The 55,125-nt window shown below is 70.8% G+C and carries 60 protein-coding genes and 1 pseudogene (2 of these 61 cut by a window edge); 28 read left to right on the top strand and 33 right to left on the bottom strand.

Going from position 1 to position 55,125, the window contains the following annotated elements:
- From FR742_RS39705 to FR742_RS39695, 3 genes are all read left to right on the top strand, one after another.
- Nucleotides 1–523, top strand: the 3' portion of a protein-coding gene (locus FR742_RS39705; RefSeq protein ID WP_148036347.1) for a sigma-70 family RNA polymerase sigma factor. 131 nt of this gene lie to the left of the window's left edge; the window shows 523 of its 654 coding nt (coding positions 132–654); its start codon lies off the left edge, out of view; its stop codon occupies nt 521–523.
- A gap of 66 nt (nt 524–589) precedes the next feature.
- Nucleotides 590–1,279 carry a DUF5667 domain-containing protein gene (locus FR742_RS39700; protein WP_148036346.1) on the top strand — a complete coding sequence of 230 codons (690 nt, stop codon included), beginning with the start codon at nt 590–592 and terminating at the stop codon, nt 1,277–1,279.
- A 10-nt stretch (nt 1,280–1,289) separates the two neighbouring features.
- On the top strand, nt 1,290–2,162 hold the full coding sequence (locus FR742_RS39695; protein WP_148036345.1) for an HAD family phosphatase: 873 nt from the start codon (nt 1,290–1,292) through the stop codon (nt 2,160–2,162).
- Here FR742_RS39695 and FR742_RS39690 read toward each other — a convergent pair.
- From FR742_RS39690 to FR742_RS39655, 8 genes are all read right to left on the bottom strand, one after another.
- Complete coding sequence (locus FR742_RS39690) at nt 2,159–3,166, bottom strand: LCP family protein (protein WP_148036344.1); 1,008 nt, start codon at nt 3,164–3,166, stop codon at nt 2,159–2,161. The two genes, FR742_RS39695 and FR742_RS39690, sit on opposite strands and share 4 nt — an antisense overlap.
- Nucleotides 3,167–3,168: 2 nt before the next feature.
- Nucleotides 3,169–3,753, bottom strand: a complete 585-nt coding sequence (locus FR742_RS39685) for an RNA polymerase sigma factor (RefSeq protein WP_148036343.1) — start codon at nt 3,751–3,753, stop codon at nt 3,169–3,171.
- A 77-nt stretch (nt 3,754–3,830) separates the two neighbouring features.
- Nucleotides 3,831–4,745: a lysophospholipid acyltransferase family protein gene (locus FR742_RS39680; RefSeq protein WP_148036342.1), complete on the bottom strand. Its 915-nt coding sequence runs from the start codon at nt 4,743–4,745 to the stop codon at nt 3,831–3,833.
- Nucleotides 4,742–5,737, bottom strand: a complete 996-nt coding sequence (locus FR742_RS39675; protein WP_148036341.1) for an NAD-dependent epimerase/dehydratase family protein — start codon at nt 5,735–5,737, stop codon at nt 4,742–4,744. Before FR742_RS39675 ends, FR742_RS39680 begins: the two co-directional genes overlap by 4 nt.
- 22 nt (nt 5,738–5,759) lie before the next feature.
- Nucleotides 5,760–5,858, bottom strand: coding sequence for a 30S ribosomal protein bS22 (locus FR742_RS39670; protein WP_018654693.1), 99 nt, complete (start codon nt 5,856–5,858; stop codon nt 5,760–5,762).
- 177 nt (nt 5,859–6,035) lie between these two features.
- Nucleotides 6,036–6,239, bottom strand: coding sequence for a helix-turn-helix domain-containing protein (locus FR742_RS39665; protein ID WP_026214222.1), 204 nt, complete (start codon nt 6,237–6,239; stop codon nt 6,036–6,038).
- A gap of 312 nt (nt 6,240–6,551) precedes the next feature.
- Nucleotides 6,552–7,334 carry a phosphatase gene (locus FR742_RS39660; RefSeq protein ID WP_148036340.1) on the bottom strand — a complete coding sequence of 261 codons (783 nt, stop codon included), beginning with the start codon at nt 7,332–7,334 and terminating at the stop codon, nt 6,552–6,554.
- Between the two features lie 9 nt (nt 7,335–7,343).
- The gene (locus tag FR742_RS39655) at nt 7,344–8,507 is read right to left on the bottom strand and encodes an acetoin utilization protein AcuC (RefSeq protein ID WP_148036339.1); all 1,164 of its coding nucleotides are present in this window, start codon (nt 8,505–8,507) and stop codon (nt 7,344–7,346) included.
- A gap of 107 nt (nt 8,508–8,614) precedes the next feature.
- Between FR742_RS39655 and FR742_RS39650 the strand changes: the two genes are divergently transcribed.
- The 4 genes from FR742_RS39650 to FR742_RS39635 all read left to right on the top strand — a co-directional run bounded on the left by FR742_RS39650 (nt 8,615) and on the right by FR742_RS39635 (nt 12,126).
- Nucleotides 8,615–9,757, top strand: coding sequence for a sensor histidine kinase (locus FR742_RS39650; RefSeq protein ID WP_148036338.1), 1,143 nt, complete (start codon nt 8,615–8,617; stop codon nt 9,755–9,757).
- Nucleotides 9,754–10,419, top strand: coding sequence for a response regulator transcription factor (locus tag FR742_RS39645; protein ID WP_148036337.1), 666 nt, complete (start codon nt 9,754–9,756; stop codon nt 10,417–10,419). The genes FR742_RS39650 and FR742_RS39645 overlap by 4 nt, the downstream gene beginning before the upstream one ends.
- Before the next feature lie 79 nt (nt 10,420–10,498).
- Nucleotides 10,499–11,389 carry an ABC transporter ATP-binding protein gene (locus FR742_RS39640; protein WP_148036336.1) on the top strand — a complete coding sequence of 297 codons (891 nt, stop codon included), beginning with the start codon at nt 10,499–10,501 and terminating at the stop codon, nt 11,387–11,389.
- A complete protein-coding gene (locus FR742_RS39635) occupies nt 11,386–12,126 on the top strand; it encodes an ABC transporter permease (RefSeq protein WP_148036335.1) in 741 nt (246 codons plus the stop codon). The genes FR742_RS39640 and FR742_RS39635 overlap by 4 nt, the downstream gene beginning before the upstream one ends.
- A gap of 7 nt (nt 12,127–12,133) precedes the next feature.
- Here FR742_RS39635 and proC read toward each other — a convergent pair whose 3' ends face one another.
- Entirely contained in the window at nt 12,134–12,928 is a 795-nt protein-coding gene (gene proC, locus FR742_RS39630) for a pyrroline-5-carboxylate reductase (protein ID WP_148036334.1), read from the bottom strand.
- A 51-nt stretch (nt 12,929–12,979) separates the two neighbouring features.
- The gene (locus FR742_RS39625; protein WP_148036333.1) at nt 12,980–13,861 is read right to left on the bottom strand and encodes a proline dehydrogenase family protein; all 882 of its coding nucleotides are present in this window, start codon (nt 13,859–13,861) and stop codon (nt 12,980–12,982) included.
- Between the two features lie 132 nt (nt 13,862–13,993).
- On the opposite strand from FR742_RS39625, the gene FR742_RS39620 reads away from it, so the two are divergent.
- The 7 genes from FR742_RS39620 (at nt 13,994) to FR742_RS39590 (ending at nt 21,994) form a co-directional block, all read left to right on the top strand.
- Nucleotides 13,994–14,452: a hypothetical protein gene (locus FR742_RS39620; RefSeq protein ID WP_148036332.1), complete on the top strand. Its 459-nt coding sequence runs from the start codon at nt 13,994–13,996 to the stop codon at nt 14,450–14,452.
- 151 nt (nt 14,453–14,603) lie between these two features.
- The gene (gene dnaK / locus FR742_RS39615) at nt 14,604–16,475 is read left to right on the top strand and encodes a molecular chaperone DnaK (RefSeq protein WP_148036331.1); all 1,872 of its coding nucleotides are present in this window, start codon (nt 14,604–14,606) and stop codon (nt 16,473–16,475) included.
- Nucleotides 16,472–17,077 carry a nucleotide exchange factor GrpE gene (gene grpE / locus FR742_RS39610; RefSeq protein ID WP_219544827.1) on the top strand — a complete coding sequence of 202 codons (606 nt, stop codon included), beginning with the start codon at nt 16,472–16,474 and terminating at the stop codon, nt 17,075–17,077. Before dnaK ends, grpE begins: the two co-directional genes overlap by 4 nt.
- A 19-nt stretch (nt 17,078–17,096) precedes the next feature.
- The gene (dnaJ, locus tag FR742_RS39605; protein ID WP_148036330.1) at nt 17,097–18,278 is read left to right on the top strand and encodes a molecular chaperone DnaJ; all 1,182 of its coding nucleotides are present in this window, start codon (nt 17,097–17,099) and stop codon (nt 18,276–18,278) included.
- Between the two features lie 4 nt (nt 18,279–18,282).
- A complete protein-coding gene (locus tag FR742_RS39600; protein ID WP_148036329.1) occupies nt 18,283–18,633 on the top strand; it encodes a heat shock protein transcriptional repressor HspR in 351 nt (116 codons plus the stop codon).
- Complete coding sequence (gene clpB, locus FR742_RS39595; protein WP_148036328.1) at nt 18,634–21,204, top strand: ATP-dependent chaperone ClpB; 2,571 nt, start codon at nt 18,634–18,636, stop codon at nt 21,202–21,204. It begins immediately after the preceding gene.
- A 178-nt stretch (nt 21,205–21,382) separates the two neighbouring features.
- Nucleotides 21,383–21,994 carry a hypothetical protein gene (locus FR742_RS39590; RefSeq protein WP_148036327.1) on the top strand — a complete coding sequence of 204 codons (612 nt, stop codon included), beginning with the start codon at nt 21,383–21,385 and terminating at the stop codon, nt 21,992–21,994.
- A gap of 4 nt (nt 21,995–21,998) precedes the next feature.
- Here the strand turns inward: FR742_RS39590 and FR742_RS39585 are convergent, their stop codons facing one another.
- The gene (locus FR742_RS39585; RefSeq protein ID WP_261809033.1) at nt 21,999–22,529 is read right to left on the bottom strand and encodes a tetratricopeptide repeat protein; all 531 of its coding nucleotides are present in this window, start codon (nt 22,527–22,529) and stop codon (nt 21,999–22,001) included.
- A 165-nt stretch (nt 22,530–22,694) separates the two neighbouring features.
- On the opposite strand from FR742_RS39585, the gene FR742_RS39580 reads away from it, so the two are divergent.
- The gene (locus FR742_RS39580; protein ID WP_148036326.1) at nt 22,695–22,946 is read left to right on the top strand and encodes a hypothetical protein; all 252 of its coding nucleotides are present in this window, start codon (nt 22,695–22,697) and stop codon (nt 22,944–22,946) included.
- 4 nt (nt 22,947–22,950) lie between these two features.
- On the opposite strand, the gene FR742_RS39575 is transcribed toward FR742_RS39580, so the two are convergent.
- From FR742_RS39575 to FR742_RS39555, 5 genes are all read right to left on the bottom strand, one after another.
- Nucleotides 22,951–23,607: a TetR/AcrR family transcriptional regulator gene (locus FR742_RS39575; protein WP_148036325.1), complete on the bottom strand. Its 657-nt coding sequence runs from the start codon at nt 23,605–23,607 to the stop codon at nt 22,951–22,953.
- 118 nt (nt 23,608–23,725) lie between these two features.
- A complete protein-coding gene (locus FR742_RS39570; protein WP_148036324.1) occupies nt 23,726–24,802 on the bottom strand; it encodes a CapA family protein in 1,077 nt (358 codons plus the stop codon).
- 237 nt (nt 24,803–25,039) lie between these two features.
- Nucleotides 25,040–25,441, bottom strand: a complete 402-nt coding sequence (locus FR742_RS39565) for a hypothetical protein (protein ID WP_148036323.1) — start codon at nt 25,439–25,441, stop codon at nt 25,040–25,042.
- Nucleotides 25,442–25,796: 355 nt separating this feature from the next.
- Complete coding sequence (locus FR742_RS39560; protein WP_148036322.1) at nt 25,797–26,021, bottom strand: DUF397 domain-containing protein; 225 nt, start codon at nt 26,019–26,021, stop codon at nt 25,797–25,799.
- A gap of 60 nt (nt 26,022–26,081) precedes the next feature.
- Complete coding sequence (locus FR742_RS39555; protein WP_148036321.1) at nt 26,082–26,945, bottom strand: helix-turn-helix transcriptional regulator; 864 nt, start codon at nt 26,943–26,945, stop codon at nt 26,082–26,084.
- Between the two features lie 693 nt (nt 26,946–27,638).
- On the opposite strand from FR742_RS39555, the gene FR742_RS39550 reads away from it, so the two are divergent.
- The 6 genes from FR742_RS39550 to FR742_RS39525 all read left to right on the top strand — a co-directional run bounded on the left by FR742_RS39550 (nt 27,639) and on the right by FR742_RS39525 (nt 33,239).
- Entirely contained in the window at nt 27,639–27,866 is a 228-nt protein-coding gene (locus FR742_RS39550; protein ID WP_148036320.1) for a hypothetical protein, read from the top strand.
- Nucleotide 27,867: 1 nt separating this feature from the next.
- Entirely contained in the window at nt 27,868–28,515 is a 648-nt protein-coding gene (locus tag FR742_RS39545) for a hypothetical protein (protein WP_148036319.1), read from the top strand.
- Nucleotides 28,516–28,632: 117 nt separating this feature from the next.
- Nucleotides 28,633–30,822, top strand: coding sequence for a molybdopterin-dependent oxidoreductase (locus tag FR742_RS39540; protein ID WP_148036318.1), 2,190 nt, complete (start codon nt 28,633–28,635; stop codon nt 30,820–30,822).
- A gap of 1 nt (nt 30,823) precedes the next feature.
- The gene (locus tag FR742_RS39535; protein WP_148036317.1) at nt 30,824–31,435 is read left to right on the top strand and encodes an HD family hydrolase; all 612 of its coding nucleotides are present in this window, start codon (nt 30,824–30,826) and stop codon (nt 31,433–31,435) included.
- 120 nt (nt 31,436–31,555) lie between these two features.
- On the top strand, nt 31,556–32,377 hold the full coding sequence (locus FR742_RS39530) for a Rieske (2Fe-2S) protein (protein WP_187281588.1): 822 nt from the start codon (nt 31,556–31,558) through the stop codon (nt 32,375–32,377).
- A gap of 28 nt (nt 32,378–32,405) precedes the next feature.
- Nucleotides 32,406–33,239 (top strand): SDR family oxidoreductase, encoded by an 834-nt coding sequence (locus FR742_RS39525; protein ID WP_148036315.1) that lies wholly within the window; start codon nt 32,406–32,408, stop codon nt 33,237–33,239.
- Here FR742_RS39525 and FR742_RS39520 read toward each other — a convergent pair.
- The 4 genes from FR742_RS39520 to FR742_RS39505 all read right to left on the bottom strand — a co-directional run bounded on the left by FR742_RS39520 (nt 33,236) and on the right by FR742_RS39505 (nt 36,103).
- Nucleotides 33,236–33,457 carry a hypothetical protein gene (locus FR742_RS39520; RefSeq protein WP_148036314.1) on the bottom strand — a complete coding sequence of 74 codons (222 nt, stop codon included), beginning with the start codon at nt 33,455–33,457 and terminating at the stop codon, nt 33,236–33,238. The two genes, FR742_RS39525 and FR742_RS39520, sit on opposite strands and share 4 nt — an antisense overlap.
- Before the next feature lie 30 nt (nt 33,458–33,487).
- Nucleotides 33,488–34,243, bottom strand: coding sequence for a sulfite exporter TauE/SafE family protein (locus FR742_RS39515; protein ID WP_148036313.1), 756 nt, complete (start codon nt 34,241–34,243; stop codon nt 33,488–33,490).
- A 58-nt stretch (nt 34,244–34,301) separates the two neighbouring features.
- A complete protein-coding gene (locus FR742_RS39510) occupies nt 34,302–35,246 on the bottom strand; it encodes an SPFH domain-containing protein (protein WP_148036312.1) in 945 nt (314 codons plus the stop codon).
- A gap of 68 nt (nt 35,247–35,314) precedes the next feature.
- Nucleotides 35,315–36,103 (bottom strand): ABC transporter ATP-binding protein, encoded by a 789-nt coding sequence (locus FR742_RS39505; protein ID WP_148036311.1) that lies wholly within the window; start codon nt 36,101–36,103, stop codon nt 35,315–35,317.
- A 69-nt stretch (nt 36,104–36,172) separates the two neighbouring features.
- Here FR742_RS39505 and FR742_RS39500 point away from each other — a divergent pair, with 69 nt between their 5' ends.
- Nucleotides 36,173–36,889: a hypothetical protein gene (locus tag FR742_RS39500; protein WP_261809032.1), complete on the top strand. Its 717-nt coding sequence runs from the start codon at nt 36,173–36,175 to the stop codon at nt 36,887–36,889.
- Nucleotides 36,890–36,932: 43 nt separating this feature from the next.
- Here FR742_RS39500 and FR742_RS39495 read toward each other — a convergent pair whose 3' ends face one another.
- The 3 genes and pseudogenes from FR742_RS39495 to FR742_RS46240 form a co-directional block, all read right to left on the bottom strand.
- Nucleotides 36,933–37,559 (bottom strand): response regulator transcription factor, encoded by a 627-nt coding sequence (locus FR742_RS39495; protein WP_148036310.1) that lies wholly within the window; start codon nt 37,557–37,559, stop codon nt 36,933–36,935.
- Entirely contained in the window at nt 37,556–37,894 is a 339-nt protein-coding gene (locus tag FR742_RS46245; RefSeq protein WP_261809114.1) for a sensor histidine kinase, read from the bottom strand. Before FR742_RS46245 ends, FR742_RS39495 begins: the two co-directional genes overlap by 4 nt.
- A gap of 102 nt (nt 37,895–37,996) precedes the next feature.
- A pseudogene (locus FR742_RS46240) lies at nt 37,997–38,585 on the bottom strand (GAF domain-containing protein); the annotation flags it as partial.
- Nucleotides 38,586–38,814: 229 nt separating this feature from the next.
- On the opposite strand from FR742_RS46240, the gene FR742_RS39485 reads away from it, so the two are divergent.
- The 3 genes from FR742_RS39485 (at nt 38,815) to serB (ending at nt 41,852) form a co-directional block, all read left to right on the top strand.
- Nucleotides 38,815–39,471 carry an SDR family oxidoreductase gene (locus FR742_RS39485; RefSeq protein ID WP_148036309.1) on the top strand — a complete coding sequence of 219 codons (657 nt, stop codon included), beginning with the start codon at nt 38,815–38,817 and terminating at the stop codon, nt 39,469–39,471.
- A gap of 68 nt (nt 39,472–39,539) precedes the next feature.
- Complete coding sequence (locus FR742_RS39480; protein ID WP_261809031.1) at nt 39,540–40,562, top strand: S-adenosylmethionine:tRNA ribosyltransferase-isomerase; 1,023 nt, start codon at nt 39,540–39,542, stop codon at nt 40,560–40,562.
- Nucleotides 40,563–40,613: 51 nt separating this feature from the next.
- On the top strand, nt 40,614–41,852 hold the full coding sequence (gene serB, locus FR742_RS39475; protein WP_148036307.1) for a phosphoserine phosphatase SerB: 1,239 nt from the start codon (nt 40,614–40,616) through the stop codon (nt 41,850–41,852).
- Here serB and FR742_RS39470 read toward each other — a convergent pair.
- The gene (locus FR742_RS39470; protein ID WP_261809030.1) at nt 41,824–42,291 is read right to left on the bottom strand and encodes a histidine phosphatase family protein; all 468 of its coding nucleotides are present in this window, start codon (nt 42,289–42,291) and stop codon (nt 41,824–41,826) included. The two genes, serB and FR742_RS39470, sit on opposite strands and share 29 nt — an antisense overlap.
- A gap of 226 nt (nt 42,292–42,517) precedes the next feature.
- Nucleotides 42,518–44,800, bottom strand: a complete 2,283-nt coding sequence (locus FR742_RS39465; RefSeq protein ID WP_148036306.1) for a sodium-translocating pyrophosphatase — start codon at nt 44,798–44,800, stop codon at nt 42,518–42,520.
- Nucleotides 44,801–45,160: 360 nt separating this feature from the next.
- Here FR742_RS39465 and FR742_RS39460 point away from each other — a divergent pair, with 360 nt between their 5' ends.
- Nucleotides 45,161–45,979 (top strand): SDR family oxidoreductase, encoded by an 819-nt coding sequence (locus FR742_RS39460; RefSeq protein WP_222709266.1) that lies wholly within the window; start codon nt 45,161–45,163, stop codon nt 45,977–45,979.
- A 99-nt stretch (nt 45,980–46,078) separates the two neighbouring features.
- Here FR742_RS39460 and FR742_RS39455 read toward each other — a convergent pair whose 3' ends face one another.
- Both FR742_RS39455 and FR742_RS39450 read right to left on the bottom strand, forming a co-directional pair.
- Nucleotides 46,079–46,507: an ATP-binding protein gene (locus FR742_RS39455; RefSeq protein ID WP_148036304.1), complete on the bottom strand. Its 429-nt coding sequence runs from the start codon at nt 46,505–46,507 to the stop codon at nt 46,079–46,081.
- On the bottom strand, nt 46,508–46,858 hold the full coding sequence (locus FR742_RS39450; RefSeq protein ID WP_043629845.1) for an STAS domain-containing protein: 351 nt from the start codon (nt 46,856–46,858) through the stop codon (nt 46,508–46,510).
- A gap of 411 nt (nt 46,859–47,269) precedes the next feature.
- Between FR742_RS39450 and FR742_RS39445 the strand changes: the two genes are divergently transcribed.
- Both FR742_RS39445 and FR742_RS39440 read left to right on the top strand, forming a co-directional pair.
- Nucleotides 47,270–49,768, top strand: a complete 2,499-nt coding sequence (locus FR742_RS39445) for a Zn-binding domain-containing protein (protein ID WP_396991016.1) — start codon at nt 47,270–47,272, stop codon at nt 49,766–49,768.
- Between the two features lie 198 nt (nt 49,769–49,966).
- Entirely contained in the window at nt 49,967–51,226 is a 1,260-nt protein-coding gene (locus FR742_RS39440; protein ID WP_148036302.1) for an arginine deiminase, read from the top strand.
- A gap of 189 nt (nt 51,227–51,415) precedes the next feature.
- On the opposite strand, the gene FR742_RS39435 is transcribed toward FR742_RS39440, so the two are convergent.
- The 6 genes from FR742_RS39435 to FR742_RS39410 all read right to left on the bottom strand — a co-directional run.
- Nucleotides 51,416–51,874 carry an Rv3654c family TadE-like protein gene (locus FR742_RS39435; RefSeq protein WP_148036301.1) on the bottom strand — a complete coding sequence of 153 codons (459 nt, stop codon included), beginning with the start codon at nt 51,872–51,874 and terminating at the stop codon, nt 51,416–51,418.
- A 293-nt stretch (nt 51,875–52,167) separates the two neighbouring features.
- Entirely contained in the window at nt 52,168–52,488 is a 321-nt protein-coding gene (locus FR742_RS39430) for a TadE family type IV pilus minor pilin (RefSeq protein ID WP_261809028.1), read from the bottom strand.
- Between the two features lie 35 nt (nt 52,489–52,523).
- A complete protein-coding gene (locus FR742_RS39425; RefSeq protein WP_148036299.1) occupies nt 52,524–52,757 on the bottom strand; it encodes a DUF4244 domain-containing protein in 234 nt (77 codons plus the stop codon).
- 522 nt (nt 52,758–53,279) lie between these two features.
- Nucleotides 53,280–54,062 (bottom strand): type II secretion system F family protein, encoded by a 783-nt coding sequence (locus tag FR742_RS39420; RefSeq protein ID WP_148036298.1) that lies wholly within the window; start codon nt 54,060–54,062, stop codon nt 53,280–53,282.
- Between the two features lie 77 nt (nt 54,063–54,139).
- Nucleotides 54,140–54,847 carry a type II secretion system F family protein gene (locus FR742_RS39415; RefSeq protein ID WP_148036297.1) on the bottom strand — a complete coding sequence of 236 codons (708 nt, stop codon included), beginning with the start codon at nt 54,845–54,847 and terminating at the stop codon, nt 54,140–54,142.
- Nucleotides 54,844–55,125, bottom strand: partial view of a TadA family conjugal transfer-associated ATPase gene (locus tag FR742_RS39410; RefSeq protein WP_148037238.1) — the 3' end only. The gene runs 972 nt beyond the window's last position; the window shows 282 of its 1,254 coding nt (coding positions 973–1,254); the start codon falls outside the window, past its right edge — the gene reads right to left on this strand; it ends in the stop codon at nt 54,844–54,846. The genes FR742_RS39415 and FR742_RS39410 overlap by 4 nt, the downstream gene beginning before the upstream one ends.

Genomic DNA, 55,125 nt, shown 5'->3' with positions numbered 1-55,125 from the left:
GCATGCCAAGACCGGAGATTCGGACGCCTTTGGCACGCTCTACGACCGATATGTGGACCTCGTCTACCGCTACATCTATTTCCGGGTCGGCTCCCACCCGCTCGCCGAGGACCTGACCAGCGAGACCTTCCTGCGCGCGCTCCGCCGGATCACCGACTTCACCTGGCAGGGCCGCGACTTCGGCGCCTGGCTCGTGACGATCGCCAGGAACCTGGTGACCGACCATTACAAATCCGGCCGCTACCGGCTGGAGATCTCCACCGGCGAGGTGCTCGACGTCCCGCTCGACGGGGCCCACATCCCGGAGAACGCGGTGGTGAACGCCATCATCAACGACCGGGTGCTGCGCGCGGTCCGCGATCTCAATCCGGAACAGCAGGAGTGCGTGGTGCTGCGTTTCCTGCACGGCCTGTCCCTCGCGGAGACCGCGCTGATCATGGGGAAGAAGAGTGGAGCGATCAAAGCGCTGCAGTTCCGGGCCGTGCGCGCGCTGGCCAGAGCGCTCAAGCACGACCTTGCGTAACCCGCTGCCACGCACCGTCGTTAGGCAGGTGTCACGGCAACGCCGCCAGGCGTCGAGGGAGCGGTCATGAACAGGGCGCGCAGATCGCGCGAACGGGTGCTCGGCCATCTCACCGAGCTGAGCGGGCTCCGGCTCGGCGGTGGTCCCGACCCGGCCTTCCGCGAGCGCCTGCGCGCCGATCTCGCCTCCGCCGACCGTGCCTCCTCCCGCGCCGCCTCCCGTGCGGTCTTGCGTGCCGCCACGCCCGCCTCCGGCCCGCCGCCGCGGCGCGGCAGGCACGCGCACCGGCGGCCCCGGCGCAGGCGCCCCTGGCTCGGGCAGCTCGCCTCCGCCGGGGTGGCCGTCACCATGATGGTGTCGATGATCTCCACCTACCGGGCGGTGCCCGGCGACACGCTCTACCCGCTCAAGCGCGCCGCCGAGAGCACGCTCGTCCGTCTCAGCACCGACGACGTGGTACGGGCCGAGCGCGAACTGGTGTCGGCCAACACCCGCGCCAGGGAGGTCGCCCAGCTGCTCGGCGAGGCCGGCGAGGGGCCTCTGGTGGGCCGGACGCTCAAGGAGATGGAGCAGTCGACCCGCGCGGGCGTCACCCGGCTGGAACGGGCCGAACCCCGCTCCCCCAAGATCAGCGAGTTCGCCGAAGAGCAGAAGAACATGGTCGAGCCGATGATCGAGCAACTCGACGGTGACGAGCACGACCAGGCCGTCGGGTACCTCGACTACATCGAAGGTCTCGTGCCCCCATCTGGGTAAGCTGAAGCGCATGTGGCGGGTAATACGACGACGGCACGGTGCCCAGGCCGAGATCGCCGGCGAGGCCGCGGCGGCGGCAGCGGTCGTCGTGCCGCCGGCCGAGCCCGATCTGGAGGCGGCGGCCTTCTTCGACGTCGACAACACCATGATGCGCGGCGCCTCCATCTACCACTTCGCCAGGGGCCTGGCCACCCGCGGCATGTTCGACACCGGCGACCTGTTCAAGTTCGCGATCGGCCAGGCGGCGTTCCGGCTGCGCGGCAGCGAGAACCCCGAGCACATCGCGGTCGCCCGCGAGACCGCGCTGGCGTTCGTCGCGGGCGCGAAGGTCGACGACGTGGTGCGGCTCGGCGAGGAGATCTACGACGAGGTCATGGCCGACCGCATCTGGGCCGGCACCCGCTCGCTCGCGCAGAGCCACCTCGACCGCGGCCAGCGCGTGTGGCTGGTGACCGCCACCCCCGTCGAGCTGGCCCGCGTGATCGCCCAGCGGCTGGGCCTGACCGGCGCGCTCGGCACCGTCGCCGAGACCAGCGAGGGCGTCTACACCGGCCGGCTGGTCGGCGACCTGCTCCACGGCCCGGCCAAGGCCGAGGCGGTGCGCGCGCTGGCCCGCCGCGAGGGCCTCGACCTGACGCGCTGCACCGCCTACAGCGACTCCTCCAACGACCTGCCGATGCTGTCGCTGGTCGGCAACCCGGTGGCCATCAACCCCGACAGCGAGCTGCGCGAGCACGCCAAGAAGCACGACTGGCCGATCAAGGACTTCCGCACCGGCCGGAAGGCGACGCTGACCGCGCTGCCCATCGCGGCCGGGCTGGGCGCGGTGGCCGGCGGGGTCGCCGCCGGCATCGCGCTGCGCAGGCTCTATCGCGACCGCTAACGCAGCGAGGCGAACAACTTCTCCGCCTCGGGCTGCTTCCAGGCGATCCTGTTCCGGTCCTCCGGGTGGGGGATCCACGGCACGGTGACCAGCTTGACGGTGCTGTCGTGCAGGCTCATGGCGATCCCGATCATCCGTTCGACGTCGAGCTCGGTGTCGGTCGTGACCGAGTCGGCCACCACGGACGCCAGCGTCTTGAGCTTGGCGGGCTCGTCCAGGACCTGCCCGGCCTTCTTCGCCATGGCCCGGATGACGGTCTGCTGGCGCTTGATCCGGGCGATGTCGGAGCCGTCGCCGACGGAGCGCAGCCGCATGTAGCCGACGGCCCGCTCGCCGTCCAGCAGGCTCTTGCCCGCCGGGAGCGTCAGCTTGGCCTTCGGATCGTCGACGGCCCGCTTCAGCGTCACCTCGATGCCGCCGAGCGCGTCGACGAGCCGCCCGAACCCGGCGAAGTCCACCTCCGCCATGTGGTCGATCCGCACGTCCGTCAGGCTCTCCACGGCCTTCACGGTGCAGGTCAGCCCTCCCCTGTTGTACGCGGAGTTGATCAGGTCGGTGCGGGCGGGCGCCGATCCGCAGGCGGGGAGCTGGACGAGCGAGTCGCGCGGGATGCTGACCGCCGTGGTCCGCTTCCTGTCGGCGGGCAGGTGCAGCAGGATGATCGAGTCGGTGCGCCCCTTGTCGTCGGCCATGCGCGGGGCCGACCCCTTGTCGGTGCCCACCAGCAGCACGTTCAGCGCCTCCGTCACCTTGGCGGGTCGCGCTCCCACCGGATGCTGCGCCGTCCGCCGCAAGTCACCGAGCAGCAGCGCCGGCACCGCCACGGCCGCGACCGTGGCCACGGTGGCGACGGCGACCAGCCCGGCGGCCATCCAGCCGAACCACCGGCGGCGCGGCCGGCCCTCCACCGCGCCCAGCAGCCGCTCCCGCTGGCGCACCAGCGTCGCCGGGGGTTCGTGCTCCAGCCGCCTGCCGAAGTCCCTGAGCAGCTTGAGGTCGTCCATCGTCACTCCTCTCCCAGCATCGGATTGGTGTCGCCGAGCGCCGCGCGGACCTTCCGCCTGCCCCTGTTGAGGCGGGAGCGCACGGTGCCGATCGGGACGCCGAGCGCCCGCGCGGCCTCCTCGTACGTGAGATCGCCCCAGGCGATGAGCAGCAGCACGTCGCGGTCCTTGGCGGGCAGCGCGGCCAGGGCGCTGGCGAGCCCGGGACCGGCGGCCTGCGCGGTCACCCCGGCGGCCACCCGGTCGGCCGGCGACTCCACGTCCGGTTCGACGGGGGCGCGCCGCAGGGCCCGGTAGCGGGCGGCCTCGGTGCGGTGGTGCCGGGAGACGAGCTTGGTGAGGATGCCGAACAGCCACGGCCTGGCGTCCGCGTGGGCGAGGTCGTAGCTTCCTCGGCGGGAGAAGGCCACCAGGAACGTCTCGCCGACGAGGTCCTCGGCGGGACCGCCGGGGCCCAGGCGGCGCGAGACGTACCTGTAGAGCATGCCGGAGTAGCGGTCGAACAGCTCGGCGAAGGCCTCGGGTTCGGTCAGCGAGGCGCTGATGAGCTCGGCGTCCGCATCCCGGGTGGCGGGTTGAGTGATCATCTCCGCCCTTCTGTGGGGGATCGGTCGGAGATGTCTTGCCACAACCCGCCGTCCGGGTTCACGCCGGGCGGCCTTCGCTAGAGGAAAGGCGGGAAGGCGTGGCCGCGGCGCAGCCTGAGCTGGTCGAGCATCTGCTGGATGACCTCGCGGACGCGGTCGGTGAGGTTGAACACCAGCATCGGGTCGTCGGCCGCGCCGGGGTCGTACTCGTCCGTACGGATCGGCTCGCCGAACTCGATCAGCCACTTCGACGGCAGCGGCACCAGCCCGAGCGGGCCCAGCAGCGGGAAGAACGGGGTGATCGGCACGTAGGGCAGCCCGAGCAGCCGCGACAGGAACGGCATCTCGCCGATCTTCGGGTAGATCTCCTCCGAGCCCACGATCGCCGTCGGCACGATCGGCACCCCGGCCCTGATGGCGGAGGCGACGAAGCCGCCGCGGCCGAACCGCTGCAGCTTGTAGCGCTCGGAGAACGGCTTGCCGACGCCCTTGAAGCCCTCGGGGAACACCCCGACCAGCTCGCCCTTGCGCAGCAGCCGGTCGGCGTCCTCGCGGCAGGCGAGCGTGTGGCCGGTCTTGCGCGACAGGTGGCTGAGCAGCGGCAGCTGGTAGACCAGGTCGGCGCCGAGCAGCCGCAGCGCCCTGCCCGCCTCGTCGTGCAGGGCGACCTGCATCATCAGCGCGTCGACCGGGAGGGTGCCGGCGTGGTTGGCCACGACCAGGGCGCCGCCCTCCACGGGGACGTTCGCCACCTCCAGCGCCTCGACCCTGAACCAGTGGTGGTAGATCGGCCGCAGCAGCTCCAGCAGCACCTTGTCGGTCAGCTCGGCGTCGTAGCCGAACTCGTCCACCTCGTAGTCGCCGGTCAGCCGCCGCCGCAGGAACTCCAGCAGCCCGGCGAGCGGGCCGTCGTCGCCGGCGTCGCGGGGATAGGACGGGGCGGCGCTGATCGGGACGACCGTGGCGTCCTCCGCCTCGTGGGGAACGCTCACCAGCGGGCACCTCCGACGGCGTGCAGCCCCCGCGAGCTCAGGAAGTCGTCGAACGCCGCCGCGGTGGTGAACTTGGGCCGCCAGCCCAGCTCCGACTCCAGCGCGCCGGTGTCGACCGCGCGGCCGTGGCGCATCAGGCGGAGCTGCTCGGGCGAGTACTCGACCAGCCCGGCGCCGCGCGCGACGTTGCCCAGCAGCTGGAACGCGGGCGACGGCATCGCCAGGGCCGGCCGCCCGGCCCGGCGCACGCACTGCGACAGCAGCAGCACGCCGGCCCCGGCCACGTTGAACGTGCCGGGGTGGTCTTCGGTCGCCGTCCGGCGCAGCACCTCGACCGCGTCATCCTCGTGGACGAACTGCAGCCGCGGGTCGAAGCCGAGCACCGTCGGCAGCACCGGCTGGGTGAAGTAGCGGGTCAGCGGCGAGTCGACGCCCGGACCCATGAAGTTGACGAAACGCAGCAGCGAAACGCTGACGTCGGGACGCCGGCGCGCGAAACCCCGCACGTAGCCCTCGACCTCCACGGCGTCCTTGGCGTAGCCGTGGCTCGGGCTGTCGGGCGGCTCCAGGTCCTCGGTGAACACCGCGGGGTCACGGGGCGAGGAGCCGTAGACGGCCGTGGTGGAGCGGACCACCACGCGCCGCACGGTCGCCGACCGCTGGCAGGCGCCGAGCAGCTGCATGGTGCCGATGACGTTGTGCTCTTTCATGGCTGCCCGGCCGGTGCTCCTGGACGGAGCGCTCACCAGGCTCATGTGCACGACGGTGTGGATGTCGGCGGCCGCGAACACCCCGGCGATGTCGGGGCTGCGCAGATCCACCCGGACGAACTCGGTCCGGCCGAGGGGGATGCCGCCGTCTCGGGTGAGCGAGGGGGGCGGCACGGTGTCCACTCCGATGACACGGCTGATGTCAGGATCGGCGGCCAGAACGCTCGCCACCCGGGCGCCGATGTGGCGCGAGACCCCGGTGACGAGCACGGTGTGGGTCATCTGCGCCTCGCAGCTGCGTCGTCTACTTCTTGTTACGCCGCTGGATGCGCGTCTTCTTGAGCAGCTTGCGGTGCTTCTTCTTGGCCATCCGCTTGCGGCGCTTCTTGATCACAGAGCCCACGGGACCCCCAGGTGTTGGTAGCACGTCGAAAACAGCGTGCGAGCGCACGCAGGCTCACAGACTACCGGCGATCCATGGTAGATCGCCCCTTGGGGGTGAAAGCCCGGCCGCGCGCCGCGGCCGGGTCTCTCCCGCGACTGCATTCACGGCGTGCCGCGGCACACCGCTACTCGTGACTCATCCGGCCTCGATGTAGGCCTCGCGAAGATAGTCGTGCACCGCCTGCTCCGGCACCCGGAACGAGCGGCCGACACGGATGGCCGGCAACTCTCCCGAGTGCACCAGTCGGTAGACAGTCATCTTCGACACTCGCATGACTGTGGCCACTTCAGCCACTGTCAGGAACTTCACCTCACTGAGAGGTCTTTCGCCTGCACCCATCGGACGCCTCTTCCGCACGTGTTTCCGGGTTATCCCCACTGGTGCCATTGCTCACGCACGTGTACTGCTGTCAGCGTAAGTCGGGACTCCGAGTGCGCAAACCCCCTAGTTTCTCAGCCGATGGATCCGCCTGTCAGGCGAATCCGCGAAAATGCTGGCCAGCCGCCCTCTTCAGCCGCCCGCACACCCGTTGGACCTGTCCAAACGGTCACCTATAAGAGTCGCCCACGCCTCATCAAAAGTTGGCAAAGTGACAGTGAGTCCCTGGGAATGCAGGGGCGAAACGACGGTATGAGGATGACCGATTTCAACTCATAGGGCAGCTGTGACTCGTGTGACGAGGCGCTCCGTGAGCGGTGCGTAGTAGCGGGGTAGCACGTTGTCGTCCAAAGGCACCACCACTTCGATCTTGCCCTCGGCCTCTCCCACGAAGAGGCCGGGGTCGTTGCTGTCGGCGAATGCCACAGTGGGCACTCCCGCCTCTCCCGCTGCCCCTGCCCACCCGTGGTCGGCGATAACCAGATCGGGCCGCTCGTCTCCCAGCTCGGCCAGCATGTGCTCCATCGGGGCCGCGTCGTGGGTGTGCACGAACGCGCCCTTGTCGTCGAGCATGGCGACGTCGCCGAGATAGCGGAGCCGGCGCGGGCGGCCGAACCCGGACCCCGCGTAGGTCCAGCCCTCGGCCGGGCACAGCAGCGTCGCCCCGCGCTCCAGCGCCAGCCGCGCCAGCGGCAGGTGGATGGCCAGCAGCCCGGTGGGGTGGCCGGTGGCGAACAGCAGCCGCGGGCCGGGCCGCGACAGCGCGGCGGCGATCCGGTCGGCCATGGCGTCGAGCGCGTCGACGGTGAGGTCGGGGTCGATCGTGTCCTGGCCCCAGCGGTGGCCCGGGTCGGCGACCACGCCCGCGGCCTTGGCCATGAGCGCGAGCACGTCGCGGAAGCGCCACGGCTGCTCGAACGTCAGCCCCAGCATGTAGTAGGGGTCGCGGTTGGCGAGCGAGCTGTAGTGGTCCAGGTTGTTCTCGCGGGAGGTCGCGACCTCCCCGGCGATGCGGGTCTGGACGAGATGCTCGCGGAGTCGATCGCGGCTCAGCACTGGTCTTCCTTAGGGCATCGGATCGAGGCCGTGCAGCGGGAACACCGCGTTTCTGGTCGCCATGATCGCACGGTCGATGGGGTCCGCTGGATCATAACCACCGGAGAGATCCTGGAATTCCGGGGTCCGTCCGTCGGTCATGGTCAGCGGTGGCAGCTCGCCCGTGCGCTCGCGTACGAGACGCCGCCAGGCCTCGCTGGTCGGCGTGGCCGGGTCGATCGGGTGGCCGGCGACCTCGGCGATCAGATGGGTCCACACCCGGGGCACCACCTGCACCAGCTCGTAACCCCCGCCGCCGGTCGCGATCCAGCGGCCGCCCGCCGTCTCGTGGGCCAGCCGGTGGAGGTAGGCGTAGGCGGTGCGCTGGCCGTCGACGCTCAGCATCAGATGGGCGAGCGGGTCGAGCGCGTGGCTGTCGCAGCCGTGCTGGGTGACCAGGACGTCGGGCCGGAACTCGCGCAGCAGAGGCGGCACCACCGAGTCGAAGGCGCGCAGCCAGCCGGTGTCGCCGCAGCCCGCCGGGAGCGCCACGTTGACGGCGGTGCCGTCGGCGCCGGTCTCGCCGGGGAACCCGGTGCCGGGGAAGAGCGTGCGCGGGCTCTCGTGCAGGCTGATCGTCAGCACCCGCGGGTCGTCGTAGAACAGCGCCTGCACGCCGTCGCCGTGGTGGACGTCGACGTCCACGTAGGCGACGCGGCCCGCGCCCTGCCGCAGCAGCCAGGCGATGGCCAGGGCGGGGTCGTTGTAGACGCAGAACCCGCTGGCCGTGGCGGCCATCGCGTGGTGCAGCCCGCCTGCCACGTTGACCGCGTGCCCGGCCGTACCCTCCCAGACCGCGCGGGCGGCGGCGAGCGAGGCGCCGGCGATCAGCGCGGACGCCTCGTGGACGCCCGCGAAGGCGGGGTTGTCGGACGTGCCGAGCCCCGCCGACAGGTCGGGCCGGCCGGTGGCCGAGACGCGCTTGACGGCCTCGATGTAGCCGGGGTCGTGCACCATCGCCAGCTCGTCGTCGGTGGCGGGCGCGCACGGCGCGACCTCGACCTTGTCGAGCACGCCGAGCTCCCGGGCCAGCGCCATCGTCAGCTCGACCCGGACGGGCGCCAGCGGATGGTCGGGGCCGAAGTCGTAGGAGATGAGGGCGTCGTCCCAGATGACCCGCGCCGGCTGGCTCATGCATGCTCCCGTTTCCCTCGCCTTGAGGTGACGTTACCGCAGCGTCAACGGCAGGCGTCCAGACACCTCCCCCGGCAATGGCGGAGAAAATTCCGTAACATCGGATCATGGGCGTTCGGCAGCGGGCCCGGGACGCGTGGTTGTTCTTACGACGCCCACGGGTCTTCGACGTCACGCTCGTGGTCGTGCTCGCCGTGCCGGGGGTCGTCGCCGCCCTCGCCATCTGGCTGACCCGGGGCGAGGGCCTGATCTTCGCCACGCTCTACCTGATCACCGTCCCGGTCCTGCTGATGCGGCGCGAGCGGCCGGTCCTGACCGCCGCCCTGCTGCTCGGGCTGGACATCACCGCCACCTTCCTCGGGGTCGCCTCCGGCAGCCCGATCCTGCTGATCGGCCTCTACAGCCTGGGCCGTTACCTGGACGGGCGCAGGGCCGCGATCGCCGGCGGCGCCGGCGCCCTCCTGTACGCGGCCGCGCTGATCCTCGTGGCCAGGCCGTCCCCGGCGGCCGACCCTCTGGGGATCCTGCTGGCGGGCCTGTTCACTGTCGGGATTCCGGTAGGGCTGGGCCAGTTCGTCCGGATCCGCGCGGAGCTGCGCGAGCGGGCGCAGCGGGAGGCGGCCGACTCGGCGGTGCGGGCCGAGCGGCGGCGCATCGCCCGTGAGCTGCACGACGTGGTGGCCCACCACCTGAGCGTGATCAACGCGCTGGTGGGCGGCGCCAGGGCCACGATCCCGCCGGAGCAGGAGGTCGCCCGTGACGCCCTCCAGGGCGCCGAGCAGACGGCCCGCCAGGCGCTGGCCGAGATGCGCCAGCTCCTCGACGTGCTGCGGGCCGACGGCGGCGGCGGCGCCGACGCGGCGACCGGGGTGGGCACCGACCGGCTGCCCGCGCTGGTCGAGGAGGCGGGGACCGCGGGGCTGCCCGCCCGCCTGACCGTGCGGGGCGAGCCGGTGGCGCTGCCCACCGCGGTCGACCACGCGGTCTACCGGATCGTGCAGGAGGCGCTCACCAACACGCGCAAGCACTCGGTGGGCGCCCGCGCGACCGTGCGCCTGTCGTACGAGAGCGCGGCGATCGAGGTCGAGGTGCTCGACGACGGCGCGTCCAAGCAGCCGGCCGCCCCGGCCGGGTTCGGGCTCGGCGGCATGGCCGAGCGCGTGGCGCTGTGCGGCGGGCGGTTGTCGACCGGCCCCCGTGAGGAAGGCGGTTTCCGCGTGCACGCGCGCATCCCCCTGGAGAAAACGTGATCTCTGTGTTGCTGGTGGACGACCACGCGCTGGTCCGCAAGGGCTTCCGGCTGATGCTGGACGCGCAGCCGGACCTGACCGTGGTGGGCGAGGCGGGCGACGGCGCGGAGGCCGTGCGGCTCAGCGCCGAGCTGCGGCCCGACGTGGTGGTGATGGACCTGCACATGCCCGGCCTGGACGGGGTGCGCGCCACGGAGCTGATCATCGGCGGGCAGCCCGGCGTGCGGGTGCTCGCGCTGAGCACTTTCGACCTGGACGAGAACGTGGTCGCGGCGCTGCGCGCGGGCGCCTGCGGATTCCTGCCCAAGGACGTCTCACCGGAGGAGCTGGTCGAGGGCGTGCGGGTGGTGCACAGCGGGGAGGCGGCGCTCGCACCGCGGCTGCTCACCCGGCTGATCGGCACGTTCGTGCGGGCCCCCGAGCCCCGGCGCTCCGCGTCGCGCGGGGCCGGCAGGCTGGACGCGCTCACCGACCGCGAGCGGGAGATCCTGACGCTGATCGCGCGCGGCCTGTCCAACGCGGAGATCGCCGCCGGGCTGGGCGTCTCCCCGTCCACGATCAAGAACCACGTGACGAGCCTGTTCGCCAAGATCGAGGTGCGCGACCGCGCCCAGGCGGTGATCGTGGCGTACGAGGCCGCGCTCGTCAGCCCGGGAGACTAGGACCACGGTCCTATGGGGCCGGGCCGGAACCGTACCTCGGGCCGACGATAACGATCTTCAGGGCGATCATGCTGGGTCCATGACCGCGATTCGGGCAACCAACCTGAGCAAGCGCTACGGCAAGACCATGGCGGTGACCGACCTGTCGTTCGACGTGGAGCCCGGCCGGGTGACCGGGTTCCTCGGGCCCAACGGCGCGGGCAAGTCGACGACGATGCGCATGGTCCTCGGCCTCGACCACCCGTCGGGCGGGTCCGTGCTGGTCGACGGCAAGCCCTACCAGGAGCTGCGCCACCCGCTGCGCAAGGTGGGCGCGCTGCTCGACGCCAAGGCCGTCCACGGCGGGCGCAGCGCCCGCAACCACCTGCTGGCCATCGCGCAGAGCAACGGCATCCCGGCCGCCCGGGTCGAGGAGGTGCTGGAGCTCGTCGGGCTGGGCAACGTCGCCGGACGCCGCGTCGGCGGCTTCTCGCTGGGCATGTCGCAGCGGCTCGGCATCGCCGCGGCCCTGCTCGGCGACCCGGAGATCCTGCTCTTCGACGAGCCGGTCAACGGGCTCGACCCCGACGGCATCCTGTGGATCCGCACGTTGATGCGCGGGCTCGCCGCCGAGGGCCGCACGGTCTTCGTCTCCAGCCATCTGATGAGCGAGATGTCGCAGACCGCCGACCATCTGATCGTCATCGGCAAGGGCCGGCTGATCGCCGACACGAGCGTGCCGGAGTTCATCGGGCGCAGCTCGCAGGGCTACGTGCTGGTGCGCTCGCCTCGGCTGGCCGAGGTGGCCGAGCTGGTCAAGGTGGGCGAGCTCCACACCGACCACCTGCGGGTGACCGGGGTGTCGCCGCTGGAGATCGGCACGATGACCGCCAGGGCGGGGCTGCCGCTGGAGGAGCTGACGTTCGTCAAGCCCTCGCTCGAAGCCGCCTACATGGAGCTCACCAAAGACAGCTTGGAGTACACGTCATGACCGATGTCCTCCGGTCCGAGTGGACCAAGATCCGATCGGTGCGGTCCACGCTGTGGACCCTCGCCACCACCGTCGTGCTGATGCTGGGCGTCTCCGCCCTTCTCAGCGCCTCGGTCAGGAGCACGGCCGACGGGCCGGTGTCGGGCGAGCAGGCGATGATCGTCAGTTTGCAGGGCGCGTCGCTCGCCGCGCTGGCCATGGCCACCCTGGGTGTTCTGGTGATCTCCGGCGAATACCGCACCGGGGCCATCCGCACCTCGCTGATGGCCGTGCCCCGGCGGATGAGCCTGCTGACCGGCAAGATCGTGGTGTTCACGGCGGTCTCGCTGGTCGTCTGCCTGCTCGCGTCGGCCGGCGCGATCGGCGTCGGCGTGGCGATCTTCCAGCCGGCCTCCGTCGAAGCGGGCGAGGTGGCGCGGTCGGCGCTCGGGTCCTCCCTCTACCTGACCGCGTGCGGGCTGTTCGGGCTGGGGCTGGGCACGCTGATCCGGCACACGCCGGGCGCGATCGTGTCGGCCATCGCGCTGATACTGGTGCTGCCCCCGCTGACCACCCAGCTCCCCGGCGAGTGGGGCAGGACCGTGTCCGAACACTTCACCACGAACGCCGGCGCGCTGATCGTGTCCGGCCAGAGCACCGGCTCCCTGGGCCCGTGGAGCGGGTTCGCGGTCTACCTCGTCTGGGTCGCCGCGGCCATGCTGGCGGGCGCCGTGCTGATGCGGCGGCGCGACGCCTGACCTCGGGTCAGCCCGACGCGAGCTCGCGGCCCCGGTCGCGGGCCGCTTCGATGGCCGCCAGGAAGGCCGCGCGCACGCTGTGGCGCTCCAGCTCGGCGATGGCCGCGATCGTGGTGCCGCCCGGGGAGGTGACAGCCTCGCGCAGGATCACCGGGTGCTCGCCCGAGTCGCGGAGCATGACGGCCGCGCCCACGATCGACTGGGTGACCATGTCGAGCGCCGCCGCCCGGGGCATGCCCAGCAGGATCCCGGCGTCGACCATGGCCTCCACCAGGTAGAAGAAGTAGGCCGGCCCGCTGCCCGACAGCGCCGTGGCGGCGTCCTGCTGCGACTCGGGGATGCGCAGCACCTTGCCGACCGGCCGCAGCAGGTCTTCGGTGCGCCGCAGGTGGTCCTCCCCCGCGTACGCGCCCGCGGAGATCACGCTCATCGCCTCGTCGAACTTGATGGGCGTGTTGGACATGACCCTGACCACCGGCGTCTCGTGCCCCAGCCGCTGCTCCACGAAGGCCGTGGTGATGCCGGCCGCGGCGCTGATCACCAGGCGGTCGGCGGGCAGGTGGGGGGCGATCTCGTCGAGCAGCGAGCCCATGTCCTGCGGCTTGACCGCCAGGATGAGCGTGCCGGCCGACTTGGCGGCCTCGGCGTTGGAGACGGCGCGCACCCCGTAGGTCTCGGCCAGCGCCCGCGCCCGCTCCGGCCGGCGCACCGTGGCCAGCACGTCGCCCGGCTTGAACCCGGCCCGCAGCATCCCGGACAGCAGGGCCTCGCCCATCTTGCCGGTGCCGAGAATCGCGATCATCAGATGCCCCTCACGCATTAGACGCCGGTCGCAGCCTACCGGCGTCTCCGGTCAGCCCCGCGACAGCAGCGACCGGGCGAAGAACGCCAGGTTGGCGGGGCGTTCGGCGAGCCTGCGCATGAGGTAGGCGTACCAGTCGGCGCCGTACGGGACGTAGACCCGCATCCGGGCGCCCTGCGCGGCCAGCCTCTCCTGCTCGTCCGGGCGCACCCCGTACAGCATCTGATACTCGAACCCGTGGTGGTCGCGCCCCTCCAGCACGGCCAGGGTGGCGGCGATGCCGATCAGCCGCGGATCGTGGGTGGCGACCATCGGATAGCCGGTGCCGCCCATCAGCACCCTGAGGCAGCGCGCGTACGAGCGGTCGATGTCGGCCGCCGAGGTGTAGGCGCCCGGCGCGGTGTAGGCCCCCTTGCACAGCCGCACCCTGGCCCCGTCCAGCTTGACGCAGCGCTCGGCCGAGTCGCGCAGGTAGGCCTGCACCACCACGCCCACGCCGGGGTGCTCCTTGCGCAGGGTGGTGTGGATGGAGTGGAGGCCGGGGATGGTGTCGTGCTCCTCGGCGTCGAGGGTCAGCGTGATGCCCCGCAGCGCGGCGGACTCGCAGATGGTGGCGGCGTTGTCGAGCGCGAGCTGCTCCGACAGCCGCAGCCCGAGCGCGGTGAGCTTGACCGACACGTCGGCGCCTTCGGGCAGCACCCGCAGCAGCTCCAGATAGGCCCGGACGGCGCCCTCCGCCTGCGCCCTGTCGTGGACGTCCTCGCCCAGGTGGTCGACGGTGACGAGCAGGCCCCTGCGGGTCAGCTCGGCGACCGTGCGGGCGATGTCGTCGGCGACGTAGCGCCTGACCACGTCGCGGGTCAGCGGCGAGGTGGAGATGACGCGCTCGGCGCGCGCGCTCCGGGAGACGGCGAGTAGAGCCTGACGCAGCACGGCTCAACACTACTCACCGCGCCTGCGCGTGCCGCCCACTCCGGTGTCGCCGTACGGCCTGATTTCCCAAGAGACCTTCACAACGAGGTCAACCGGCTGAACCGGAGGCCTGTCACATCCGTCGTAGGGGTTATGCGCACAGCGACAGCGACTCTCATCGCCGGATGTCTCGTCCTCGCCGCCGGGTGCGGCGCCGAGCGGCCCGCCGAGCAGGCCGCGTCCCCCGGGCCTGACACGCCGGTGTCCAGCACACCCGTGGCCGACGTGGTCACGACCACCCCGCCGGCCACGCCCAAGCCGGTCAAGCCGACGGGCGACGCGCTCAACCCGCGCAAGGTGCGCTTCACCGAGGCGACGCCGGTGTCGAAGGGGCGCCAGGTGCGGCTCACGTGGTGGTCAGGGGTGGAGCCGTGCACGGTGCTCCACCGGGTGAAGGTCAAGGAGACGAAGAAGCGGGTGACGGTCACCCTGTACGAGGGCACGTCGCCGAAGGCGAAGAACGTCTCCTGCATCATGATCGCCATCGAGAAGAGCACGACCGTCAAGCTCAAGTCCCCGCTGGGCAAGCGGAAGATCGTGAGCGGCGTATGACGGGGTAAGCGGGAACCCCTAGGGGAGATCTCAGGGGGACAGAACGCCCTTGTCAGGGGTTGAGTCGAGTACGCTCAAGGCGTTTGACAAAGCACGCCTCCATTCGTAGGTTGAGCGTAACCGACTCAACTTTGACTACAAGGACGTACTCATGGCACGTGCGGTAGGTATCGACCTGGGGACGACCAACTCCGTCGTCTCGATTCTCGAGGGCGGTGAGCCCACCGTCATCGCCAACGCGCAGGGCTCGCGGACCACGCCGTCCGTGGTCGCGTTCGCGAAGAACGGCGAGGTCCTGGTCGGCGAGGTCGCCAAGCGACAGGCCGTCACCAACGTGGACCGGACGATCCGGTCCGTCAAGCGGGAGATGGGCACCAACTGGTCCCAGGAGATCGACGGCAAGAAGTTCTCCCCGCAGCAGATCAGCGCCTTCGTCCTGCAGAAGCTCAAGCAGGACGCCGAGGCCTACCTGGGCGAGAAGATCACCGACGCGGTGGTCACCGTCCCGGCCTACTTCAACGACGCCCAGCGCCAGGCCACCAAGGAGGCCGGCACGGTCGCGGGCCTCAACGTGCTGCGCATCATCAACGAGCCGACCGCGGCCGCGCTCGCGTACGGCCTCGACAAGGAGGAAGACCAGACGATCCTGGTCTTCGACCTGGGCGGCGGCACCTTCGACGTGTCCCTGCTCGACGTCGGCCAGGAAGACGGCCACGGGTTCGTCGAGGTCAAGGCCACCAGCGGCGACAACCACCTCGGTGGTGACGACTGGGACCAGCGCGTCGTCGACGAGCTCGTCAAGCGCTTCCAGAACGCTCACGGCGTCGACCTGTCCAAGGACAAGATGGCCCTCCAGCGCCTGCGCGAGGCCGCGGAGAAGGCCAAGATCGAGCTGTCGGCCCAGTCCGAGACCTCGATCAACCTGCCCTACATCACCGCCTCCTCCGAGGGCCCGCTGCACCTCGACGAGAAGCTGACCCGCGCCGAGTTCCAGCGGCTCACCGCCGACCTGCTCGAGCGCTGCAAGGGCCCGTTCCACCAGGTCATCAAGGACGCCGGCATCAAGGTCTCCGACATCGCCCACGTGGTGCTGGTCGGCGGCTCGACCCGGATGCCCGCCGTCACCGACCTGGTCAAGGAGCTGACCGGCGGCAAGGAGCCCAACAAGGGCGTCAACCCGGACGAGGTCGTCGCCATCGGCGCCGCCCTGCAGGCCGGTGTGCTCAAGGGCGAGGTCAAGGACGTCCTGCTGCTCGACGTGACCCCGCTGTCGCTGGGCATCGAGACCAAGGGCGGCATCTTCACCAAGATCATCGAGCGCAACACGACGATCCCGACCAAGCGCTCCGAGGTCTTCACCACGGCCGAGGACAACCAGCCGTCGGTGCAGATCCAGGTGTTCCAGGGCGAGCGCGAGATCGCGGCCTACAACAAGAAGCTGGCCACGTTCGAGCTCACCGGCATCGCGCCGGCGCCCCGCGGCATCCCGCAGATCGAGGTCACCTTCGACATCGACGCCAACGGCATCGTCAACGTCTCCGCCAAGGACCTGGGCACGGGCAAGGAGCAGACGATGACGATCACCGGCGGCTCCGCGCTGCCGAAGGACGACATCGACCGCATGATGCGCGAGGCCGAGTCGTACGCGGAGGAGGACCGCAAGCGCCGCGAGGAGGCCGAGGTCCGCAACAACGCCGACGGGCTCGCCTACCAGACCGAGAAGTTCCTGCGCGAGAACGACGACAAGGTCCCCGGCGACATCAAGACCGAGGTCAACGACGCGCTCGCCGAGCTGAAGAAGGCTCTGGAGGGCACCGACACCGACACGATCCGCAACTCGGCGGAGAAGCTCGCCACGGTCAGCCAGAAGATGGGTTCGGCGATCTACGCGCAGAGCCAGGGCCAGACCGCGGGCGGCCCCGAGGGCGCTCCCCAGGACGCGTCCGCCACCCAGGAGCAGAAGGCCGACGACGACGTCGTCGAGGCCGAGATCGTGGATGACGAGCCGAAGAAGGACAAGTGAGGCCGTTGCGTGAGAACGGGCACGAAGAGCCGGTGATCCGCGACAACCGCAAGATCGACCCGGAGACGGGGGAGGTAAGGGTGCGAGCCGAGAACGATTCGGCCAAGCAGGACCAGCAGCAGGCGCCGGCGGAGTCCGCTCCGGCCGACGCCGAGCTCCAGGCCCAGCTGGACGAGCGGACGGCCGACCTGCAACGTGTTCAGGCCGAGTACCAGAACTACCGCCGTCGCGTGGAGCGCGACCGGGTGGCCGTGCGAGAGCAGGCCACCGCCAACGTCCTCTCGGAGCTGCTGCCCGTGCTCGACGACATCGGCAGGGCCCGCGACCACGGTGAGCTCACCGGCGGCTTCGCGGCGGTGGCCGAGTCGCTGGAGGCGGTGCTCACCAAGCTGGGGCTCAGCCCGTTCGGTCAGAAGGGCGACCCGTTCGACCCGGTGATCCACGAGGCGCTGATGCACAGCTACTCGCCCGAGGTGACCGAGCCGACCGCGGTCGAGGTGCTGCAGCTCGGCTACCAGATGGGCGACCGGGTGCTGCGCCCGGCGCGCGTGGCCGTGGCCGAGCCGGGCGACTCACCCGCGTCCGATGACGACGACAACTGACGAGGACGAAGGGCCGTAGATGAGCACCAAGGACTACCTGGAGAAGGACTACTACGCCGTCCTTGGTGTGCCCAAGTCAGCCACCGCCGACGAGATCAAGAAGGCGTACCGGAAGCTGGCCAGGCAGTACCACCCCGACACCAACCAGGGCGACACGGCCAAGGAGAAGAAGTTCAAGGAAGTCTCCGAGGCCTACGACGTCCTGTCCGACAGCAAGCGCCGCAAGGAGTACGACGAGGCGCGCACGCTGTTCGGCTCCGGGGTGGGCGGCCAGCGTCCGGGTGGTGGCGGCGGCGGTTTCCCGTTCGACTTCGGCGACCTGTTCGGCGGCACCGGTCAGCAGACCTCCGGCCAGGGGGCGGGCGACCGCTTCAGCGACCTGTTCGGCGGGCTGTTCAACCGGGGCGGCACGACCCGCCCCGGCACCGCCACCAGGCCGCGCCGCGGGCAGGACATCGAGTCGGAGGTGACGCTGTCGTTCACGGAGGCCGCCGAGGGCACCACGGTGTCGCTCAGGCTGACCAGCTCGGCGGCCTGCACCGCGTGCAGCGGGACCGGCGCCAAGGCCGGCACCACCCCGCGGGTCTGCCCGACCTGCGAGGGCACCGGCGCGGCCAGCCGCAACCTGGGCAACTTCGCCTTCTCCGAGCCGTGCCGCGACTGCAAGGGCCGCGGGCTGCTCGTGGACGACCCCTGCCCCGTCTGCGAGGGCAACGGCCGGGCCAAGAGCACCCGCACGATCCAGGCGCGCATCCCCGCGGGGGTGGCCGACGGGCAGCGGGTCAGGCTCAAGGCCAAGGGCGCACCGGGCGAGAACGGCGGCCCGTCCGGCGATCTCTACATCGTGACGCACGTCAAGCCGCACACCGTCTTCGGCAGGTCGGGTGACAACCTGACCGTCACGGTCCCCGTGACGTTCTCGGAGGCGGCGCTAGGCGCCGAGATCAAGGTGCCGACGCTCAAGGGACTGCCGGTGACACTGCGCATCCCCTCGGGCACGCCGAACGGGCGCACGTTCCGCATCCGCGGCCGGGGTGTCACGCGCAAGGACGGCACCAAGGGCGACCTGCTCGCCAGCGTCGAGGTCATGGTGCCGAAGACGCTCGACGACAAGTCTCGTGAGCTGCTCACGGAGTTCAACACCGCCACAGCGGCCGAGGACCCGCGGGCCGATCTCATCTTGAGAGCCAGAAGCGAGTGAGCCCATGGACGCCAACTACTTCGACCTGTCGGACGACACTCCTGTTTACGTGATCTCGGTGGCCGCGCAGCTGTCGGGTCTGCATCCGCAGACCCTTCGGCAGTACGACCGGCTCGGTCTAGTCTGTCCGGGCCGTACGGCGGGGCGCGGCCGCCTCTACTCCACAAGAGACATCATCCAGCTGCGCGAGGTCCAGCGCCTCTCCCAGGAGGAGGGCATCAACCTCGCCGGCATCAAGCGGATCCTGGAGCTGGAGAACGAGTCGTTGCGGCTGCGTGAGGAGGTTCACCGCCTCCGCGCCGAGCTACAGATGATCAAGGCGCTGATCCGTTACGAGCTGCCACCGGGGGCGTAGATGGAATACAAGCTCACTCAGAAGAGTCAGGAGGCGATCTCGGGCGCCATGCGGCGGGCCGCCGCCGAGGGCAACCCCGAGATCTCTCCGCTGCACCTGATGACCACGCTGCTCTCGCAGACGGGCGGCACCGCCGTCCCGCTGCTGGAGGCGGTCAGCGCCGACTGGCGGACGCTGCGGGCCAAGGCCGAGGAGCAGCTCGCGGCGCTGCCCAAGGCTCAGGGCGCGACCGTGGGGGCGCCGACGAGCTCCCGCCACCTGCTCACGGTGATGAACACCGCCGCCCAGCACGCCAAGCGGCTGGAAGACCAGTACGTGTCGACCGAGCACCTGCTGGTGGGCCTCGCCGCCGACGGCGGCCAGGCCGCCGACCTGCTCAAGTCCGCGGGCGCCACCCCGCAGGCGCTGCTCGACGCGTTCGAGAAGGTACGCGGCCACGCCCGGGTCACCAGTGAGACACCCGAGGACACCTACCAGGCGCTCGAGAAGTACGGCATCGACCTGACCGGGCAGGCCCGCTCGGGCAAGCTCGACCCGGTCATCGGCCGCGACTCGGAGATCCGCCGGGTGGTGCAGGTGCTCAGCCGGCGCACCAAGAACAACCCGGTGCTGATCGGCGAGCCCGGCGTCGGCAAGACGGCCGTGGTCGAGGGCCTGGCCCAGCGGATCGTGGCCGGCGACGTGCCGGAGTCGCTGCGCAACAAGCGGCTGATCGGGCTCGACCTGGGCGCGATGGTGGCGGGCGCGAAGTACCGCGGCGAGTTCGAGGAGCGGCTCAAGGCCGTGCTCGCCGAGATCAAGGAGAGCGACGGTCAGGTCGTCACGTTCATCGACGAGCTCCACACCGTCGTCGGCGCGGGAGCCGCCGAGGGCGCGATGGACGCGGGCAACATGCTCAAGCCGATGCTGGCCCGCGGCGAGCTGCGGATGATCGGCGCGACCACGCTCGACGAGTACCGCGAGCGCATCGAGAAGGACCCGGCGCTGGAGCGCCGCTTCCAGCAGGTGTACGTGGGCGAGCCGACGGTCGAGGACACCATCGCGATCCTGCGCGGGCTGAAGGGCCGCTACGAGGCCCATCACCAGGTGCAGATCGCCGACAGCGCGCTCGTCGCCGCCGCCGCGCTCTCCGACCGCTACATCACCAGCCGCTTCCTGCCCGACAAGGCCATCGACCTGGTCGACGAGGCCGCCTCCCGGCTGCGCATGGAGATCGACTCCCGTCCGGTGGAGATCGACCAGCTCCAGCGGACCGTCGACCGGATGAAGATGGAGGAGCTGGCGCTCTCCAAGGAGACCGACGAGGCGTCCGTACAACGCCTGGAGCGGCTCCACCAGGAGCTGGCCGACCGCCAGGAGGAGCTGAACGCCCTGGTCGGCCGGTGGGAGCACGAGAAGGCGGGCCTCAACAAGGTCGGCGAGCTGAAGAAGCAGCTCGACGAGGCGCGCGGCACCGCCGAGCGGGCGCAGCGCGACGGCGACTTCGAGACCGCGTCCCGGGTCATGTACGCCGACGTGCCACGCCTGGAGCAGGCGCTGAAGGCCGCCTCGGAGGCCGCCCCCGACGAGAACGCCATGGTCAAGGAGGAGGTCGGCCCCGACGACATCGCCGAGGTGATCTCGTCCTGGACCGGCATCCCGGCGGGCCGCCTGCTGGAGGCCGAGACGGCCAAGCTGCTGCGCATGGAGGAGGAGCTGGGCAAGCGGCTCATCGGCCAGCACGAGGCCGTGCGCGCGGCGTCCGACGCGGTGCGGCGCAGCCGGGCCGGCATCGCCGACCCCGACAGGCCGACGGGCTCGTTCCTGTTCCTCGGCCCGACCGGTGTCGGCAAGACCGAGCTGGCCAAGGCGCTGGCGGAGTTCCTGTTCGACGACGAGCGGGCGATGACCCGCATCGACATGAGCGAATACTCCGAGAAGCACAGCGTCGCCCGGCTCGTCGGCGCGCCTCCCGGCTACGTCGGCTACGAGGAGGGCGGCCAGCTGACAGAGGCCGTCCGGCGCCGCCCGTACACCGTGGTGCTGCTGGACGAGGTGGAGAAGGCCCATCCGGAGGTCTTCGACATCCTGCTCCAGGTGCTCGACGACGGGCGGCTGACCGACGGTCAGGGCCGCACGGTCGACTTCCGCAACACGATCCTGATCCTGACGTCCAACCTCGGCTCCCACTTCCTCGTCGACCCGACGATGGAGAACGGCGCGAAGCGCGAGGCCGTGATGGGCGCGGTGCGCAGCGCGTTCAAGCCGGAGTTCCTCAACCGGCTGGACGACGTGATCCTGTTCGACGCGCTCGGCTCCGAGGAGCTGACGCGGATCGTCGACCTGCAGGTCGACCGGCTGGCCCAGCGGCTGGCCGACCGCAGGCTGACCCTGGAGGTCACGCCGGCGGCCCGCGAGTGGCTGGCCCTGACGGGCTACGACCCGATGTACGGGGCGCGCCCGCTGCGCCGCCTGGTCCAGTCGGCGATCGGCGACAAGCTGGCCAAGGCGGTGCTGTCCGGCGAGATCGTCGACGGCGACAAGGTCCTGGTCGACCTCGGCGACGACGAGCTGTCCGTCCAGCGGGCCTGACACACCCGCGCGAACGCCCGGAGGCCATCCTCCGGGCGTTCGACGTTCCCGCCCGGGTCATCCGCGCGCCCGGTTCGTAAGGTTCGGTCCAGCCTTCCGGCAAGCCGCCTCCAGTCCCTCGCGCGTCTGGCTAGCTTCGCGTTCGTCGGATCACCGAGAACGATCAGGGGGACGGGACGTGCCGACTCGAAGCATCCGGGGAATTCTTGCCATCGCCACTCTGACCGCGGGGGTCACCTGGCTGGGGGCGAGCTCCGCGGCCGCCGACGACTGCCGGGAAACCCGGACCAGCATGGGCTCGCCCGCCGCGGCGCTCTGCGACGAGCTCACCAAGGTGCGGCTGAGCGACAGCACCGGCCCGCTGCTCGGGTCGGAGAGCACCCACCTGGCCCTGGGCGCCGTCAGGCTGGCCGAGCACCTGGGCCTGACCGGGCTGGCCACCTCGCATTCGGCGATGGGGCTGTCGGACCTGGGCGGCGTCATGGCCACCTCGGCCATGCCGTCGGCGCTGCCCGCCGCGCCGACGGTGGCGGGCGTGACGAGCCAGGCCAAGCTGCCCGCCCTGCCCGCGCTGCCGGTGAACACCAGGACCGGACGCTATCCCTCGAAGACGGCGCCGCGCTCGTCGTCGAGCGTCCCGCTCGACCTGACGCGCCCGGTCGGCAAGACCAAGGACCGGCTCGTGCGCCGCACGCTGCCTCAGGGGCCGGGGCCGCTGAACGAGACCAAGCTCCCGGCCGACTCCCTCGACGGCGTGACGGGCCTGCTGCGGAGCCTCGACCTGCGCTGAGGGATCAGGAGACGAGGGCGTCGATCTCGTCCTCGGGCAGGCCCAGGTCGAGTCGGATGCGGTAGCGGGTGCGCAGCATCGACACCCGCTCCGGATCGTCGGAGTCGCAGGTCAGCAGGGCCTGGGTGACCCATTCGTGGCCCGCCTCCAGGTCACCGTAGGCGACCAGCGTCTCGACGATGCTGTGGGCGGTCGCCGCCGAGACACCGCCCTCGGCGCGGATCGCCTCGATGACCTCCCTCGCCTCGTCGTGCCGGTCGAGCTCGAAGAGGGTGTCGGCGATGCCTGCGCGCGGGTCGATGCCCGTCTCGCCGCCGTCTTCCAGCGCGCGCTGGAAACACTCCAGCGCGCGAGCGGGCTGGCCTGCCGCGCGCCACTCCTCCGCCGCCTGGACCAGGATGGACGCCCTGGATACGTCGCCGCTGGAGTAGTCGAGCGCTACGTCGTACAGCCGGCTGGCCAGGGAGCCGTGGTCGTCGGCCAGCAGCGCCTGCTCAAGCAGGCGATCAAGGTGCTCACGGGTCACATGCGCCACAACGCGAGACTACCGACCGCGGTGCGGTTTCGCCCGCTCAATACGCATCGCCGATGCCCTGATGAGACCACCACGAAACGTCATCGAGTCCTTACGCCATGCATATATGCGCAGGTCGTTGGGCATATACCGGTCACTTCGCGCCCGCGAGCGGAAGGGGCTGGGATGGGCAGGTCCAAGCAGATGACGTTCGCGCTGGCGCTCGCCGTGGTGTTGTCGGCGGTGGGGCCCGGGGTCGCGGGCTACCTTTCGGCCCGGCTCGAAGGGGTCGAGGCGGCCGAGCGGAGACTGCGGGTCCTGGAGGCCCAGCTGGAGGCGAGCCGGCAACGGTTGATCCGGCCGATGTCGCATTCCGAGGCGTGCGCGCGGCCCGGCGAGCCCCACTGGCTGCCGGAGCTGCTGGAGGCCGGGGGCTGACGCGCTAGTCGGGCTGCGGCGTGTACGACCTGAGCTGGCGGGACAGGAAACCCCGCACGAGCTGCCTGGCCGCGTCGATGATCTCCTCCGAGCCGTTCTGGTCGTAGCGGAAGGCCAGCTTGAGCACCGCGTCGCAGGCTTCGACGGCCACCAGCGCGGCGATGTCGAGCTCGTGGCTGTCGGCCAGGCCGAACTCGTTGAGCAGCAGCCCGCGCAGCCGGCCCGCGATCACGGTGTTGTTGTCGGAGTCGGAGTCGAGCAGGTTGAGGTCGACCACGTCACCGAACTGGAGACTCTTGAACCCGGGCACCGAGCGATGCATGTCGACGTACTCGTCGATGATCGCGTCGATGGCCTCCCACCAGCCGCGGTAGTCCTCCTCCATGAAGCGCCGCCCGACCCGGGTGACGAACAGCTCCACGTTGCGCCGGGTCAGCTCCTGCGTGATGGCGCGCTTGTCGGGGAAGAACTGGTAGACCGAACCGATCGCGACCCCCGCCCGGTCGGCGATGCGGGTCGTGGAGAGCGATTCGTAGCCGATCTCGTCGAGGAGCTCGGCGCAGGCGTCGAGCATCCGCTCGACCCGTCGGGCGCTGCGGCGCTGCGTGGGCTGTCGCCGGAGCGGCTTCGGCGACGCACAGTCATCTTCCAGTCGCGGCATGGACACGACCTCATCTTCCCCCTCCAGGCCCGATCGTTACCCGCGATTGACCGGATTTCCTGGGAATCCGCTGAGCCCGGCCGCCCGGATGTGGAGATCCCGGACATCTTCCACGCCGTCAGGGCCGGGCGTCCAGCTCGGTGCAGGAACGCAGTGCCTTCCAGTCGGCCACGGCCTGCTTCCTCGCGGCGCCGGTCATCGGGACCGGCACGCCGTTCTGGATGGTGGCGGGGGTCCACTGGTCCTTGAGGATCTTGCGGCCGTTGATGGTGAGGGTCAGCACGCCGGTGCGGCCCGTGGTGGCCGGGTTGGAGTTGTAGAAGACGAAGTTGCCGAGGCCGTAGCTGACGTACGCCTTGCCGAGGTACCCGGCCCCCAGCAGGATGTGCGCGTGCCCGCCGACCACCACGTCGGCGCCGGCCTTGACGAGCTTGGGGGCCAGGGAGAGCTGCGCCGGGTTCGGGCACTTCTGCATCTCGGTGCCCCAGTGCAGGTGGACGATGACGGTGTCGGAGTTCTTGCGCGCCTGCCGTACCGCCTTGATCAGGCGCGGCTCGTCCTTGGCCGACGCGAGCCCGCCCTTGCCGGGGGCCGCGGTCCAGGCGTTGATGAACTCGGAGTCCAGCACCTGGGTCGCGCCGATGATCGCCACCCGGTTGCCGTTCACCGTCTTCCTGAACGGCTTGAACGCCTGGTCGTCGTCCCTGCCGATGCCCACGATCGGGAACCTGGACTTCTTGATCGCGGCGAGCGAGTCGGCCAGGCCGGTCTCCATGTAGTCCATGCCGTGGTTGTTGGCCATGGAGGCCACGTCCACGCCGGCGGCCTTGAGCGCGGTCAACGCGCTGGCCGGGGCCCGGAACGTGTACTGCTTGCCGGGCGCCGGGGTGCCGCCCGTGGTGATCGCGGTCTCCAGGTTGATCATGGCGAGGTCGGCCTTGCGCAGCACCGAGGAGATGGGGCCGAGCGCGGTGCGCGGGTTGTCCAGCCGGGACCGCAGGAAGCCCTCGAAGTGCACGTCCCCGCCGAAGGCGATGGTGTACGGCTCGCGCTCCGGGGTGGCGGGGGCCGTCGGCTCGGCCGAGGAGGTGGCCGCGGCCTGCCGCTGCCGCTCGGGCGCCTCCGATCCGGCGGCCGTGCAGGCGGCGAGTGAGGCCATGACGGCCAGCACCGAGAGTGCGCGGGGGAAGTTCATCGGGGGCGCCATCCAGCTCAATCGGGACATCTGGGATTGAGCATGCCATGTGCTGCCTATTGCCGCGTAGTGCCCCCACCTTGACCTACGGGCAGTTATGGAGTTGTTGAGTCAAGTCATCGGGGCAGCCGAGCGCTGCCGGAGAAGTCCTGTGGTGCCCACCTCGTGGGCGAGATCATCGGCCCTTGCTCCAGGCCGGAGGTCACGGGTGAATACACGACTCCATCAACGGAGTAGTCACGACATCAGCGCGTACACGAGAGGCACCAGGAGGAGCGTCACGATCAGCCCGGCTACCACGCCCGCCCAGACGTGACCCGCGAACCATTGCCACAGCCTCCAGGGCCAGCGCCACCATCGGCTCGCAGGCGGTGAGCAGTGGCGCTGAATCTCCGCCACGATGTCTTCGACGATGGAATCCGGCGGCTCGCCGTTGACGAAGAGCCGAACCTCCCTGGCGCGGGAGTCGCCGACCACCCTGATCCAGTAGCCGCATGAGGGCTTCCCGACGTTAAGGGTGATCTGCCTTAGCTTGCTAGCAAGTGCTTGGTCGACATCGGGACAGGTGCGCAGCGTGCCCGATCTGGTCTCTCCCTGCACCCGGCAGGCCAGGGACAAGCGGTTCGAGAACGCCTCCACTCTCCGAAGGCAGCGAGCAACGGTTGACCGGTCACTCACGGACCAGATCCTGTCCATGTCGCGGGGGGCGTACATGATGACTCCTGGCAAGTGCTCATGAGCATTACGTGAAATGGGTGGCCCACGGGAGGCCGGCATGGGAGTATTCATGCGAGACATACGGCAGACGTCGCGGACGCGTGGAGGGCGCAGCCCCCATGACGAGGGCGCGACGAGTTGATCATTGGGCGCGGCTTGCGCCATGATGTGCGAGAAATCTTGCGTTCGCCAAGCGAACGGGGACCCGAGGGTCGTTGACGAGCCTCTTCTGGAACGGCCCTGTCCGGTTGTGCCATCAACCTGCCAGGGCCGTTTTTCACGCGCTGGCCTGCAGAGCCTCCAGGTCGAACTCTCCATCCCTGACCCCGGCCGTGAAGGCGGCCCACTCGGACGGGGTGAAGACCAGGACGGGTCCGTCCTGAACCTTGCTGTCCCTCAGCGCGACATTCCCGTCGGCGAGGGGGGCGACCTCAACGCAGCTGCTAGCGCCGTTGCAGAAAGTGCTCTTCTGCCATGCCGCCGTCTTGTGATGGATAGACATTTTCTCCCCAAATGGGCAAAGGGGCACCATTGCCCCTTTTGTTCTGATCGATCGCTGACCTCAGCCTCGCCACATCATCGCCTTGCGCTGGATGAGCACGCGTGTGTCGTCCTCGTCCAGTGCCTGTGACCTGATGTTTTCGAAGGCTGCCTCGTAGCCCGCTACCCGCTCGAGGTCGTCGACGAAGTCAGCAGTATAAAGCTGCTCCAGATACACCACATCGTCGAATTCCGCGAACTTGAGGTGGATGAACGCACCCGTGCTTACGGGGTGCAACGCGTCCATGGGCAATACCTGAACGCTGACGTGGGACAGAAGAGACAACTCCAGGAGATGCTCCATCTGTGCCCGCATCACCGAGGGCTCGCCGAAGCGGCGCATCAAGGCGGGCTCGTCCAGCACGAAGCGCATCTCACATGGATCGGGGCGGTGCAGCACGCGCTGCTGCCTGTCGAGGCGGGCCTCGACCCTGCTCCTGACTCCGCTGTGGGTGATGCGCGAGATGCCACGGACGGCCAGGACGACCTCTCTGGCGTAATCCTCGGTTTGGAAGAGGCCGGGCACAATCTGGGGTTCCCAGTTGCGCTGGATGATGGCCTCCGCCTCCAGCCCGAGGAATCTTGTGTACTCCTCAGGCAGGGCGTCTTCGTAATCTTCCCACCAGCCCCGCTGATCCGCATCCCGCAACAGGCCGAAGAGTTCGTCAAGTTTGGCTTCGTCGAGACGGTAGAGCTTCCCCATCGCCTTGACGTCGTCTGCGCTGGGCATGGTCTTGGCGGCCTCGATCCGCGAGACCTTGCTGGGGGACCAGCCGAGCTCCTTGGCGGCCCTGGCGCCGGTGAGCTTGCGTCGCTCGCGGAGAAGCCTGAGCTCCTGGCCGAGCCTGAGCTTGCGGACAGTCGGACTGCCCTGCGTCGGTGGCACCGTCGACTCTCCTTGCCGGGATGAAGGTGTAGCCGGAGTGAACCGTTTCGAGCCCGCAGTCTTGGGCCGTTCCACCAATCTTACACTGCAACTTGCACGAGTACTCCCATTTGCTCTTGCCAAGAGCCTTCCACGGAGAGACGGTGTCAAGCAAGCAGAGCTTCTGCCCGGGGGAAAACGGGGAAGGGGGCAAGGTGACGACCTCTTGTGCTGGCCCGACTACATTCAAGGCCACTCCGTGCAAGTTGCACAGCAACAAGAAAGCACCTTGCGGAAGAAACGGGAATATTTCTTGCGGGAGGCCTTGCAGCAAGGCAATCTCCGGGAGACGATCGAGACACGAGGGATCTCTCCAGAGGTGAGGAGGCCGGCATGACCGCACGGCCCCGCCCGCAGAGGATCCCCACCACGACTTACGCGCGGCTGGTCAGGCCGCAAAACCGGCAACGGCGCCGTCCCGGAAATGGACACCATCACAGGGAGGCCGTCAGCCGGAAGGATCCCGCACTGAGTTAGAGAGTCATCGCCGCGATTGTCGCTCGCTTCAGAGCATACGAAGCAGGAACAACAAAGCCGGACCGAGGCCGCGCACTCATCCGCCGCAAATGGGCTGCCACCCAGCGGCGCGACGATCGTCGGCCTGCAGTCCGGCGTAAGAAGCCACCTCTGTGATGCCGCGAAAGGGGTCTTCTCATGTACTCACAAGGTACCAAGGGACTCAGCCGACGCAAGTCCCGGGTGCTCACCCGCCTCCAGGAACTGCTCGCCTGGGCGGACCGCGAAATCTGCATGGAACCCGACGAGTTCGCCTACCGCCGGGGCTGGACGGTCACCAGGACCGGCTTCGGCTCCCGGCGCTACCGCGACCCACGCTTCGACCTGCTCAAGATCCCACCACGGGTCCCGGAGGAGGTGTCCTGACATGGCGAGGAACCCGCGCAACCAGATCTACCCGGGCTACGAGGACCTGCCCGCCCCGCGCGGCTCGGGACCCCTCACCAGGCTCTGGCGGTTCCGTACCGAATTACTGCTCCTCGCCGGGCTCGCGCTGCTCGTGCCGGCCGTCCTGGGCGCCACCCAGGAGGGCAGATGGCTCCCGTTCGTCCTGCTGAGCAGTGCCGTCTCGGTGCCGGCCGCGACGCGGTTCGGCCGCAACTGGGCCGTCGTGCACTTCTGGTGCGTGGTGTCCCGCCACCGGCTGCAGCGGGTCTGCCTGGAGACCACCCTGCACACCCGCGCCGGCCGCATCCCGCTGGTGCTGTGGATCACCCCCACGGCCACGGGCGAGAAGGCCCTGATCCTGACCAGGGCCGGCATCAGCGCCGAGGAGTTCGAGGCCTACGCCGAGGAGATCGCGGCGGCCTGCTGGGCCAGGACCGCCGCGGTCTACAAGCACCGCACCCGCGCGAACCTGGTGATCGTCGAGGTCGTCAGGCGTGACGTGCTCCCCGGGGCCGTCTCCCCCGGTCTCGACCGGCTCTACGGCCGGCGGACCTGGATCCCGCTCCGGCCCGACCTCGACGAGCCGCCTGATCTGCACCGGCCGCTGGTTCTGCAGCGGGCGGGCTGAGGACCTAGGGACCCGCGCCTCCCTAGGAAAAGCCCCGGAGACCGCGGGGGCTCCGGGGCTTCCCCATGTCCCGCGTACGAGTCAAGATGAGTTCAGCTTACGAACTCAGGAGTCGTGATGACGTCGACCGTCCACCGGACCTGTCCCTTGTGCGAAGCCGTCTGCGGCCTGACGCTGACCCTCGACGACGGCGGCCACGTGACCAGCGTGCGCGGTGACAAGGCGGACCCGTTCAGCAAGAGCTTCATCTGCCCGAAGGGCGCCAGCCTCGGCAGGCTGGACGAGGACCCCGACCGGCTGCGCGCGCCGCTGATCCGGGAGGGCGACCGGTGGCGCGAGGTGAGCTGGGACGAGGCGTTCGCGGCCGTCGAGCGAGGGCTCGCCGAGGTGACCGCCGCGCACGGCCGCCAGTCGGCCGCCGTCTATCTGGGCAACCCGAGCGCGCACACGATGGCCGGCGCGCTCTACGGCGGCCCGCTGATCAAGTCGCTCGGCACCCGCAACGTCTTCTCCGCCAGCACCGCCGACCAGATGCCCAAGCACGTGGCCAGCGGGCTGATGTTCGGCCATCCGCTCGCCATCCCGGTGCCCGACCTGGACCGCACCGGCTACCTGCTGATGCTGGGCGCCAACCCTCTGGAGTCCAACGGCTCGCTGTGCACGGCTCCCGACTTCCCCGGCAGGCTCAAGGCGCTGCGCCGGCGCGGCGGGCGGCTCGTCGTGGTCGACCCGCGCCGCACCCGGACGGCCGCGTCCGCCGACGAGCACGTGTTCGTGCGCCCAGGCACCGACGCCTACCTGCTGTTCGGGATCGTCCACACGCTGTTCGCGGAGGACCTCGTCACGCTCACCCACCGGGTCAACGGGCTCGACGAGGTGCGCGAGGCGGCCAAGCACTTCCCACCTGACCTGGTGGCCCGCCGCACCGGCGTGCCGGCCGAGGTGATCGTACGGCTCGCGCGGGAGCTGGCGGCGGCCGACAGGGCGGCGGTGTACGCCAGGATCGGCACCTGCACGGCCGAGTTCGGCACGATCGCGCAGTGGCTCGTGGACGTGCTGAACACGCTGACGGGCAACCTGGACCGGCCGGGCGGGGTGATGTTCCCCAAGGCCGCCACCGAGTTCGGCGGGCGGCGCGGCCCGTACCGGGTGGGGCGGTGGCGGAGCCGGGTGCGCGGCCTGCCGGAGGCGAACGGCGAGCTGCCGGTGGCCACGCTCGCCGACGAGATCGAGACGCCGGGCGAGGGGCAGGTCAGGTTCCTCGTCACGGTGGCGGGCAACCCGGTGCTGTCGGCGCCGAACGGCGACCGCCTGGACCGGGCGCTGGCCGGGCTCGACTTCATGGTGAGCGTGGACCCGTACCTCAACGAGACCACCAGGCACGCGCACGTCATCCTGCCGCCGCCGCGGATCCTGCAGTCGGGGCACTACGACTTCGCACTGCTGGGCTTCGCGGTGCGCAACTACGCCCGCTACTCGCCGCCGCTGCTGCCGCTGGGGGACCGGCCGTCGGAGGCGCTGATCCTGTCCAGGCTCGCCATGATCGCCTCCGGGCTCGACGGCGACCTGGACGAGTTCGTGATCGGCCAGCAGCTGGCCAAGGCCTTGGAGACGCCCGGTTCCGGCGTCGAGGGCAGGGACCCGGCCGAGCTGCGCGCCCTGCTGGAAGGCGAGACCGGCGCCGAGCGGCGGCTGGACCTCATGCTGCGGCTCGGGCCCTACGGCGAGTGGGCCGGCGGGGGCGACCTGTCGCTGCGCAAGCTGCTCGACAACCCGCACGGCATCGACCTGGGCCCGCTGGAACCGCGGCTGCCCGAGGTGCTCAGGACGGCCTCGGGCGTGGTCGAGCTGGCGCCGCCGCTGCTGCTGGAGGACGTGGAACGGCTGCGCGCGGGGCTGGACGCCGAGCCTCCCGAGCTGGTGCTGATCGGGCGGCGGCACCTGCGCTCCAACAACAGCTGGATGCACAACGTGGGCCCGCTCGTGGGCGGCAGCAACGCCTGCACGCTCCAGATCAACCCGATGGACGTGGCCAGGCTCGGGCTCGGCGGCGAGGCCGTGGTCCGCTCGGCCACCGGCGAGCTGACGGTGCCGCTGGAGCCGACCGACACGATCATGCCGGGAGTGGTCAGCCTGCCGCACGGGTGGGGGCATCAGGGCAGCTCGCAGACGGTCGCGGCGAAGCACCCGGGGGTCAGCGCGAACACGCTGACCGACGAGTCCGCTGTGGACGTTCCGTCTGGTAACGCAGTGTTCAACGGAGTTCCGGTAAGAATTTCACCTACCAGTATGATCAGCGCACATTAAGGTGTCGCGCGTGACTATCGTGCCAGAAGAGGACCGCCTGACCACCCAGATCGCCTTCGCCGTAGAGATCGACAAGCTGAAGCGGATCGTCCGCCGCAACCTGCTGATGGACGGTTCCAGGCGGGAGAACGACGCGGAGCACTCCTGGTACGTGGCCACGCTGGCGATGGTGCTGGGCGAGCACGCGCCGCCGGGCACCGACATCCAGCGCGTCATGGCCATGCTGCTGGTGCACGACCTGGTCGAGATCGACGCGGGCGACACGTTCATCTACGACCCGGTGGCGGTGGCCGCGCAGGCGGAGGCCGAGCGCGCCGCCGCCGACCGGATCTTCGCGCTGCTGCCCGACGGGCAGGGCACGCCGCTGCGGGAGCTTTGGGAGGAGTTCGAGGACCGCAAGACGCCCGAGGCGAGGTTCGCCAAGGCGCTCGACCGGTTCGCGCCGATCCTGGCCAACCACCACACCGAGGGCGGCACCTGGCAGCTGTTCAAGGTGACCGCGGCCCAGGTGAGGGAGAAGGTCCGGCTGATCGAGGAGGGCTCGCCGTCACTGGGGGCGTACGCGCGCGCGATCGTCGAGGAGTCGGTCGCCAGGGGTCACCTTCCCGAGTGACGTCCGCACCCCTGGGGTAGGGGACTTGTCGTGAAAGAGACAGTACGGGCGAGACGTCGGCACTTGCGGCGTTTCGTGGGACCGGTCGATCTCACTGACCGGCTTGAGAAGTCCACGTCCATGGACCGGCCGATCCGCGCGCTGGCCAAGACCATGCGTCAGCGGCTCCGCCCAGGCCTGGTCCGCGACCTGCTGCACGGGGTGCCCACGGGCAAGCCGGCGCACCCGCCCCTGGCCCAGGCGGCCCTGGGCTGCTGGATCTCGGCCACCCTGCTCGACGCGGCCAAGGCCGATCAGCGCGCCGTCCGGCTGCTGCTGGCCGCCGGCATCGCCACCTCGCTGCCCACCGCCGCCGCGGGACTGACCGACTGGTCGTCTCTCCACCAGGAGCAGCAGCGGGTGGGGTTCGTCCACCTGGCGGCGAACGTGCTCGCCCTCGGGCTGTTCTCGGGCTCGCTGCTGGCCCGGGTACGCGGTCGCGAGCGGGCCGGCCGCGCGCTGTCGTACGCCGGGCTCGCCGCGGGCGGGTTCGGCGGCTATCTGGGCGGCCACCTGGCCTACCGCATGGCGGCGGGGGCCAACCACGCGCCCCAGGTCTCCCACCTGGTGCCGCTGGGCTGGCACGACCTGTGCCTGCTGAAGGACCTGCCGGACGGCCGCCCGGTGTCGCGGCGGCTCGGCTACATCTCTCTCTTCGTGCTGCGGCGCGCCGAGAACGTCACGGTGATGGTCGACACCTGCCCGCACCTGGCAGGCCCTCTCCACCAGGGCAGGCTCGTCGAGGAGGACGGCGAGGCGTGCGTGGTGTGCCCGTGGCACGGCAGCACCTTCCGGCTGGACGACGGCTCGGTCCGGCACGGTCCGGCCACCGCGCCCGCGCCCACGTTCGAGACCCGGCTGCGCAAGGACGGCACGATCCAGGTGCGGCCGAGCTTGACCTGAAGTCGAGTTGAGGTTTTACGGTCGCCGCATGAGCACGATTCTGGTGACCGGCGCGACCGGCAACGTCGGCGGACATGTGGTGAGAGAACTCGAACGGGCGGGCCTGCCGGTGCGCGCCCTGGTGCGCGACCCGGCGCGGGCGCGGCTGCCTGAGCGGGTGGAGACGGTCGCGGGCGACCTGACCAGGCCCGAGACGCTGGGACCCGCCCTGACGGACGTGGAGACGGCGTTCCTGGTGTGGCCGGGCTTCGCTGCCCGGACCGCCGAACCCGTGGTCGAGGCGCTCGCCGGGCGGGCCAGGCGGGTGGTCTACCTGTCGGCGAACGTGCCCCAGGGCGACGGGGAGCCGACGATCTTCCATCAGGAGCTGGAGCGGCTCATCCGCGCCTCCGGGATGAGCTGGACGTTCCTGCGGCCGAGCGGCTTCGCCGTCAACACCCTGGGCTGGGCCGACCAGGTCAGGACGGGCGTCGTGCGCTGGCCGTACGGGCAGGCGGGGCGCACCCTCATCCACGAGAAGGACATCGCGGCGGTGGCGGTGCACGTGCTGACCTCAGCCGGGCACGGCGGCGCGGCCTACCCGATCAGCGGGCCCGAGGTCCTCACCCAGGCCGAGCAGGTGCGGATCATCGGCGAGGTGATCGGCCGTGAGGTGCGCTGGGAGGAACTGCCGCCGGAGCAGGCGCGCGAGCAGCTGCTGGCGGCCTGGGGCGACGCGAACTTCGTGGACGCCGCGCTGGCGGGCTGGCGGAGCCTGGTGGACTCCCCCGAGGAGGTCACGGACGTCGTGGAGAAGCTGCTGGGCAGGCCGGCGCTGCCGTTCCGGTCCTGGGTGCGCGACCACGAGGCCGACTTCCGCTAGTCCTTCTCGTCGGCGGGGTGCTCGACCAGGGCGAGGATGCGGCTGGACATGAAGCGGGCGGTCCGGATGACGGTGCCGCTCCTGGTCACCTCGGTCACCTCGACGAGCCCCCGCCGGGTGGCCACCTCGACGCGGCGGCCCGCGCGGGTGGCGACGACCTCGTACGTGCGCGGGGTGCCGCCCGCGTCGATGACGATCTCCACCCGATCACCCTTCATGTACTGATTTATGCCCAGAATGTCGGGAAATTATCCGTACACCAGTTTGATTATCGCCACGATCCCCACCGCCACGATGACCACGCGCAGCAGTGGCGCGGGGATGCGGCGCCCGACCTTCGCCCCCAGGAAGCCGCCGATCATCGCGCCCAGGGCCACGGCCAGCACCGCCCACCAGTCGACGTCCGCGATCAGGACGAACAGGACGGCGGCGGTGGAGTTGACCACCAGCGAGAGCACGTTCTTGGCCGCGTTCACCCGCTGCAGGTGCTCGTCCAGGAAGCTGCCGAGCAGCCCGATGAGCAGCACGCCCTGGGCGGCGCCGAAGTAGCCCCCGTAGACGCCCGCCCCGAACACCCCGAGCCAGAGGGCGGGGCCGCCGTGCGGGTGCGCGTGCTCGCGCCGGGCGGCCAGCCAGAGGTTGAGCCTCGGCTGGATGATGACCAGCACGCAGGCCAGCCCGATCAGCACGGGGACGACCACCTGGAAGACGTCCGGATCGAGGTAGAGCAGCAGGATCCCGCCGGCCAGCGAGCCGAGCGCGGACCCCATGGCGAGCCTGACCAGCCGGTCGCGCTGCCCGCGCAGCTCCGCGCGGTAGCCGTAGGCGCCGGTGACGGAGCCGGGGACGAGGCCGACGTTGTTGGACACGTTCGCCACGACCGGATCGACGCCGACGGCGACGAGGGTGGGGAAGGTGATCAGGCTCCCCGAGCCGACCACCGCGTTGATCGCCCCGGCCGCCATCCCGGCGACCCACACGGCGAGCGCTTCCCAGACCGTCACCCCGACCCCTTCCCAGCATCAGCGTCGAGTGCCGAGCCTAGGGGGCCTGGCGGGGCGGTTACGCGTCCGGGGTGGCGGGGGGATTGCGCGCGGGGGGATTCGGCGGGGTGAACAGGCCGCCGAGGCTCTCCAGCGCCTTGCCCATCTCCGAGGGGACTATCCAGATCTTGTTGGCGTCGCCCTTGGCGATCTCGGGCAGGGTCTGCAGGTACTGGTAGGCCAGCAGGTGCTGGTCCGGGTTGCCCTCGTGGATGGCCTTGAACACCATGCCGATCGCGTCGGCCTGGCCCTTGGCGCGCATCGCCTGGGCCTCGGCCTCGGCCTGGGCGCGCAGCACCGCCGCCTCCGCGTCGCCCCTGGCCCGTAAGACCGCCGCCTGCTGCTCCCCCTCGGCCGCCAGGATGGCCGCCTGCCGCTGGCCCTCGGCGGTGAGCACGGCGGCCCGCTTGTCGCGGTCGGCGCGCATCTGCTTCTCCATCGAGTCCTGGATCGAGGCCGGCGGGTCGATGGACTTGAGCTCCACCCGGTTGACCCGGATGCCCCACTTGCCGGTCGCCTCGTCCAGCGACCCGCGCAGCTCGGTGTTGATCTCCTCGCGGGAGGTCAGCGTGCGCTCCAGGTCCATGCCGCCGACGACGTTGCGCAGCGTGGTGACGGTGAGCTGCTCGACGCCGATGAGGAAGTTCGCGATCTCGTACGTGGCCGCCTTCGGGTTGGTCACCTGAAAGTAGATGACGGTGTCGATGGAGACGACCAGGTTGTCGGAGGTGATCACCGGCTGCGGCGGGAACGACACCACCTGCTCACGCAGGTCGATCATGTCCTTGATGCGGTCGATGAACGGCACCACCATGTTGAGCCCCGGGGCGAGCGTGCGGTGGTAGCGGCCCAGCCGCTCCACGATCGCCGCCGTCGCCTGCGGGATGATCCTGATGGTCCGCGCCACCCCGAAGCCCACCGCCGCGACCAGGACGAAGGCGACGATGAGCTGCTCCACGGACATGGCAACGCTCCGAAATCGACGGGCCTGACCCGCTGCATGATATTTCGTCCGGCGTGCCTGCGGGCGATCTAGAAGGGACGGACGTACCAGCGGCCCTCGGCGCTGCGGTCGAGCGACAGCGGCACCCCGAACGTCTGCGACAGGTTGTCGGCCGTCATGACGTGGTCGAGCGGCCCCTGGGCCACGACCGAGCCGTGGCGCAGCATCAGGGCGTGGGTGAACCCGGCCGGGATCTCCTCCACGTGGTGGGTCACCAGGACCAGCGCCGGCGACCGGAAGTCGCCCGCCAGCACCGACAGCCGCCGCACCAGGTCCTCGCGGGCGCCCACGTCGAGCCCGGCGGCGGGCTCGTCGAGCAGCAGCATCTCCGGGTCGGGCATGAGCGCGCGGGCGATCTGCACCCGCTTGCGCTCCCCCTCCGACAGCGAGGCGAACCGCCGCCTGATCAGATGGGCCGCGCCCATCATGTCGATCAGCTCGACGGCCCGGGTGACGTCGTTGGAGTCGTACTCCTCCGTCCAGCGCCCCAGCAGCGCGTACGAGGCGGTCAGCACCAGGTCGATGACCTTCTCGTCGGGCGGGATGCGCTCGGCCAGCGCGGAGCTGCACAGCCCGATGCGCGGCCGCAGGTCGAACACGTCGGCCACCCCGACGCGCTCGCCGAGCACCTCCAGCGACCCTTCGCTGGGGAACAGCAACGTGGCCGCGAGCTGCAGCAACGTGGTCTTGCCCGCGCCGTTGGGGCCGAGCACGACCCACCGCTCGTCCTCCTCGACCGTCCAGTCGATGCCGCGCAGCAGGGTCGCCCCGTCGCGCTTGTAGGCGACGTCCTGGAACCGCAGCACCTGACCACCCATCCCCGATCCCTCCTTGAGGAGTAACCCTGGGGACAAACCTATTGCAGGGCGAGCGCTTATCGTGGATCGGTGCGCCCTGAATCGCCTATCTGTCCCGTGCTCGTCGCCTGGGGTAACGCCTGGCTCTCCGGCCACATCGGCCTGGACGAGGCGGCCGACCACGTCGAAGAGGTCGGCGGCCCCGCTGTCGTGGGCGAGGTTCCGCTGCGTAAATACCTGGCCAACCTTCGCTCCGGTGGCCTGAGCGGGTTCCGGCTCGCCCTGCCGGCGCCCGGTGACCCGCTCGGGCTCTCCGGCCCGCCCGGGTTCAACTCGGCGGCGGTCGACGCCGGGCAGGCCGCCATCGCCGTGCTCGACGACACCCGGCTCGGGCTGGTGCCCTCGCTCGATCTGCGCGGTTCCTCGTACGTGGGAGTCAAGCTGGACGTGCACGAGGCCGGGCCGGTACGGCAGGACCTGCCGTCCGTCGCCGAGGCCGAGCGCGAGCTGTCGGAGGCGATGCGGGACGCGACCCAGGCGCTGGCCGCGGCGGGCGGCCCCGCGCGGGAGCGGCCGTCGCACGTGCCGGACGGCGGCGAGCTGGCCCCCGGCTATCCGGCGCGCGCCCACCGGGTGTCGGCGCTGGCCACCCGGTTGGGGGCGGTGCTGCGCCTGGCCGAGGAGCGCGGGCTCACCTCCGGCGAGATCGCCTCCCGCGGCGCCGCGGTGCGCGAGCTGGACCGCGCCGTGCGTCGCGCGATCGTCGCGGCCCACCACGCCATCTTCGAGCCCGTCAGGAACCTCTGACCCGGCACGCCGCCTTCGAGCCCGTCAGGGACGCCCTGAGGGATCAGGACAGGCCGTGGCGCACGGCGTAGAGGGCGGCCTGGGTGCGGTCCTGGACGCCGAGCTTCATCAGCACGTTGGAGACGTGGGTCTTGACCGTCTTCTCGGCGACCGCGAGGCTGCGGGCGATCTCACGGTTGGACCGGCCGGCCGCGATCAGTTTCAGCACCTCGCGCTCGCGGTCGGTCAGCGGCACGGGCGGACCCCCCGCCGGCCGCGCGCCCTCGCCGCCCGCCAGCATCGCCTCGGCCGCCTCAGGCGCGAGCAGCACCTGCCCGCTGTGCACGGCCCGCACGGCACGCACCAGCGCCGTCGGGTCGACGTCCTTGTAGAGGAAGCCGGACGCGCCCGCCCGCATCGCGGGGCCCACGTCGGCCCTGTCGCTCACCGAGGTCAGCACCAGCACCCGGGTCGCGGCGCCGGTCAGCTCGCCCAGCGTGGCCAGCCCGTCCAGCACCGGCATCTTGAGGTCGAGCAGCAGCACGTCGGGCGCGAGCTCGCGGACCAGCTCGACGGCGCGCGCGCCGTCGCCCGCCTCGCCCACGACCGTGATGTCGTCCTGCAGGTCGAGGAACGTGCGCAGCCCCTGACGCACCACCGGATGGTCGTCGGCGACCAGCACCCGGATCACCCGCACACCTCCATACGCACGGTCGTCCCCTTCCCGGGGGCCGAGCTGACGGTCATCCGGCCGCCCACCGACTCGGCCCGGTCCTTCATCGAGATCAGGCCCAGCCCGCGCGAGGCGCCCTGCTCGAAGCCCGTGCCGTCGTCCTCGACGGTCAGGACCAGCCCGCCGCCCTCGTACGACAGCCGCACCGTCACCCGCGCGGCCTCGGCGTGGCGCAGCGCGTTGTGCAGCGCCTCCTGGGCCACCCTGAGCACGGCCACCTCCGCGGCGGAGTCCAGCGGCGGCAGCTCGTCCGCCTCGTACGTGACGCGCGCGGGGTGCAGGCGGTCGAGCATCCGCACGTGCTTGCGCAGCGTCTCGGCCAGCCCGTGACGGTCCAGCTCGGCGGGCCGCAGCTCGACGATCACCGCCCGCAGCTCGCCCAGCGCCTCCCCCGCCAGCCGCTGCACCCGCTCCAGCTCGGCCGCGGCCCTGTCGGGCTCCGACTTCAGCATGGCCCCCCGCCTGGGCGCTCAGCCGCAGCGAGAACAGCTTCTGGGTGACGGCGTCGTGCAGCTCGCGGGCCACCCGGTTGCGTTCCTCCAGCATCGCCAGCTCCCGGCTCCGTTCGTAGAGCCGGGCGTTGGCCAGCGCCATGGCGGCGTGCGCCGCGAACACCTGGAGCAGGTCCTGGTCGGCCTCGGTGAAGCCGCCCGCGCGCTTGTTGGCCAGGAAGATGATGCCGAGCACCTCGCCGCCGTCGGTGATGGGGACGCCCAGGAAGTCCTTCATCACCGGATGCGCCTGCGGCCAGTATTCGAACCTGGGGTCGGCGCGCAGGTCGGCCAGGCGCACCGGGGCGCCCTCGCGGAGCATCACGCCCAGCATGCCGTGCTGGCGCGGGAGGGGCCCGATCGCCTCCCACTGCTTGTCGGTGATGCCCTCGGCGACGAACTCCGCGAACGAGCCGTCGTCGTCGGGCACCCCCAGCGCGGCGTAGCGGGCGTCCAGCAGCCGCCGCGCCGAGCGTACGATGACCTGCAGCACCTCGCGCACCGACAGATGGCGGGTGACCGCCAGCACCGCGGAGCTCACCGCCTGCAGGATCTCGTCGCGTTCGGCCGTCACGCCATCACTCTACTGACGGGCCGACCGGGGACCGGGGGGCGGTGACAGCGGCGCCGGTGAACCGGGAAGGTCCTAGGACGAAGTGCCCAGGCGGCCACGGGACCACGGCCCGATGTGTGGACGGCGGCGCGTTCCTAACGTCACGAACATGACGAACACCGCACTCATCACCGGCGCCTCCCGCGGACTCGGCCTCGCGCTCGCGCGGTCACTGGCGGAGGCGGGCTGGCGTCTCGTGCTCACCGCGCGCGGCGTGAACGAGCTGGAACGGGCCGCGGCCGAGCTGGGCGCCACCGCCATCCCGGGCGACGTCACCGAGCCCGCGCACGTCCGCCGCCTGGCGGACGCCGTCCCCGAGCTGGACCTCCTGGTCAACAACGCCAGCGGCCTCGGGGCCACGCCGCTGCCACCGCTGGCGGGCTACCCGCTGGAGGCCTTCCGCGTCCTGCTGGAGACCAACGTCACCGCGCCGCTCGCCCTCATCCAGGCCACGCTGCCCGCGCTGCGCGCCCGGCGGGGCGCCGTCGTCAACGTCACCTCCGACGCCGCCACCGGCGCGTACGAGGGATGGGGCGGGTACGGGGCCACCAAGGCGGCGCTGGATCAGCTCTCGAACGTGCTCGCCGCCGAGGAGCCCGAGCTGGCGGTCTGGTGGACCGACCCGGGCGAGATGAACACCCGGATGCTGGCCGACGCCGTCGGCGCGGACGAGGCCGCGTCCGCCACCGACCCGGCCAAGGTCGCCGCCGCCCTGCACGACCTCGTACGTACCCGCCCCGCCAGCGGCCGGGTGACCCTCCAATGACCCGCCCGACGACGCCCCCCGAGACGCCCCCCGCAACGACCGCCACAACGACCGCCACAACGACCACGGTGACGGCCGAGGCGGCGAACGCCGCGTTCGACTTCGTTCTGCCGCCCGCGCTGTCGGCGCAGGAGCCGCCGGAGGCGCGCGGGGTGGGCAGGGACGGGGTCCGTCTGCTGGTCTCGGCGGGCGACGGCGAGCCGGCGCACCACCGCTTCACCGACTTGCCCGGCCTGCTCGACCCGGGCGACCTGATCGTGGTCAACAACTCGGCGACGCTGCCCGCCGCCGTGCGGCTGGACCGGCTCGCGGTGCACTTCTCCACCGCGCGGCCGGACGGCACCTGGCTCGTCGAGCTGCGCCGCCGTACCGCCACCGCAACCGAGCAGTACCGCGGCGGCGCGCCCGGCGAGTGGCTGCCGCTGCCGGGAGGCGCCACGCTGCGGCTCGTCGGCCGCGAGACGCCCCGGCTCTGGCGGGCCGTGCTCGACCGCGACGTGGAGACGTACCTGCGCGGGTACGGGGCCCCGATCCGGTACGCGTACGTCACCAGGGACTGGCCGATCGAGGCGTACCAGACGGTGTTCGCGACCGTGCCGGGCAGCGCGGAGATGCCCAGCGCCGCGCGGCCGTTCACGCCGGAGCTGGTCACGGCGCTGGTGGCGCGCGGCGTCGGCATCGCGCCGATCACCCTGCACACAGGGGTGGCCTCGCCGGAGAAGGACGAGCCACCGTACGCCGAGCGCTACGCGGTGCCGGAGGCCACGGCCCGCCTGGTCGACCTGACCCTGGGGAGCGGAAGGCGGGTGGTCGCCGCCGGCACCACGGTGGTGCGGGCGCTGGAGACCGCCGCCGCCGGCGGCCTGGTGACCGCCTCCGAGGGCTGGACCAGCCACGTCGTGACGCCCGCGACGGGGGTGCGGGCGGTCACGGGGCTCATCACCGGCCTGCACGAACCGCGCTCCAGCCACCTGATGATGCTGACCGCGATCGCCGGCGAGCGCCCGCTCCGCGCGGCGTACGAGGCGGCGCTGCGGGAACGTTACCTGTGGCACGAGTTCGGCGACGCCCACCTGATCTTGCGGACGTAAAGCAGGACCTGCGGCGCGGGCATCGGGGCGGGCGCAGTACCGTGGCTGAATGTGGACCAGCGCACCCTCTTGATCACCTTCACCGGCCCCGACCGGCCAGGCGTGACCTCGCGCCTGTTCTCCGTCCTGTCGGGCTTCCCCGTGACCGTGGCCGACATCGAGCAGGTCGTCATCCGCGGCCGGCTCACGCTCGGCGTCCTGGTCGCCTACGCCGGAGGGCCGTCCACCGGCACCGGCAGCACCCTCGGCGCCATGTGGACCGCCGTCGAGCGGATCGCCGAGGACCTGGGCATGGAGGTGGAGCTGTCCACCGGCTCCCTGGCCAAGGAGCACCGCCGCCGCGGCCGCCTGTCGGTCAGCGTGCTCGGCGCCACGCTCCAGCCCGCGGCCATCGCCGGCATCGCCCGCCGGATCGCCGCCGCCGGCGCCAACATCGACCGCATCGAGCGGCTGGCCCAGTGGCCGGTGACCTGCATCGAGCTGTCCGTCTCCGGCGCCAACCCCGACGAGCTGCGCGTCCAGCTCGCCGCCGAGGCCGCCGCGCAGCAGGTCGACGTGGCCGTGCAGCGCACCGGGCTGTCCAGGCGGGCCAAGCGGCTCATCGTCATGGACGTCGACTCCACCCTCATCCAGGGTGAGGTCATCGAGCTGCTGGCCAGGCACGCCGGCTGCCTCGACGAGGTCGCCAAGGTCACCGAGGCGGCCATGCGCGGCGAGCTCGACTTCGCCGAGTCGCTGCGCCGCCGGGTCGCCCAGCTCGAAGGGCTGCCCGCCGAGGTGTTCGAGCGGGTGCGCGGTGAGGTCGTGCTCACCCCCGGCGCCCGCACCCTGGTCCGCACGCTCAAGCGGCTCGACTACCGCTTCGCCATCGTCAGCGGCGGCTTCACCCAGATCACCGACACGCTCGTGGAGGAGCTCGGCATCGACTACTCGGCGGCGAACGTGCTGGAGGTCATCGACGGCAAGCTGACCGGCCGGCTCGTGGGCGAGATCGTCGACCGGCCTGGCAAGGCCCGCGCGCTGGAGCGGTTCGCCAGCGAGGCGGGGGTGCCGATCAGCCAGACCGTGGCCATCGGCGACGGGGCCAACGACCTCGACATGATCGCGGCGGCCGGGCTGGGCATCGCGTTCAACGCCAAGCCCGTGGTGCGCCAGGCGGCCGACACCGCGGTCAACACGCCCTACCTCGACTCGATCCTCTACCTGCTCGGCATCTCCCGCGACGAGGTCGAGGCCGCCGACGCCGAGGACGCGCTGCTCGTCAGTCGTGCTGCGGACCCCAGCTCGTGACCAGCTCTCCCTCACCGGCCGACAGCTCGGGCCACGGCACCGCTGTCTTGATCACCGCGAACGTGCCCGGCCGGAACAGGTAGTCGCCCTGCGCGAGCATCAGCGCCAGCTCGTGCACGGCCGGGTTGTGCCCGCACAGCGCCACCGTGCCGTGATCGGGGTCGAGCAGGCGCAGCCGCTCCAGCAGCTCCTCCGGGTAGGCCTGGTAGATCGCCGGCTCGTACCGCACCTCGACGCCGGGGAAGGCCAGCTCCGCCGTGCGGCGGGTGCGCCGGGCCGGCGAGCAGAGCACCACCTCAGGCTCCAGCCCGAGCATCCGCAGCTCCTCACCGGCCCGCTTGGCGTCGCGCTCGCCCCGGTCGGTCAGCGCCCGGTCCTTGTCGGGCACCCCAGGCGCCTGGGCCGCCTTGGCGTGGCGGAGCAGGATCAGCGTTCGCACCTCGGTCATCCTCTCGACGCCCAGACGGCCAGCATCGCGATCACCGCCATGATGGCAAGCATCGCGAGCAGGATGACGGCCAGGGTCTTCCCGCCGGACGGCGGCTTGTTGTCCATCTGCCCAGTTTCCCACCGAACAAGGCCACTCCGCGTATCACCCTCCGGCGTGGCCGGACGACGACGCCCGCCCCTCGGTGTCGAGGAGCGGGCGTCGTGGTGGAACGGTGTCAGGACGCGACGGGTTCCTTGTCGCGGTCGTTGTCGTTGGCCGGCTCGGCCGTCACCGAGCGGCGCTTGGAGACGATGATGGCGCCGACGACCACGGCCACCGCGACCACCGCGATGCCGACGCGGAGCCCGACGTTGTCGGCCCACAGCACCACGGCCGGGGCCACCAGCAGCGCGACGAGGTTCATCACCTTGATCAGCGGGTTGATGGCCGGGCCCGCGGTGTCCTTGAACGGGTCGCCGACCGTGTCGCCGATGACCGTGGCGGCGTGCGCCTCGGAGCCCTTGCCGCCGTGGTGTCCGTCCTCGACCAGCTTCTTGGCGTTGTCCCAGGCGCCGCCCGAGTTGGACAGGAAGACGGCCATCAGGGTGCCGGCGGCGATCGCGCCCGCCAGGAACGCGCCGAGCGGCGCGTACCCGAGCGCGAAGCCGACGGCTATCGGCGTCATGACCGCGAGCAGGCCGGGCGTGGCCAGCTCGCGGAGCGAGTCGCGGGTGCAGATGTCGACCACGCGCCCGTAGTCGGGCAGCTCGGTGCCCTGCATGATGCCCGGCTTGCTGCGGAACTGCTCGCGTACCTCGAAGACCACCCGCATCGCCGCCCGGCCGACCGCCATGATGGCCAGCCCGGAGAACAGGAACACCACGGCCGCGCCGATGATCAGGCCGACCAGCACGTTGGGCGCGTCGATGCCGAGGCTGAACACGCTGCCCGCCGGCAGCTCGCCTTCGACCGCGGTGCGGAACGCGCCGAACAGCGCCGTGGCGGCCAGCACGGCCGTCGCGATCGCGATGCCCTTGGTGATGGCCTTGGTGGTGTTGCCGACCGCGTCCAGGCTGGTGAGGACGCGGGCGCCCTCGCCCTCGACGTCGCCGGACATCTCGGCGATGCCCTGGGCGTTGTCGGAGACGGGGCCGAAGGTGTCCATCGAGACGATGACGCCGACCGTGGTCAGCAGACCGGTGCCGGCCAGGGCGACGGCGAACAGCGCCACCGTCACGTTGCCGAAGCCGAGCAGGAACGCGCCGTACACCGCCGCGCCGATGATCAGCGCCGAGTAGACCGCCGACTCCAGGCCGACGCTGATGCCGGCCAGGATGACGGTCGCCGGGCCGGTACGGGAGCTCTCGCCGATCTCGCGGACCGGGCGCCGGTTCGTCTCGGTGAAGTAGCCGGTGAGCAGCTGGATGGCGCTGGCCAGGACCAGGCCGATGAGCACCGCGCCGATGGCGATGACCCGCGGGTCGGCGTCGGACTGCACCTGCGCGCCGGCCAGGCCGTCGAAGGTGGCGGGAAGGTACCAGAAGGCGGCGGCCGCGACCAGGACCGCGGAGATGCCGGCCGAGATGAAGAAGCTGCGGTTGATGGCCGCCATGCCGTTGCGGTCCTTGGCGCGCAGGCGGGTGACGAAGATGCCGATGATCGCGGTCAGCACGCCGATCATCGGGACGATGAGCGGGAAGATCAGACCCTGCTCGCCGAAGGCCACCCGGCCCAGGATGAGGCTCGCGACCAGCATGACCGCGTACGACTCGAACAGGTCGGCCGCCATGCCGGCGCAGTCGCCGACGTTGTCGCCCACGTTGTCGGCGATGGTGGCGGCGTTGCGCGGGTCGTCCTCGGGAATGCCCTGCTCGACCTTGCCGACCAGGTCGGCGCCGACGTCCGCGGCCTTGGTGAAGATGCCGCCGCCGACCCGCATGAACATGGCGAGCAGCGCCGCGCCGAAGCCGAAGCCCTCCAGCACGCCGGGCGCGTCGCCCTGGTAGAGGAAGACGACCACGGCCGCGCCCAGCAGGCCGAGGCCCACGGTGAACATGCCGGCGACGCCGCCCGTACGGAAGGCGATGCGCATGGCGCGCTGCTCGCCCGAGTCGCGGGCCGCGGCGGCCACGCGCACGTTGCCGCGCACCGCCAGCCACATGCCCATGAAGCCGGTCAGCGCGGAGAACACCGCGCCGACCACGAAGAAGATCGAGCGTCCGATCCGTACGTCGGTTTCGCCCGGTAGGAGGAGCAGCAGGAAGGGTATGATCACGACGAAGATCGCCAGAGTGCGGAACTGCCGCGTCAGATACGCCGCGGCCCCTTCCTGGACGGCACGGGCGATGTTCTGCATGCGCTCCGTGCCCTGGTCGGCGGCGAGCACCTCACGCACCAGACCGCCGGCGACGGCTAGCGCGATCAGCGCGACCGCGGCGACCACGATCACGATGGTGAGATTGTTTCCGCTAAGGGTCAGATTGGACGCTGGCTCCAGTGCCAGCATGTGCCTAGACATCGTTCTCCTCGGCAAGACCGGTCGTCCTGCCCGGTGGCGCTGCAATGTAGGCGGGCGGTGCGGCACCATCCGGGTTGTGGGTGCCGCTTCCGGTTGAATCCGCTGTTAGTGCCGGATCACCTTGGCCGGTGCCGGGAGTCTACGCAGGGGATACGCAGATATGAAGGCTCTGGAGCCGGGCATTTGCGCGCCTGGTCAGTAAGCCGCTGACAGCGGGGTGTATTGCGACTTGACTGGTGAAATATCCGTTGGTTTACGGTCATGACTACGGCCTGAAAAGGTAGGACCGAAATACGCCTCTCCTGAGGCCGAGCATCCGGGCCAGGTCAGCGGGTAGCGGGACCGTGGGGGGTGGCGATGATGAGCGGACCAAGAGGATCGGTGGCCCTGGTGACGGGGGCGAGCCGCGGCATCGGCAGGGCGCTGGCCGAGCGACTCCACCAGGCGGGGATGCGGGTCGCGGTCACGGCCCGGTCGGCGGAGGCCCTGGACGCGCTCGCGGCCGAGCTGGGCGGCGAGGGTGACGTGCTGGCCCTGCCCGGCGACGTCACCGACCCGCGGGCCGTGACCGCCGTCGTCGGGACCGCCGAGCGCGTCCTCGGCCCGATCGACCTGCTGGTGAACAACGCGGGCGCGGCCGAGCCGCACGAGGCGCCGGTCTGGGAGTCGGACCCCGAGGAGTGGTGGGGCACCGTCACGACGAACGTGCTCGGCCCGATGCTGTACGTCCACGCGGTGGTGCCCGGCATGCTGGCCCGCGGCAGCGGCCGGATCGTCAACGTCAACAGCCTGCTCGGGGTGTGGACGCTGCCCACGCAGACGGCCTACAGCGTGTCCAAGGCCGCGCTGGCCAAGCTCACCGCGGCGCTGTCGGCGGGACTCGCGGGCACGGGGGTGCTGGCGTTCGACTACAGCCCCGGCCGGGTCCGCACGGATCTGACCAGCGATCTCGGCGACCTCCCCGGGGCCAGGGACGACTCGTGGACGTCGATGGAACAGGCGGTGGACGGCGTGCTCGCCATCGCACGGGGACGTCTCGACGCACTCGCGGGCCGGTTCATCCACGCGCGCGACGACCTCGAGATCCTCGTCCTGCGGGCCGCCGAGATCGCCGAACGCGGCGGGAGGGTCATCACGCTCGCCGAGGCGTTCGACGGGGATCCCCTGTCGCAACGGTGACGGGTCAGCCCGGCGTCGTAAAGCGAAGGACGTCTCCTTGACCGCAGCGGTCAGGAGACGTCCTTCGCCAAGCTCAAGCCCGACGGCCGGAAAGGCACGTCAGCGGAGATGGCCGTTGGTGGCGGCCGGCCAGCTCATGCGGATCCGCATGCCCTTGGGACTCGGGAACACCTCCACGTCGTCCGCCAGCCCCGCGATCACCGCGATACCGAAGCCGGACATGAACGAGTCGGAAAGCATTCCCAGGTCGAGGGGCTGCTCCTGCTTGATCTCATCACTGGGCGCCTGGTCGCTGACCGTGACCTCGAAGCGCCCCGAGTCGTCCTTGAGCTCGATGCGGATGGGCTCACCCGGACAGTGGGCGCGATGCGCCTCGACCGCCCGGGAACACGCCTCACCCACGGCGAGCCGGACCTCGTCCAGCAAGGACTCCTCCACGCCGGTGCGCCTGGCGATCGCAGTGGCCACCAGCCGCGCGGTGCGCACGTGCGCGGGAAGAGCGCTGAACGTCAGCTCGACGGTGGCCATCTACTTGTCTTTGCCGTGAGCTTCCTTGGCCTCGTCGACCGAAGCGTAGATCCCGAAGACCTTGGTCAGACCGGTGATCCGGAAGATCTTGAGGATGCGCTCCTGGGTGCAGACCAGTTCGAGCGAGCCGTCGTGGGCGCGGACCCGCTTGAGTCCGCCCACCAGGACGCCAAGCCCCGTCGAGTCGAGGAAGTCGACCTTCTCCATGTTGACCAGGAGGTGGAAGTTTCCCTTGTTCACCAGGTCGATGAGGAGCTCACGCAATCTCGGCGCCGTGTAAACATCGATCTCACCTTCGACCTCCACGATGGTGAGTCGGTCTTCGGTGCGGTGATCCAACTTCAGATCCACAGATCCTCCAGCGCCTCGCCTGCGAAAGTACTCTTGCGGGCCTGGCAGTCTGGAGCGATGCTCCCGACTGTCGGACCCTGACGCGCGGCATTCAACCACGCGTCTGGCTTGTGTCTATACGAAATCACGATTCCCGGCGACTTTGCCCACGGATGCAGACTGGAAACAGTGACTTCCTCCGCTTCCTCCCCACACCGACCAGGTCCACTCCTCCAGCACCTGCTCGGCATACCCGCACGTCACGAGCGTGTCACCCATGTGGAGCATGTTCCAGCACGTCAGGCGGGTCAAGTGGGATGGCCCAAATGGGCGCCCGAACTCCTGGTTACGCGCTTGGCGAACCAGGGCGTGGCGGGGCTGTGGCAACACCAGTACGAGGCCGCTGACCTGGCCTATTGTGGCCGAAACGTGATCATTTCTACGGGGACGGCCTCCGGCAAGTCGCTGGCCTACCTGACCCCGGCGGTCACCGCCTGTCTCGACGGCGGCACCGTGTTGTACCTCACACCCACCAAGGCCCTCGCCGCCGACCAGCTTCGCGGCATCCATGACCTGCGCATCACCCAGGTGCGGGCCGCCTGCTTCGACGGCGACACCCCGTTCGAGGAGCGCACCTGGGTGCGCAAGCACGCCAACTACGTGCTCACCAACCCCGACATGCTGCACCGGAGCATCCTGCCCAGGCACGCCCAGTGGTCGCTGTTCTTCCGCCGGCTGCGGCTGGTGGTCGTGGACGAGTGTCACGGCTACCGGGGCGTGTTCGGGTCGCACGTGGCCCAGATCCTGCGCCGCCTGCGCCGCGTCTGCGCCAGGTACGGGTCCTCGCCGGCCTTCCTGCTGGCCTCGGCCACGGCGAGCGAGCCCGGCGAGTTCGCCAAGCGGCTGACCGGGCTCGACGTGGACGAGGTGACGGCGGACGCCTCTCCCAAGGGCTCGACCACCATCGCGCTGTGGGAGCCGCCGCTGACGGAGCTCAGGGGCGAGAAGGGGGCCCCGGTGCGCCGGACGGCCACGGCTGAGGCCGCCGACCTGCTGGCGGACCTGGTGCTGGCCGACGTCCGCACGCTCGCCTTCGTCCGCAGCCGTCGCGGCGCCGAGACGGTGGCGCTCCAGGCCCGCGCCAAACTCTCCGACGTCGCCTTCTCCCTCTCCGCCCACGGCCCCCACCCCTCCCCCCTCGGACCCACCCACCCAACACCCCCTCCATCGACACCCCCATCGTCGGAACCCTCTCCAGCCGGGCCCTCTCCGGCGGCCCCCTCATCGACAGAGCCGTCCCCAGCGGAGCCCTGTACGGCAGAGCGCTCTACAGCCAAACCCTCACCCGCCGGACCCTCACCATCAGCCCCCTCATCGACAGAGCCGTCCCCAGCGGAACCCCGTCCGGCAGAACCCTCTACAGCGGAGCACTCTCCGACGAGGGCGGACCCTCCGCTTCTGGGGGCCAGCCCGATGCCGTCCTTTCGTGAGGGCACCGGCAACCGGACCTGCCGGGAGGAGCCCCGGGATTCCGCGGCCGGGTCCGCGGCAGGGGGTGCCCGTGGGCCGCTGGCGTGGGCGTTGCCCGAGGACGAAGGGTTGGCGGATCTGCCCGAGAAGGTGGCCGCCTACCGGGCGGGTTACCTGGCGGAGGACCGCAGGGTGCTGGAGAAGGCTCTGCGCTCCGGCGCGCTGATGGGCCTGGCCACCACCAACGCCCTGGAGCTCGGGGTCGACGTGTCCGGCCTGGACGCCGTGCTGATCGCCGGCTGGCCGGGCACCCGCGCCTCGCTCTGGCAGCAGGCCGGCCGCGCGGGGCGCGAGGGCCAGGACGCGCTGGCCGTGCTCATCGCCCGTGACGACCCGCTCGACACCTACATCGTGCACCACCCGGAGGCCCTGTTCGGCCGGCCCGTCGAGGCGATCGTCCTCGACCCGGACAACCCGTACGTGCTGGGCCCGCACCTGTGCGCCGCCGCGGCGGAGATCCCGCTGACCGAGCAGGACCTGACGGTCTTCGGCGACGCCGCGCGCGGCGTGCTCGACGACCTCGTCAACGAGGGCCTGCTGCGCCGCCGGCCGGCCGGCTGGTACTGGACCAGGCGGGAGCGCGCCACCGACCTGGCCGACATCCGCGGCGGCGGCGGCGCGCCGATCCACGTCGTCGAGTCCTCGACCGGCCGCCTGCTCGGGAGCGTGGACGAGCCCTCGTCGCACACGACCGTGCACACTGGAGCGGTCTACCTCCACCAGGGCGAGACGTTCCTCGTGGAGGAACTGGACCTGGAGGCCGGGGTGGCGCTGGTCACGAGTGCCGCTCCGGACTACTCCACGTTCGCCCGGGACATCACCGACATCTCTGTCCTTTCCACCCTGCGCTCCCATCCTCTCGGGCCCGGCACCCTCCACTTCGGCGAGGTCGAGGTGACCAGGCAGGTCGTCTCGTACCTGAAGCGCCGGGCGCAGTCGGGCGAGAGCCTCGGCGACGAGCCGCTGGACCTGCCGCCGCGCACCCTCCGCACCCGCGCCGTCTGGTGGACGCTCCCGGCCGCCGAGGTCGCCACCCTGGCCGAGGAGGGCTTCGACCTGGGCGGCTCGGCCCACGCCGCCGAGCACGCCGCCATCGGCCTGCTCCCCCTCTTCGCGACCTGCGACCGCTGGGACATCGGCGGCGTGTCGACGGAGCTGCACGCGGACACCGGCCTGCTCACGGTGTTCGTCTACGACGGCCACGAGGGCGGCGCCGGCATCGCGGAACGCGGGTACACGCGCGCCAGGGAATGGCTGACGGCCACGCGCCAGGCCATCGACTCCTGCGAGTGCGAGCGCGGCTGCCCTTCCTGCATCCAGTCGCCCAAGTGCGGCAACGGCAACGAGCCCCTGGACAAGCAGGGCGCACTCCGCCTCCTCGCGACCCTGCTGCGCCCCTGACCTCCTTCCGTCCCGCCGAGGGCAGTCTCCGGGCCGAGGGCAGTCTCCGGGCCGAGGGCAGTCTCCGGGTCGAGGGCAGTCTCCAGGCCGAGGGCAGTCTCCAGGCCGAGGATGCGAGCCGGGCGATTCCGGGCAGGGCTCCAGTGGTTCGGTATGACCGGCCAGAGCACCAGCTGACTCGCCAAGGGGGCAAGAGCCATGACCGATCAGTCGTTCGGCGTCCACTCGGAGGTGGGCACGCTGCGCAAGGTCATCGTGCACCGCCCGGAGCTGAGCCTCAGGCGGCTCACCCCGGCCAACCGTGACCGGCTGCTCTTCGACGACATCATCTGGGTGGAGCACGCGCAGCGGGAGCACGACGCGTTCGTCGCCGTGCTGCGCGAGCACGGCGTCGAGGTCTTCTACCACCAGGAACTGCTCGCGGAGGCGCTGGACGGGAGTTTCGAGGCCAAGCGGCACGCGGTGGAGCAGGCCGTCACCCACCTGACCGTCGGCCCGGCGCTCGTGGACGGCGTCCGGGAGACCCTGTCCGGCTGGAGTGGCGAGAAGCTGGCCACCCACCTCATCGGCGGGCTGACCAAGCAGGAGTACGGGATCCCCGGCCTGGAGGCGAACTCCCTGGTCGCAGCCTCGGCCCGGATGGACGACTTCATGCTGCCGCCGCTGCCGAACTCCCTCTACCAGCGCGATCCGGTCGCCTGGCTCTACGGCGGGGTGTCGCTCAACCCGATGTACCATCACGCCCGCCGGCTGGAGACGTTGAACCAGAGCACGATCTACCACTTCCACCCCATGTTCGCCGGAGAGGAGTTCGCGTTCTGGTATCCGGAGCGCGGCGAGGAATCACGGTTCGACGAGGAGGACTTCGGCGCCGCCGCCATGGAGGGCGGCGACATGATGCCCATCGGCAACCGCACGGTGGTGATCGGCCTGAGCGAGCGGACCAACCCGCGCACCGTGGAGCACCTCGCCCTGTCGCTGTTCGGCGGAGGCTCGGTCGACCGGGTGATCGCCGTCGAGATCCCCAAGCGGCGTACGTACATGCATCTGGACACCGTTTTCACCCTCCTGGACGTGAACAAGGCGGCCGTCTACCCGCCGTTCCTGGAGACGGCCACCACGTACGCGCTCCGCCCCGGCGACAAGCCGGGCACCCTCGACGTCCACATGGCCGCCGGCTTCGCCCACGCGGTGGCGGAGGCCCTGGAGATCGGCGAACTGGAGCTGATCCCCACCGGCGGCGACGACTACCAGCAGGCGCGCGAGCAATGGGACTCGGGCAACAACTTCTTCGCCCTCTCCCCCGGCGTGGTGATCGGCTACCACAAGAACCAGTTCACCAACCGGCAGCTGCGGAACAGGGGCGTGGAAGTGATCGAGATCGAGGGCTTCGAACTCGGCAAGGGCCGGGGCGGCGCCCGCTGCATGACCTGCCCTATCCAGCGGGCTCCCATCTAGCACCGCGTGTGGCAATCATCCTCGTTAATCCCATATGTCGTGATTATTCTTGCGGGCCTCAACCCATCCCACTTGCGGCGAGATCGCGGAGAAGGGCGCAGCCGGGCGCTCACTACGGAACCGCTCTGCAGCCAGGTACTCACTACGGGGCCTCTCTTTTTTGGGAGATGCAGTCCACGCTCGTCTCATTCATCCCATTCGTCTCATTTCAGTGAGTAAGGGAACTTTGGGAACCCCCTCGGGCTGAGCGCCGTGATGCGTGCCTTCGGCCCGCTCAGCCCGCCGTAGCTTCAGAGGGGACGGACTGGCTGGGCCGGCGCGGGAGCGGCCGGTCAGGGTGCGGACCCCGAGGCCGGGGATCGAGATCGTCAGCGATGTCCTGACGTCCGCCACCGCGCCGCTGATCTCGCAGTTCGTCAGTTCGACCCCGTTCGCCTTCGCCAGGGTCGTCGCTCTCGCGCAGGCGCTTTCCGGGTCTACGAGGGCCAGTTCGGCGGCGGCCAGCGCGCTGAGGTCGGCAGCGTCGTACACGCGGTGGCGTGCGACGCGCGCCTCGCCAGCCAGGGCGAAGGCCATGGCCACGGCCATCAGCAAACCCATGAGCGCGACGCCCCAGAGCGTGGCCGAGCCTCGGTCATTACGTGGCATCACAGATCTCCTCAGCGCACGGCCGTGCCCGGCGCCGTTCTGGCTGCCGCACGAGCGGTCCGCACGTGACGTAAGGATTCGGTTCTCGCTGCCGCACGGGCGGTCTGCACGTGAGGTCAGGATTCGGTTCTCGCTGCCGCACGGGCGGTCTGCACGTGAGGTCAGGATTCGGTTCTCGCTGCCGCACGGGCGGTCTGCACGTGAGGTCAGGATTCGGTTCTCGCTGCCGCATGAGCGGTCTGCACGTGAGGCCAGGGGTTCTGGCTGCCGCACGGGCGGTCCGCACCGTGAGGTCAGGATTCGGTGGGCGCGGTGGCGGACGCGGTCACGTGGATCGCGGGCAGGGCGGGGCCCCAGGGCGGGCGGACGGCGAGCGAGATGTGCACGGTCGTGTGTTCTGGGGTGCGGTTCACAGTTACCTCTGCTTCGGAGCGGGTGGCTGAGCGGGCGAGGTCTCGTACCTGATCGAGACGCTCGCCCCTGGCCGCGGCGCGAGCGGCGGAGCGGGCGGCGTCGACGCATTCGAGGTGGGCTCCGACGGCCTGGATGGCCCACAGCGCCGCCGCGAGGACGACCATGAGTGCGGGGAGCATCGCGGCCGTTTCGGCGGTCACGGAGCCTTTTGACGACCTCCGGCGCGCGTGGCCGGTCATCCCTTGGTGTTGAGCGCCCGGTCTATCAGCGAGGAGAGCATCTCCTGCACTTCGGGACTGCTGACCACCTTGAAGAGCAGAGCGGCGAAGGCGCAGGCGGCGATGGTGCCGACCGCGTACTCGGCGGTGGACATACCCCTGTCGCGGGCGGCTCCCGCCAGGCGGGCCTGCCTGACGGACCACCAGCGGCGGTGGCGGGTGCGGAGCGACAGGTTCTTGTGGTCCTGCATCGTGCCTCCAGGAAGATCGGGCCGGGGCGACGCCCCGGGGTGCGGGTCCAAGATTCGCTTGGACCGGCATGGGCCCAAGGGGCCGAGCGCCGTTCTGTGGATAAGCGAGTACGTGGCGCCGAGGCTGTGGAGGGAGCACCCGTGAACGGAGGCGGGATCGGGTGGACGCGACGTTGGGTGGACGCGACGTTGGGTGGACGCGACGTTGGGCGGACGCGAGGTTGAGCGGACGCGGAGGTTGAGCGGACGCGAGATTGAGCGGACGCGGAGGTTGGGTGGACGCGAGATTGAGCGGACGCGAGATTGAGCGGACGCGGAGGTTGAGCGCACGCGGGCCCGGTGGACCTGGTGGCATGGTCTCGTCAGCGGACGCGTGCTCGCCGGAACGAAGCGCTCTCGTCAGCGGACGCGAGCCCGGCTGACCCAGCGGTGCTGTCTAGGCAGCGGATGCGAGCTTGCTGAAGCCGGTGGAGCACTCTCGTCAGCCGACGCGAGCCCGGTGGAACCGGCGGAGCGCTCTCGTCAAGGGAGGACGATCGTGGTGGCCAAGCCTGCTACCACGGGGACGATTCCCAAGAGGACGAAGGCCGGGAGGAAGCAGAGGCCCAGGGGTGCCACCGCTTTGACGCCCACACTGCGGGCCGCGGCCACCGAGGCGGCCCTTGACGTTTCGCGGGCGTCGTCCGCCAGGCGGGTCAGGATGTCGGCCACGGGGGCGCCGCTCTGGGACGCTCGGATCATCGCTCGGGCGAGTTGGGCTGTGGCCGGGTCGCGGGACAGGTGGGTCCAGGTCGGCTCGGGGTCGGCGCCGAGTTTGAGCTGGGCGGCCACCCAGGTGAGTCTCAGCCCGAGGGGGCCGCCTATCGCCGTGGCGGCGGTTTCGGTGGCGGCGCTGGTGGGCTGCCCCGCGAGCAGGCAGGCGGACATGAGGTCGGCGGCGAACGGCAGGTCCGCGGTGATCCGGTTGCGGTCGCGTTCGAGCTCTGGCGGATCTCTGCGGTGAAGGGCTGCCGCGGTGACGGGGGTGGCGAGGAGGGCCGTGACGATGCCGGGGACGCCGCCTACCAGCAGGGCGACGACGACACTCAGGCAGAGCGACGGGACGAGGGTACGGCTTGAGAGCCGATGCCCGGTCTGCGCCCTGTCAGTGAGCCAGACGGGCGGAGGTGGGTCGGCGGGACGGGATCCGTTCTGCCGGGGTGAGGGCTCGGGGATCAGGCGCGCGAGGCGTTGCGCGGGAGTGGTGGGCGAAGTCCAGAGGTAAGCCGCCAGGGCAGTGCAGAGGATGGAGGCGAGCGCGAGCATCGGGTGGTCCTAGCTGTGACGGAGGTCGGAACTTTCCGCAGCGGATGGGTTTTGACGCCTGGCCTTGTAAGGGCGGGTCAGGGGTTCACCGCTTTGGTGGCCATGCGGTGGGTCCACCAGAGGCCGCAGGCGTCCAGGGAGATGCCGGCGGCGAGGCAGAGGAGGCCGGGGACGCCGCCCAGCAGGAAGGTGAGGGGACGCATGCCCAGGGCGGCGGCCATCAGGAGGCCCAGCGCCGGGAGGATGGCCAGCATCCTGGCTGTCGTGCGAGGGCCGGCCAGTTGGGCGGCGACGTCCTGCCGGTGGGCCTGGGAGGCGCGCAGGGTCGCCGCCACGCGGTCCACGAGGGCGCTCAGGCCGGCGCCGACCGTCACGCTGACGTCCCAGCAGGCGGCGAGGCGGCGCAGGCCCTCGCCGCCCTCCTCCGGGGCGGCCCGGAGCAGGGCAGCGGAGACGTCGCCGCCGTCTCTGGCCGCGGCCGACACGGGGCGGAGGGCGCCGGGGTCCGGCAGGTCGACGGCGTCGAGTGCTCTGGACAGGGCCTCGCCGGGGGTTCGGCCCGCTGACAGCTCGGCGGTCATCGCGTGGCACAGCTCGATCGACGCGCGGCGCCAGGCGTCGGCTCGGCGTGACCTGCTCGGGCGGGCGAACAGGGCCTTCAGGCTGGGCGGGCGCGGCTCGTCGTCGTGGTGGGTGAGCCTGGCCAGACGGAGGGTGGCGGCGTCGGGGCTGGTCCAGAGCCATACGGCGAGCGCGATGAGGAAGGCGGCGGCCACGGCGGTCATGACGCGGACTCCTCGGGAGAGGGAGCCTGGCCGGTGGGGAGAGGGCGAGGACTCCCGGACGGCTGGGCTTCTCGGGAGGGCGGAAAGGGCGGGGAGTCGCCCGTCAAGGTTGTGTAGGCGGGGCCTGGGTGTGCGCGGCCTTCGGGGGTGAAGGTCACGGCGGGGATGGCTCGTACGAGGTCGTCGTCGGTTCTGGTCAGGAGGCGGATCTCGGAGATGCGGCGTCTGCCGTCGGTGCGGCTGCGGGTGAGGTGGATGACGACGTCCAGGGCGGCCGC

This window comes from Nonomuraea sp. C10 (genome assembly GCF_008017515.1).
Taxonomy (GTDB): Bacteria; Actinomycetota; Actinomycetes; order Streptosporangiales; family Streptosporangiaceae; genus Nonomuraea; species Nonomuraea ferruginea.
The sequence above is the reverse complement of the archived record's forward strand: the minus strand, read 5'-3'. Positions and strand labels throughout refer to the sequence as shown.

What these genes read in the sequence shown, in the direction of transcription:
- FR742_RS39700 (WP_148036346.1), top strand. Translation starts at nt 590, where the DNA reads ATGAACAGGGCGCGCAGATCGCGCGAACGGGTGCTCGGCCATCTCACC.
- FR742_RS39695 (WP_148036345.1), top strand. Translation starts at nt 1,290, where the DNA reads ATGTGGCGGGTAATACGACGACGGCACGGTGCCCAGGCCGAGATCGCC.
- FR742_RS39690 (WP_148036344.1), bottom strand. Translation starts at nt 3,166, where the DNA reads ATGGACGACCTCAAGCTGCTCAGGGACTTCGGCAGGCGGCTGGAGCAC.
- FR742_RS39685 (WP_148036343.1), bottom strand. Translation starts at nt 3,753, where the DNA reads ATGATCACTCAACCCGCCACCCGGGATGCGGACGCCGAGCTCATCAGC.
- FR742_RS39675 (WP_148036341.1), bottom strand. Translation starts at nt 5,737, where the DNA reads ATGACCCACACCGTGCTCGTCACCGGGGTCTCGCGCCACATCGGCGCC.
- FR742_RS39665 (WP_026214222.1), bottom strand. Translation starts at nt 6,239, where the DNA reads ATGGGTGCAGGCGAAAGACCTCTCAGTGAGGTGAAGTTCCTGACAGTG.
- FR742_RS39655 (WP_148036339.1), bottom strand. Translation starts at nt 8,507, where the DNA reads ATGAGCCAGCCGGCGCGGGTCATCTGGGACGACGCCCTCATCTCCTAC.
- FR742_RS39650 (WP_148036338.1), top strand. Translation starts at nt 8,615, where the DNA reads ATGGGCGTTCGGCAGCGGGCCCGGGACGCGTGGTTGTTCTTACGACGC.
- FR742_RS39640 (WP_148036336.1), top strand. Translation starts at nt 10,499, where the DNA reads ATGACCGCGATTCGGGCAACCAACCTGAGCAAGCGCTACGGCAAGACC.
- FR742_RS39635 (WP_148036335.1), top strand. Translation starts at nt 11,386, where the DNA reads ATGACCGATGTCCTCCGGTCCGAGTGGACCAAGATCCGATCGGTGCGG.
- proC (WP_148036334.1), bottom strand. Translation starts at nt 12,928, where the DNA reads ATGATCGCGATTCTCGGCACCGGCAAGATGGGCGAGGCCCTGCTGTCC.
- FR742_RS39620 (WP_148036332.1), top strand. Translation starts at nt 13,994, where the DNA reads ATGCGCACAGCGACAGCGACTCTCATCGCCGGATGTCTCGTCCTCGCC.
- dnaK (WP_148036331.1), top strand. Translation starts at nt 14,604, where the DNA reads ATGGCACGTGCGGTAGGTATCGACCTGGGGACGACCAACTCCGTCGTC.
- dnaJ (WP_148036330.1), top strand. Translation starts at nt 17,097, where the DNA reads ATGAGCACCAAGGACTACCTGGAGAAGGACTACTACGCCGTCCTTGGT.
- FR742_RS39600 (WP_148036329.1), top strand. Translation starts at nt 18,283, where the DNA reads ATGGACGCCAACTACTTCGACCTGTCGGACGACACTCCTGTTTACGTG.
- clpB (WP_148036328.1), top strand. Translation starts at nt 18,634, where the DNA reads ATGGAATACAAGCTCACTCAGAAGAGTCAGGAGGCGATCTCGGGCGCC.
- FR742_RS39580 (WP_148036326.1), top strand. Translation starts at nt 22,695, where the DNA reads ATGGGCAGGTCCAAGCAGATGACGTTCGCGCTGGCGCTCGCCGTGGTG.
- FR742_RS39575 (WP_148036325.1), bottom strand. Translation starts at nt 23,607, where the DNA reads ATGCCGCGACTGGAAGATGACTGTGCGTCGCCGAAGCCGCTCCGGCGA.
- FR742_RS39570 (WP_148036324.1), bottom strand. Translation starts at nt 24,802, where the DNA reads ATGAACTTCCCCCGCGCACTCTCGGTGCTGGCCGTCATGGCCTCACTC.
- FR742_RS39560 (WP_148036322.1), bottom strand. Translation starts at nt 26,021, where the DNA reads ATGTCTATCCATCACAAGACGGCGGCATGGCAGAAGAGCACTTTCTGC.
- FR742_RS39550 (WP_148036320.1), top strand. Translation starts at nt 27,639, where the DNA reads ATGTACTCACAAGGTACCAAGGGACTCAGCCGACGCAAGTCCCGGGTG.
- FR742_RS39545 (WP_148036319.1), top strand. Translation starts at nt 27,868, where the DNA reads ATGGCGAGGAACCCGCGCAACCAGATCTACCCGGGCTACGAGGACCTG.
- FR742_RS39540 (WP_148036318.1), top strand. Translation starts at nt 28,633, where the DNA reads ATGACGTCGACCGTCCACCGGACCTGTCCCTTGTGCGAAGCCGTCTGC.
- FR742_RS39530 (WP_187281588.1), top strand. Translation starts at nt 31,556, where the DNA reads ATGGACCGGCCGATCCGCGCGCTGGCCAAGACCATGCGTCAGCGGCTC.
- FR742_RS39525 (WP_148036315.1), top strand. Translation starts at nt 32,406, where the DNA reads ATGAGCACGATTCTGGTGACCGGCGCGACCGGCAACGTCGGCGGACAT.
- FR742_RS39520 (WP_148036314.1), bottom strand. Translation starts at nt 33,457, where the DNA reads ATGAAGGGTGATCGGGTGGAGATCGTCATCGACGCGGGCGGCACCCCG.
- FR742_RS39510 (WP_148036312.1), bottom strand. Translation starts at nt 35,246, where the DNA reads ATGTCCGTGGAGCAGCTCATCGTCGCCTTCGTCCTGGTCGCGGCGGTG.
- FR742_RS39505 (WP_148036311.1), bottom strand. Translation starts at nt 36,103, where the DNA reads ATGGGTGGTCAGGTGCTGCGGTTCCAGGACGTCGCCTACAAGCGCGAC.
- FR742_RS46245 (WP_261809114.1), bottom strand. Translation starts at nt 37,894, where the DNA reads ATGCTCGACCGCCTGCACCCCGCGCGCGTCACGTACGAGGCGGACGAG.
- FR742_RS39485 (WP_148036309.1), top strand. Translation starts at nt 38,815, where the DNA reads ATGACGAACACCGCACTCATCACCGGCGCCTCCCGCGGACTCGGCCTC.
- FR742_RS39465 (WP_148036306.1), bottom strand. Translation starts at nt 44,800, where the DNA reads ATGTCTAGGCACATGCTGGCACTGGAGCCAGCGTCCAATCTGACCCTT.
- FR742_RS39460 (WP_222709266.1), top strand. Translation starts at nt 45,161, where the DNA reads ATGAGCGGACCAAGAGGATCGGTGGCCCTGGTGACGGGGGCGAGCCGC.
- FR742_RS39455 (WP_148036304.1), bottom strand. Translation starts at nt 46,507, where the DNA reads ATGGCCACCGTCGAGCTGACGTTCAGCGCTCTTCCCGCGCACGTGCGC.
- FR742_RS39440 (WP_148036302.1), top strand. Translation starts at nt 49,967, where the DNA reads ATGACCGATCAGTCGTTCGGCGTCCACTCGGAGGTGGGCACGCTGCGC.
- FR742_RS39435 (WP_148036301.1), bottom strand. Translation starts at nt 51,874, where the DNA reads ATGCCACGTAATGACCGAGGCTCGGCCACGCTCTGGGGCGTCGCGCTC.
- FR742_RS39425 (WP_148036299.1), bottom strand. Translation starts at nt 52,757, where the DNA reads ATGCAGGACCACAAGAACCTGTCGCTCCGCACCCGCCACCGCCGCTGG.
- FR742_RS39420 (WP_148036298.1), bottom strand. Translation starts at nt 54,062, where the DNA reads ATGCTCGCGCTCGCCTCCATCCTCTGCACTGCCCTGGCGGCTTACCTC.
- FR742_RS39415 (WP_148036297.1), bottom strand. Translation starts at nt 54,847, where the DNA reads ATGACCGCCGTGGCCGCCGCCTTCCTCATCGCGCTCGCCGTATGGCTC.